The sequence below is a fragment of the uncultured Zoogloea sp. genome (genome assembly GCF_937894855.1).
GTDB lineage: Bacteria > Pseudomonadota > Gammaproteobacteria > Burkholderiales > Rhodocyclaceae > Zoogloea > Zoogloea oryzae.
The window spans coordinates 1-47,882 of sequence record NZ_CALAYQ010000025.1 but is presented as its reverse complement, the minus strand read 5'-3'; the positions used below and the strand labels follow the sequence as shown (position 1 = coordinate 47,882).

At 67.1% G+C, this 47,882-nt stretch carries 42 protein-coding genes and 1 pseudogene; 15 read left to right on the top strand and 28 right to left on the bottom strand.

Annotation, left to right across the window (positions count from 1 at the left end; translation table 11 throughout):
- The 3 genes from Q0672_RS02685 to napF all read right to left on the bottom strand — a co-directional run.
- The coding region (locus Q0672_RS02685) for a twin-arginine translocation signal domain-containing protein (RefSeq protein WP_298619434.1) at positions 1-304 on the bottom strand (304 nt) is incomplete at its 3' end.
- Positions 301-600 (bottom strand): chaperone NapD, encoded by a 300-nt coding sequence (locus Q0672_RS02680; protein WP_298619432.1) that lies wholly within the window; start codon positions 598-600, stop codon positions 301-303. The genes Q0672_RS02685 and Q0672_RS02680, both read right to left, overlap by 4 nt.
- Positions 597-1,097: a ferredoxin-type protein NapF gene (gene napF / locus Q0672_RS02675; RefSeq protein ID WP_153160672.1), complete on the bottom strand. Its 501-nt coding sequence runs from the start codon at positions 1,095-1,097 to the stop codon at positions 597-599. The genes Q0672_RS02680 and napF overlap by 4 nt, the downstream gene beginning before the upstream one ends.
- A 210-nt stretch (positions 1,098-1,307) precedes the next feature.
- On the opposite strand from napF, the gene Q0672_RS02670 reads away from it, so the two are divergent.
- The gene (locus Q0672_RS02670; protein ID WP_298619428.1) at positions 1,308-3,641 is read left to right on the top strand and encodes an EAL domain-containing protein; all 2,334 of its coding nucleotides are present in this window, start codon (positions 1,308-1,310) and stop codon (positions 3,639-3,641) included.
- Between the two features lie 3 nt (positions 3,642-3,644).
- On the opposite strand, the gene Q0672_RS02665 is transcribed toward Q0672_RS02670, so the two are convergent.
- The 9 genes from Q0672_RS02665 to Q0672_RS02625 all read right to left on the bottom strand — a co-directional run bounded on the left by Q0672_RS02665 (position 3,645) and on the right by Q0672_RS02625 (position 14,878).
- A complete protein-coding gene (locus Q0672_RS02665) occupies positions 3,645-4,226 on the bottom strand; it encodes a peroxidase-related enzyme (protein ID WP_298619426.1) in 582 nt (193 codons plus the stop codon).
- A 120-nt stretch (positions 4,227-4,346) separates the two neighbouring features.
- A complete protein-coding gene (locus Q0672_RS02660) occupies positions 4,347-6,368 on the bottom strand; it encodes a TonB-dependent siderophore receptor (protein ID WP_298619423.1) in 2,022 nt (673 codons plus the stop codon).
- Positions 6,365-8,494 carry an EAL domain-containing protein gene (locus Q0672_RS02655; protein WP_298619421.1) on the bottom strand — a complete coding sequence of 710 codons (2,130 nt, stop codon included), beginning with the start codon at positions 8,492-8,494 and terminating at the stop codon, positions 6,365-6,367. The genes Q0672_RS02660 and Q0672_RS02655 overlap by 4 nt, the downstream gene beginning before the upstream one ends.
- A complete protein-coding gene (locus Q0672_RS02650; protein ID WP_298619418.1) occupies positions 8,487-10,730 on the bottom strand; it encodes a hybrid sensor histidine kinase/response regulator in 2,244 nt (747 codons plus the stop codon). The genes Q0672_RS02655 and Q0672_RS02650 overlap by 8 nt, the downstream gene beginning before the upstream one ends.
- Before the next feature lie 15 nt (positions 10,731-10,745).
- Positions 10,746-11,252, bottom strand: a complete 507-nt coding sequence (locus Q0672_RS02645) for a CHASE sensor domain-containing protein (RefSeq protein WP_298619416.1) — start codon at positions 11,250-11,252, stop codon at positions 10,746-10,748.
- On the bottom strand, positions 11,249-11,818 hold the full coding sequence (locus Q0672_RS02640) for a YfiR family protein (RefSeq protein WP_298619413.1): 570 nt from the start codon (positions 11,816-11,818) through the stop codon (positions 11,249-11,251). Before Q0672_RS02640 ends, Q0672_RS02645 begins: the two co-directional genes overlap by 4 nt.
- A gap of 124 nt (positions 11,819-11,942) precedes the next feature.
- On the bottom strand, positions 11,943-13,223 hold the full coding sequence (locus tag Q0672_RS02635) for a glycerate kinase (RefSeq protein ID WP_153160682.1): 1,281 nt from the start codon (positions 13,221-13,223) through the stop codon (positions 11,943-11,945).
- A 19-nt stretch (positions 13,224-13,242) separates the two neighbouring features.
- Positions 13,243-14,169 (bottom strand): NAD(+) diphosphatase, encoded by a 927-nt coding sequence (gene nudC, locus Q0672_RS02630; protein ID WP_298619411.1) that lies wholly within the window; start codon positions 14,167-14,169, stop codon positions 13,243-13,245.
- A 235-nt stretch (positions 14,170-14,404) separates the two neighbouring features.
- Positions 14,405-14,878, bottom strand: coding sequence for an Rrf2 family transcriptional regulator (locus Q0672_RS02625; RefSeq protein WP_298619409.1), 474 nt, complete (start codon positions 14,876-14,878; stop codon positions 14,405-14,407).
- A 137-nt stretch (positions 14,879-15,015) separates the two neighbouring features.
- Here Q0672_RS02625 and Q0672_RS02620 point away from each other — a divergent pair, with 137 nt between their 5' ends.
- Both Q0672_RS02620 and Q0672_RS02615 read left to right on the top strand, forming a co-directional pair.
- A complete protein-coding gene (locus Q0672_RS02620) occupies positions 15,016-15,678 on the top strand; it encodes a class II aldolase/adducin family protein (protein ID WP_298619407.1) in 663 nt (220 codons plus the stop codon).
- Complete coding sequence (locus Q0672_RS02615; protein WP_298619405.1) at positions 15,659-15,877, top strand: hypothetical protein; 219 nt, start codon at positions 15,659-15,661, stop codon at positions 15,875-15,877. The genes Q0672_RS02620 and Q0672_RS02615 overlap by 20 nt, the downstream gene beginning before the upstream one ends.
- On the opposite strand, the gene Q0672_RS02610 is transcribed toward Q0672_RS02615, so the two are convergent.
- Together Q0672_RS02610 and Q0672_RS02605 are read right to left on the bottom strand one after the other, a co-directional pair.
- Complete coding sequence (locus Q0672_RS02610) at positions 15,874-16,656, bottom strand: gamma-glutamyl-gamma-aminobutyrate hydrolase family protein (protein WP_298619403.1); 783 nt, start codon at positions 16,654-16,656, stop codon at positions 15,874-15,876. The two genes, Q0672_RS02615 and Q0672_RS02610, sit on opposite strands and share 4 nt — an antisense overlap.
- Before the next feature lie 34 nt (positions 16,657-16,690).
- Positions 16,691-17,182 carry a MarR family winged helix-turn-helix transcriptional regulator gene (locus Q0672_RS02605; protein WP_298619401.1) on the bottom strand — a complete coding sequence of 164 codons (492 nt, stop codon included), beginning with the start codon at positions 17,180-17,182 and terminating at the stop codon, positions 16,691-16,693.
- Between the two features lie 173 nt (positions 17,183-17,355).
- On the opposite strand from Q0672_RS02605, the gene Q0672_RS02600 reads away from it, so the two are divergent.
- The 9 genes from Q0672_RS02600 to Q0672_RS02560 all read left to right on the top strand — a co-directional run bounded on the left by Q0672_RS02600 (position 17,356) and on the right by Q0672_RS02560 (position 27,768).
- A complete protein-coding gene (locus tag Q0672_RS02600; RefSeq protein WP_298619399.1) occupies positions 17,356-18,591 on the top strand; it encodes a cation:proton antiporter in 1,236 nt (411 codons plus the stop codon).
- Positions 18,588-19,847, top strand: a complete 1,260-nt coding sequence (locus Q0672_RS02595) for a cation:proton antiporter (RefSeq protein ID WP_298619397.1) — start codon at positions 18,588-18,590, stop codon at positions 19,845-19,847. The genes Q0672_RS02600 and Q0672_RS02595 overlap by 4 nt, the downstream gene beginning before the upstream one ends.
- Positions 19,844-20,992, top strand: a complete 1,149-nt coding sequence (locus tag Q0672_RS02590; protein ID WP_298619395.1) for a YbdK family carboxylate-amine ligase — start codon at positions 19,844-19,846, stop codon at positions 20,990-20,992. The genes Q0672_RS02595 and Q0672_RS02590 overlap by 4 nt, the downstream gene beginning before the upstream one ends.
- A gap of 9 nt (positions 20,993-21,001) precedes the next feature.
- On the top strand, positions 21,002-22,240 hold the full coding sequence (locus Q0672_RS02585; RefSeq protein WP_298619393.1) for a hypothetical protein: 1,239 nt from the start codon (positions 21,002-21,004) through the stop codon (positions 22,238-22,240).
- A gap of 2 nt (positions 22,241-22,242) precedes the next feature.
- Entirely contained in the window at positions 22,243-22,815 is a 573-nt protein-coding gene (locus Q0672_RS02580; RefSeq protein ID WP_298619391.1) for a hypothetical protein, read from the top strand.
- A gap of 161 nt (positions 22,816-22,976) precedes the next feature.
- Positions 22,977-23,744 (top strand): DUF3348 domain-containing protein, encoded by a 768-nt coding sequence (locus Q0672_RS02575; RefSeq protein WP_298619389.1) that lies wholly within the window; start codon positions 22,977-22,979, stop codon positions 23,742-23,744.
- Between the two features lie 2 nt (positions 23,745-23,746).
- Positions 23,747-26,395 carry a DUF802 domain-containing protein gene (locus tag Q0672_RS02570; protein WP_298619387.1) on the top strand — a complete coding sequence of 883 codons (2,649 nt, stop codon included), beginning with the start codon at positions 23,747-23,749 and terminating at the stop codon, positions 26,393-26,395.
- Between the two features lie 3 nt (positions 26,396-26,398).
- The gene (locus tag Q0672_RS02565) at positions 26,399-27,040 is read left to right on the top strand and encodes an OmpA family protein (RefSeq protein ID WP_153160698.1); all 642 of its coding nucleotides are present in this window, start codon (positions 26,399-26,401) and stop codon (positions 27,038-27,040) included.
- Entirely contained in the window at positions 27,037-27,768 is a 732-nt protein-coding gene (locus tag Q0672_RS02560; RefSeq protein ID WP_298619384.1) for a DUF2894 domain-containing protein, read from the top strand. Before Q0672_RS02565 ends, Q0672_RS02560 begins: the two co-directional genes overlap by 4 nt.
- 22 nt (positions 27,769-27,790) lie before the next feature.
- On the opposite strand, the gene Q0672_RS02555 is transcribed toward Q0672_RS02560, so the two are convergent.
- The 8 genes from Q0672_RS02555 to Q0672_RS02520 form a co-directional block, all read right to left on the bottom strand.
- On the bottom strand, positions 27,791-28,021 hold the full coding sequence (locus tag Q0672_RS02555) for a thioredoxin family protein (protein ID WP_298619382.1): 231 nt from the start codon (positions 28,019-28,021) through the stop codon (positions 27,791-27,793).
- A gap of 17 nt (positions 28,022-28,038) precedes the next feature.
- Complete coding sequence (locus tag Q0672_RS02550) at positions 28,039-29,094, bottom strand: permease (RefSeq protein ID WP_298619380.1); 1,056 nt, start codon at positions 29,092-29,094, stop codon at positions 28,039-28,041.
- A 73-nt stretch (positions 29,095-29,167) separates the two neighbouring features.
- Positions 29,168-29,710 carry an RNA polymerase sigma factor SigZ gene (sigZ, locus tag Q0672_RS02545; RefSeq protein ID WP_298619378.1) on the bottom strand — a complete coding sequence of 181 codons (543 nt, stop codon included), beginning with the start codon at positions 29,708-29,710 and terminating at the stop codon, positions 29,168-29,170.
- A 190-nt stretch (positions 29,711-29,900) separates the two neighbouring features.
- On the bottom strand, positions 29,901-31,739 hold the full coding sequence (locus Q0672_RS02540; protein ID WP_298619376.1) for a 5'-nucleotidase C-terminal domain-containing protein: 1,839 nt from the start codon (positions 31,737-31,739) through the stop codon (positions 29,901-29,903).
- 522 nt (positions 31,740-32,261) lie between these two features.
- On the bottom strand, positions 32,262-33,470 hold the full coding sequence (locus Q0672_RS02535; protein WP_298619374.1) for a DUF3322 and DUF2220 domain-containing protein: 1,209 nt from the start codon (positions 33,468-33,470) through the stop codon (positions 32,262-32,264).
- On the bottom strand, positions 33,445-36,801 hold the full coding sequence (locus tag Q0672_RS02530; protein WP_298619372.1) for an ATP-binding protein: 3,357 nt from the start codon (positions 36,799-36,801) through the stop codon (positions 33,445-33,447). The genes Q0672_RS02535 and Q0672_RS02530 overlap by 26 nt, the downstream gene beginning before the upstream one ends.
- Positions 36,798-37,526 carry a DUF4194 domain-containing protein gene (locus Q0672_RS02525; RefSeq protein ID WP_298619370.1) on the bottom strand — a complete coding sequence of 243 codons (729 nt, stop codon included), beginning with the start codon at positions 37,524-37,526 and terminating at the stop codon, positions 36,798-36,800. The genes Q0672_RS02530 and Q0672_RS02525 overlap by 4 nt, the downstream gene beginning before the upstream one ends.
- Positions 37,510-38,973: a DUF3375 domain-containing protein gene (locus Q0672_RS02520; RefSeq protein WP_298619368.1), complete on the bottom strand. Its 1,464-nt coding sequence runs from the start codon at positions 38,971-38,973 to the stop codon at positions 37,510-37,512. The genes Q0672_RS02525 and Q0672_RS02520 overlap by 17 nt, the downstream gene beginning before the upstream one ends.
- 128 nt (positions 38,974-39,101) lie before the next feature.
- Between Q0672_RS02520 and Q0672_RS02515 the strand changes: the two genes are divergently transcribed.
- The 3 genes and pseudogenes from Q0672_RS02515 to Q0672_RS02505 all read left to right on the top strand — a co-directional run bounded on the left by Q0672_RS02515 (position 39,102) and on the right by Q0672_RS02505 (position 41,796).
- Entirely contained in the window at positions 39,102-40,022 is a 921-nt protein-coding gene (locus Q0672_RS02515; protein WP_298619366.1) for a YafY family protein, read from the top strand.
- A 469-nt stretch (positions 40,023-40,491) separates the two neighbouring features.
- Positions 40,492-40,583: pseudogene (locus Q0672_RS02510) on the top strand (transposase); the annotation flags it as partial.
- A gap of 130 nt (positions 40,584-40,713) precedes the next feature.
- Positions 40,714-41,796: a hypothetical protein gene (locus Q0672_RS02505; protein WP_298619364.1), complete on the top strand. Its 1,083-nt coding sequence runs from the start codon at positions 40,714-40,716 to the stop codon at positions 41,794-41,796.
- A gap of 20 nt (positions 41,797-41,816) precedes the next feature.
- Here Q0672_RS02505 and Q0672_RS02500 read toward each other — a convergent pair whose 3' ends face one another.
- The 6 genes from Q0672_RS02500 to Q0672_RS02475 form a co-directional block, all read right to left on the bottom strand.
- Positions 41,817-42,845 (bottom strand): hypothetical protein, encoded by a 1,029-nt coding sequence (locus tag Q0672_RS02500; RefSeq protein WP_298619362.1) that lies wholly within the window; start codon positions 42,843-42,845, stop codon positions 41,817-41,819.
- Positions 42,846-42,857: 12 nt separating this feature from the next.
- Positions 42,858-43,691, bottom strand: a complete 834-nt coding sequence (locus Q0672_RS02495; protein ID WP_298619361.1) for a hypothetical protein — start codon at positions 43,689-43,691, stop codon at positions 42,858-42,860.
- Between the two features lie 2 nt (positions 43,692-43,693).
- Positions 43,694-44,743 (bottom strand): hypothetical protein, encoded by a 1,050-nt coding sequence (locus Q0672_RS02490; protein WP_298619359.1) that lies wholly within the window; start codon positions 44,741-44,743, stop codon positions 43,694-43,696.
- Entirely contained in the window at positions 44,744-45,835 is a 1,092-nt protein-coding gene (locus tag Q0672_RS02485) for a hypothetical protein (RefSeq protein ID WP_298619358.1), read from the bottom strand. It abuts the gene before it with no gap.
- 25 nt (positions 45,836-45,860) lie between these two features.
- Positions 45,861-46,232, bottom strand: coding sequence for a hypothetical protein (locus tag Q0672_RS02480; RefSeq protein ID WP_298619356.1), 372 nt, complete (start codon positions 46,230-46,232; stop codon positions 45,861-45,863).
- A 620-nt stretch (positions 46,233-46,852) separates the two neighbouring features.
- Positions 46,853-47,882, bottom strand: a 1,030-nt coding sequence (locus Q0672_RS02475) for a serine protease (RefSeq protein ID WP_298619354.1), incomplete at its 5' end; no start/stop codon positions are given.

The following is a 47,882-nucleotide window of genomic DNA, read 5'->3' as shown; positions in this document are numbered from 1 at the left end:
GATCCTCGCCGTACATGATCTTGGACAGGAAGTAGCCCTTGATGCAGTTGAGGCCGCGGTTGACCGGCGCATCCGGATCGCCCTGGGTGGCCACCACGCGGCCGTTCTGCACGCCCACCAGCACCGAACAGCCGGTGCCGCAGAAGCGGCACGGCGCCTTGTCCCAGCGGACGGCAGCGGAATTCTCGGCGGACGCCGCGGCGTCCTCCTTCTTCGCTGCGAGGGCAGGCATCGAAATGCCGGCCGTGGCGGCCGCGGCGGCGATCGCCTGGGTCTTGATGAAGTCGCGTCGGTTGATGGTCATGATTGAGCCTCCTCGCAGGGGGAATTCAGGGCTTCCGGTTGATTCGAAACAGGGCTTTCGTCATCCGCAACGTCGCGGTGCTCGTAGGCCAGGGTGGCGGCGAGCACCTGCGGCACGCGGTGCAGGGCAATGAGGGTGTCGGACATGACCGCGCCTTCGGCATCCTCGACGGTGACGACGAGCTTGCCGTCGGCCGACATGCCGTGGCATTCGACGCCGGGGAAGGCGGTCAGGGCCGCTTCGGCCTCCGCCCGGGTCTCCGGCTTGATGCGCAGGACGAGACTGACGATGTTCATGATTGCTCCAGGGCGGAAGGAAGGGCCTTGCGGGTCACCGCCACCACCGGGCAGGGCGCAATGCAGGCGCCGCAGCCAGTGCATGCGGCGAGATCGACATCGGGCAGCGGAACGCCACCGATACGGGGACGGAAACGGATCGCGCCGGCATCGCAGGCTTCGCCGCAGATGCGGCACTCGACGTTCTGGGCTGCCAGGCAGCCTTCGCCGATGACGACCCCGAACGACCAGGGCGGCTGCGTGGTGTCGCGGCCGATGGCGCCGCTGGCGCAGGCCTTGGCGCAGTCACCACAGAAAGTACAGGCCGCCGCCGAGAAATCGGCTACCGGATACCCCCCGCCACCCCGCTGCAGGAGCCCGGTGGGGCAAGCCTTCACGCAGTCGTCGCAGCGGGTGCAACGATCGAGGAAAGCGGCCTCCACGACACTCCACGGCGGACGAAACGGCGCCGGGCCGGGCGCACGGGCACCCAGAAAGCGGCGGCGGGAAACATCCATGTTCGGCTCGTGGTCATTGTCGGGAATGATTGATCCTATGCCTCTTCCCGACCGAAATCCTTGATCTATGCGAAGGATTTCCCAGGGTGTCACGCACGCCGCGTCCACCATGCGCACCCCGACCAGACCGCCAGAAACATCACAATCTGATAAAATAATCCATTGACATTTCCAAAGGGCATCACCTTGACACCCAGATCCTTGCCACCTGTGCGTATCCGCCCAAGTGGACTTCTGGCTGGCATCAGGGACGCCTGGAGGCCGGCCGGGCTTGACGAGGCGCGGCTGCTCGAACGTCAGCTGGACCGCGCCCGCACCTCATTGTGGGTCACCGATCTGGCCATGCTGGCGGTCGCCACGCTCTTCGTGTGGATGGCCGGGCCGCTGATCGACCCCTATCTGGCAGTGGCGTGGCTGGCCGCGATGGCCCTCAACCCCCTGTCGAAGTTCTGGCTGCCGCGCCTCGCCCGGGGCCTCGACAGCCCCCGGCTGATCACGCCGGAGTTGGTCTGTCTGCAGGCGCTGGTCACCGCGCTGCTGTTCATCGTGATGACCAGCTGGCTGTTCCTGCGCGGCAACGACGAGCTGCGCATGCAGCTGGGCATCCTCAGTACCGGCGTGCTGTTTGCCGAAGCCCTCGGCTACGCCCGGTTCCCCCCGGCCGGCCTGGTATGGCTCGGCACCCTGGTGTCGGCGGCCCTGATCACCCTCTGGCAGATCGACCGGGAGACCAGCCTCGCCGCGGCGGTGGCCGTGCTGCTCTACGCCGCCGTGGTCACCCGCGACATGCTCGCCACTTCCCGGGAGTTCGTCGAACGCTGCCTGGCCGAGTTCGAGGCCGAGCGCCAGACCCAGATGGTCGCCCTGCTGCTGACCGATTTCGAAGACGCCTCCCGCGACTGGTTCTGGGCATGCGACGCCCACGGGCGGCTCACCCACGCCTCGACGCGCCTCGCCGAAGCCCTCGGCCGTAGCGACGCTTCGCTGCTGGGCGTCGGGCTGATCGCCGCACTGGAGACCGCCAACGCCACCCCCCGGACCGATCTCGCCAACGCCACCCGCCTGCTGGCCAGCCGGCTCGCCAGCCACCGGGCCTTCCGCGACCTGATCCTGCCACTGCAGACACCGGCGGGCAGCCAGTGGTGGTCGCTCAGCGGCAAGCCGCTGCTATCCGGCGGCGGCGAGGTGATCGGCTGGCGCGGGGTGGGCGTGGATGTCACAGCCGACCAGATCCACCGCCAGGAACTCGAACGGCTCGCCACCCGGGACAGCCTCACCGGGCTGGCCAATCGCCACGCCTTCAACCACGCCCTCGACGCCTGCTTCCACCCGGCCGGGCCGGCCCAGCCCGTCGGCCTGCTGGTGCTCGATCTGGACGCCTTCAAGGCCGTCAATGATGCCCACGGCCACGGGGTTGGCGACCGCCTGCTCGCGGCGGTCGCCCGCCGCCTCGAGAAGCCGCCCGGCGGAAGCACCCGGCTGGCCCTGGCCCGCCTGGGGGGCGACGAGTTCGCCATCCTGCTGGCGGGCGGCGACGGACCGATGGCGATGGCGGACCACAGCCGGCGCGTCCGCGAAAACCTGAGCCACCCTTTCCTGATCGGCGATCTGCGCCTGGAGGTGCGTACCAGCGCCGGGCTGGCCTTCGCGCCGGCCCACGCCCACAACCGCACCGATCTGCTGCGCTGCGCCGACATGGCCCTCTACGCCGCCAAGATGAAGGGTCGCAACACTCTGGTGGTGTTCGACGAGGAGATCGGCACGCGGGTGTCGACGCGCCTACGACGCACCCACGAGCTGTCCGAGGCGATCCGCCGCGGCACCCTGGAGGTGCATTACCAGCCCGTCTTCGAGGCCGGCGGCGGCCCGCCGGTGGCGGCCGAGGCGCTGCTGCGCTGGCGGCATCCGCACCTGGGCCTGCTGCCGCCATCCGAGTTCCTGGAGCTGGCCGAGGAGTCCGGCCTCATCGTGCCCATCGGGCTGTGGGTGCTGCGCCGGGCCTGCGCCGACGCGGTGGGCTGGGATCGCCCCCTGCGGGTCGCTGTCAATCTGTCGGTACGCCAGCTCAACGACCTGGGGCTGGTCGATGCGGTGCGCAAGGCGCTCGCCGACAGCGGCCTGCCGGCCCGCCGACTGGAGCTGGAGATCACCGAATCGACCCTCGCCGACCGGCGCATCGCGCGCCGCGTGCTCGAAGCCCTGCGGGCGCTCGACGTGCAACTGGCGCTGGATGACTTCGGCACCGGCTTCTCGTCGCTGTCCTACCTGCAGCACTTCGGCTTCGACCGCCTGAAGATCGACCGGGCCTTCATCCAGCCCCTGCTCCAGCCTGGCGGCCAGGCGATGGCGATGCTGCGGGCGGTGATCGGACTGGCCCGCGCCCTCAAGCTGCAGTGCACGGCCGAGGGCATCGAGGATACGTTCCAGCTGCGGGCCCTGCAGGAGCTCGGCTGCGACGCCTTCCAGGGCTACCTGCTCGGCCGTCCGCTGACGAACGAGGCGTTCAACGCCCTGCTCGCCGCGCCGGAGGCCGTGGGCGCCTGAGCGTCACGCCTTGGGCAGGCGGCCCATCAGATAGAACTCGTCGTTCGGCCGCATCGAGGTGAGGTTGGCCAGGCGGTTGCTCATGGCAAAGAAGGCGGTGATCGCGCCGATGTCCCAGATCGCCTCGTCGTCGAAACCGTGGGCCTTGAGGGTGTCGATGTCGGCGTCGCCCACCGACGCGGAATCCAGCGCCAGCTTCATGGCGAAATCGAGCATCGCGCGCTGGCGCGGGGTGATCTCGGCCTTGCGGTAGTTGGTGGCGAGCTGATCGGCGACGCGGGGGTTCTTGGCGCGGATGCGCAGAATCGCCCCGTGGGCCACCACGCAGTACAGGCACTCGTTGGCGCCCGAGGTGGCGACGACGATCATCTCGCGCTCGGCCTTGGTGAGGCCCTCGTCCTTCTCCATCAGCGCGTCGTGATAGGCGAAGAAGGCGCGGAACTCGGCCGGGCGGTGGGCCAGGGTGAGGAACACGTTGGGCACGAAGCCGGCCTTCTCCTGCACGCCGAGGATGCGCTCGCGCACGTCGTCGGGCAGGCTGGCGAGATCGGGGATGGGGTAGCGGCTGACGGGAAGCGTGGTCATGCAGGTCTCCTGATGTGGGTTGTTGTCACACCAGTGTACGACGCCCCGCCGGGCTGAAAACCCCGCCGGCTCAGATCGGCGGAAAGGTCAATCCGATTGACGGAATTTGCACTGCCCGCCTCAGAAACCCAGCCTGGCGGTGAGCATCGCGGTCCGCCCCAGCTGCGGCATCGTCCAGCGCGCGCCGGCAACGGTCGTGTCGCCGGCCGCGGGCTCGTTGAAGCGGATGTCGAACAGGTTGTACAGGCCGAGCGCCAGCTCCCACGCCGGGCCGGCCGGCAGGTAGCGCAGGTTGAGGTTGGCGATGGCGTAGTCGGGGACACGCCGCCCGCCGTCACCGGTGAGCCGGGTGCTGACGTACTGGCCCTCGAGGCCGGCGATGAAACCGCCGCCCAGTTCGGCGCCCAGATTGGCCTTGAGCATGTGGCGCGGCGCGTTCTCCGGACGGCCGCCGTCGCCCCGGGGCTGCTGGAAGGTGTAGCCGGTGCGCAGGCTGTAGCGGTCGAGCCAGCGCTGCTCGTACTCCAGCTCCAGCCCCTGCCCGGTGAGCGGCCCGCTGTTGCGCACCACGCCGGTGTCGGCGTCCGGGGCGATCAGGTCCTTCAGGCGGAACAGATAGGCCGAAGCCATCAGCCGGCCGTTGCCGATCCGTTTTTCCCATGCCGCCTCGACCGACTGCATGCGCTCGGAGCGGAGCACGGGGTTGCCGTAGATGTAGGTCGGGTTGGTGTAGAAGCGCTCGAACACCGTCGGATCGCGGAAGGCGCTGGCGTAGAGCAGCTTGAAGATGCCGGCGTTTGCGGTTTCGTGGACCAGCCCGACGCGGGGGCTCCAGTGACGGTTGCCGCCAAAGCGCTGGTCGAAGCGCATCCCGAGGGTGAGCAAGGTGGCCGGGCCCAGGTTGATCTCGTTCTGGGCATACAGGTTGAACAGGCGACTTTGCTCGCGGCTGTCGAGGCAAGGGCTTGTCGACAGGCCGTAGCAGCCGTAGCCCGGGTCGGCGTTCTTCTGGTCCTGGCGCAGGTTCTCGCGCAGCTCGGCGCCGACCGTCCAGCGCTGGCCGGCCAGCGCACGGCTGACCACCCGCCCCTCCATGCCCCACCACTCGCCCACCACGTCGTCCCGGTTGAGGACGTAATCGGGGGCTTCGGTGTAGGGAAACACGCCCCGGTAACGGTAGCGGCCGAAATACACCCGCTCGTGCACCGTGGTGTCACTGTCCAGCGCCTGCACGGCGCCGAGTTCGGCGAGGGTGAAGACGTCCTTCTCCCGGTGCGCCGGGTCGTTGAAATCGGTGGTGTAGCTGCCGGTGGGCACGATGCGGTCCCGCTCGGAGTGGGTGAGCGTGGCGCGCCAGTCGTTGCTGCGCAGCTGGGCGAACAGCCGCCCGCCGGTTTCGCCGCGCAGCCGATTGGCGCGGGTGTCGATGCCGGCCGCGCCCATCTCGGGAAAATCCATCCCCTGGCCCTGGGCGTTGAACCCGCTGGCCGACACCAGGTAGCCGATGCCACCATCGGTCTCGCCGCCGCGGGTCAGGCGGGCGCGACGATCCAGGCCACTGCCGAGCGACAGGGCCGCCTCGTTGCCGTTCAGGCTGTCGCCGCTGCGGGTGACCAGATTGACCACCCCGAACATCGAATCGCCGCCGTACACCGAAGCGCTGGGCCCGCGGATCACCTCGATGCGCTCGACGAGGTCGAGATCGAGGGGAAAGGCCGAATCCACCGGCACGCTGGCAAAGACGTTCTCGTTGACGCTCATCCCGTCGATGAGCACCTGGAAGCGCTGGCGGTAATCCCCCGGTGCCGACACGCCGCGCACGCCGGCGTACGAATAGGTGTGGTCGTCGGTGACGGTGAAGCCCTGCAGCGAGCGCAGCACGTCGGCCAGGGTGCGCCAGCCGAAGGTGCGGATGTCGGCGCGGGTGACGATGGTGATGGCCGACGGAGAGTGCTCGGCGTCCTCGGCGAACTTGGGCGTGGCCAGGATGCGCACCTCGGCGAGCTCTTCGAGGGACATGGCGATGCCGTCCAGCCGGGCGGCAGCCAGGGAAGGCAGCGGCGCCAGGGTGGCGGCGAGCAGCGCCGCGAGCACACGCAGGCGGGGCGGCGGGGCACGGCGGAGGCGAGGTATGGGCATCATGATGCGGATGCGCTCCGGAAAGGTCGGGCAATGTAGGTGGCGAAATCCGCCGCCGGCATCGGCCGGCCATACAGAAAGCCTTGAAGGATGTGGCAACCGAGGCGGCGCAGGTGGCCGGCCTGGGCGTCGGTCTCGACCCCTTCGGCCACGACCGCCAGCCCCAGCGCCCGGCCGAGCCCGACGATGGCGCTCACCAGCGCCTGGTTGCCGGGGTTGCTGTCCAGGTCGGTGACGAAGGAGCGATCGACCTTGATCTCGTCGATGGGGAAACGCTGGAGGTAGCCGAGGGACGAATAGCCGGTGCCGAAGTCGTCGAGGGATATCCCGATCTGGCGCTCGCGCAGGGCGTTGAGCACCTGCAGCGCGGCCACGTGGTCGTGCATCAGGGTGCCTTCGGTGATCTCGACGACCAGCAGGGACGCCGGAACGCCGGTGCGCGCAAGCACCTCGTCCATCAGCCGCACCACCCCGCCACCGTAGAAGCTGTGGGCCGACATGTTGATGCTGACCCGCCCCGGCGTGAGCCCCGCGGCCCGCCAGGCGGCGATCTGATCCACCGCCCGGGCCAGCAGCCAGTCGGTCATCGGTCGGATGAGGCCGCTCTGTTCGGCCAGCGGGATGAACTCGCCAGGGCTGACCATGCCGCGCTCCGGGTGCTGCCAGCGCAGCAGCACCTCGGCCCCGACCGGTGCCCCGGACAGGGCGTCCACCTTGGGCTGGAAATACAGTTGAAGCTGGTCTCCGTGCTCGATGGCCACGCGGAGCTGGCGCTCCAGCAAGTGGCGGGCAGCCAGCTCGGCCTCGTGGGCGGGATCGAAGAACACCACCCGGTTGCCACCCTCGACGGCGCCACGGATGGCGCTGCGCATGGCGCAGTGGATCAGCCCATGGACATCGCGGGCGTCGGCCGGGCTGCGGCTCACGCCGATGGCAGGGGCCAGACTGAAGGCCTCGCCCGGATCGTCGGCGGCCACTTCCAGCGGTGCGGCGATGGCCGCCAGCAGGGCCTCGGCAAAGCGCCCGAGGGTGGCCAGCGAATGCTCGCCCGGCAGGCTCAGGATGAAGTCAGCTTCGTCGTAGCGGCCCAAGCCGACGCCCGCCAGGGCTTCGGCCGGCAGCCCGGCCAGGGCCGCGGCGTCGGTCGCCAGAAAACGCCGCAAGTGCTCTACGAAGGCCCGCAGCGCCGCATCCGCGCGGGCCTGGCCAAACAGCAGGGCGAACTTACGCAGGCCCGTTAGATGGACGAAGAACAGGTTGAGGAGACCGGCCGCGCCATCCGGCCCGGCCATCTCGTCGGCCATCAGCTCGACCATCCGCGAGCGGTTCCGCAGCCCGGTGAGGGGATCGAACCACGCCAGCCGACGCACCTGGGCTTCCGCCTCGACGCGCTTGGTGATGTCCTGGGTGTAGCCGTGGGCGCCGGGCGGGGCGTCCGGGGGATTGGGGTAGCCGACCTCCTGGAGATGGGTGACGGCGCCGTCGGGCGCCACCAGCCGGTACTCGATCTCGTAGCCCGCGCCGCCCCGCAGCCCGGCCCGCGCCGCCTCGACGCGCGCCCGGTCCCCGGGATGCACGCGGGCCAGCAGGGCGCTGGCCGGACGCGGCGGCCGACCAATGCCCATCAGCACCCGGAACTGCTCGGCGCATTCGAGCAGGGCGCCGTTGCTGTCCAGCGTCCAGTCGCCCAGCCCAGCCAGCTTCTGGGTGTTGAGCAGGGTTTCGCGGCTCGCCATGAGCTGCTGGAAGGTCATCGCCGAACGCAGCAGGTGGCGCACCCGGTGCGGCAGCAGCGGCATGTTCAGCGGCTTGGTGATGAAGTCGGTGGCGCCGCTGAAATAGGCCTCGTCGATGGATTTCTGGTCGTCGAGCGCCGTGAGCATCACGATCGGCAGGTGTTCACAGCGGGGATCGGCGCGCAGCCGGCGGCAGGCTTCGTAGCCGCTCATGCCGGGCATCACCACGTCGAGAAGGATCAGGTCGGGACGGAAGTCATCGGCCAGCAGCGCAAAGGCCGCCTCGGCCGATTCGGCGGAGCGCACCGTGAAACCCTGGGCCTGCAGCACCTTGTCGGTGATGATGCGGGTCACCGGTTCGTCGTCCACCACCAGCACGCGCACTTCATTCATGGCGGGCCTCCCCTTCGTCCTGCAGGCGGGCAGCGACCGCGGCCCGGACTGGCTCGAAGGCCGCCACCAGCTCGGGGATGTGCCGGCGCATGGCGTCCCAGTCGTCCTCCCGCGCGGCCTGCTCGGCCACCCGGCACAGGGCCGAGAAGGCCTGGGCGCCGATGGCGGCGCTGGAGCTCTTCAGGTTGTGCAGGAGGCGGGTGACCAGCTGGCGGTCGAAGTCGTCGCCGATGCCCGCCAGGGTGTCGACATTCCGCCCGCCTTCGGTGAGATACGACGACAGCACCGCCGGCAGCACATCGGCCGCCCCTTCGCCGAGGGTGGCCCGCAGGATCTCGACATCGAACACCGGCAGCGCCGCCTCGGCGGTGTTGACAGGCGCCACCGGCGCGGCGACTTCTTCGGCCTGGGCTTGCGCCAGCCGCCCCGCCGGCATCGAGCGGGTGAAGGCGGCGCGCAGGGCGTCGAAGGTGACCGGTTTGGCGACGTAGTCGTCCATGCCCGCCTCGATGCACATCTCCCGGTCGCCGGCGAGCGCGTTGGCGGTGAGGGCGATAACCAGCTGGCGGGGGCGCCCTTCGGCGGCTTCGCGGCGGCGCAGCTCGCGGGTCGCGGTGAGCCCATCCATCACCGGCATCTGCATGTCCATCAGCACCACGTCGAACTGCTCCCGGGCGAGGATCGCCAGGGCCTCCTCGCCATTGCCGGCGAGGGTGCACGCGCAGCCGCAGTTGCGCAGCATCTCGTTGAGCACCAGCTGATTCACGGGGTTGTCCTCGACCATCAGCACCCGCAGCCCGGCGGGCAGGCCGCCCAGGTCGGGGCGCACCCGGACAAAGCCGGTATCCACCCCCAGCAGCCCGGCCAGGCCGCGCCACAGGGCGATGTCGGAGACCGGCTCATGCACCTCGGCGCCAACCCACGCCGGCACCGCCAGACGCACGTCTTCCGGGGTGGCGAAGCTGCGCACGAAGAGCACCGGCACGCCGGGCCCGACGAAATCGGGATGGGCGGCGGCCATGGCAAGGCACAGCGCCTCCTCGACGACCACCGCGTCCACCCGCCCGGCGGCCAGGGCGTCGAGGGCGGTGCTGCAGGCGCTGACGATGCTGGCGTCGATGCCGCCCATGGCCAGCGCGCCGGCCCAGCGGGCGCCCCGCTCCAGGTCAGCGCAGATCACCGTCACCCGCGTTCCGCGCAGCCCGCCGACCCAGGCCGGCAGGCGCCGCACCCGGTCGATGGGCAGCAGGGGCAGCGCCAGCTCGAAGGTGGACCCGACGCCCACTTCGCTGCGCACGCTCACCTGGCCGCCCATCAGCGCCACCAGGTCATGGACGATCGCCAGCCCGAGGCCCGAGCCGCCGTAGCGCCGGCTGGTGGAGTTGTCGGCCTGGCGGAAGGGGTCGAAGATCCGCCCGATGGCCTCGGCGTCGATGCCGATGCCGCTGTCGCACACCGCCAGGCGCACGCAGGGCGCCGGCTCCCCGGCGACCAGCGCGCACTGGATGCGCACCTCGCCGCGCTCGGTGAACTTGATGGCGTTGCTGATGAGGTTGTTGAGGATCTGGCGCATCCGGTGCGGATCGCCGCGGAACAGATCGGGCATCGCCGGGGCGATGTCGAGGGACAGCTCGAAGCCCTTCTTGCGGGCGGCCGGCGCAAACACCGCCGCGGTCTGCTCGATGGTCTCGCGCAGGTTGAAGGGCACGGCCTCGAGCTGCAGGCTGCCGGCCTCCATCCGCGAAAAGTCGAGGATGTCGTTGAGCAGATGGAGCAGGGTCGTGGCCGACGAGCGCTGGTTGGCGAGGAGATCCCGCTGACGGGCATCCAGCGTGCTGGCGTCGAGAAGCTCGGCGATGCCGATGATGCCGTTCATCGGGGTGCGGATCTCGTGGCTCATGTTGGCCAGGAACTGGCTCTTGGCCCGGTTGGCGCTCTCGGCCGCGTCCTTCGCCAGGCGCAGTTCGGCGGTGCGGGTGTGGACGGTCTCTTCGAGGCGCTCCCGGTGGGCGGCGAGCTCCCGGTCGCGGCTGGCCAGCTCGCCGAGCATGGTGTTGAAGGCGTCGGCCAGCTCGCCGATCTCGTCGCCGGTGGTGCGGGTGGCGCGCAGGGCAAAGTCGCGGGATTCGGACACCTGCCGGGCGGTCTCGGTGAGGGCGGTGATGGCACCGCTCATGGAGCGCTGGAGGCGCATCGCCACCGCCGTGGCCAGGACGAAGGCCAGCGCCAGCGCCACCCCGAAAAGCAGGAACTACAGCGCGACCGTGGCCCACAGGTTGTCGAGCCGGCTGACCACCGCCAGCGATCCGATCAACTCGCCGCCGCTGTACATCGGCACCATCACCGACAGGGTGACCCAGTCGAAGTGGGTGGTGAAATGCTCGGCGAGGCGGGTCGTCGGCGGCGGCAGGGGCGCCTGCCAGCCCTTCGCCGTGTAGGTGTGGCTGAAGCCGCCGCCCTTCTGGACGAGGTGCGCCGCGACGATGTCGGGATCGCTTTCGAAGGCCCGGAAGAGGTTGGTGGCGCCGCCGGCGTCCTGAAAGTCGAGCACCGCCGAGGCGTTGAAGGCCACCACGTCGGCCACCGCGCGCAGCTTGGCCACCCGCGCCGCGTAGTTCTCGCGCAGCTCGCCGGCCCCGACGATCACGAACACGAATGCGAGCCCGACCGCCACCGCGATGGCCACGATCAGCGTCAGCTTGCGGCGGATCGGGAGCGCGGCGATGCGGGCGTCGAGGGCGGGGCCGAAGCGGCTCATCGATGGCCTCCGACAACGTCCCGCGCGAGCCGCAGCATCTGCGGGCTGACCTTCAGCCCGGCCCGCTGCAGCACGGACAGATTCACGTCGAACACCAGCCGGTTATCCACCCGCACCAGGGCCACGCCGCCGCCCTGCTCGACAAAACGGGTGTTCTCGCCGACGGTGAGCACCGGCTGCCGGCCCAGGTTGCGGATCGCGCCGGCAAAGCGCTCTTCGTCGCCGTCCGGCACGAACACCTCCTGGCAGTCGGCCAGCTGTTCGGGCTGGCTCACCCGGCGGATGCGGATCTCCCGCCCCTGGATCAGCCGCCCTTCGTAGGACGCCAGCGGCCCGGCCAGGCTGTCACGGCCGAGCACACAGATGTTGGCCCCCGTGATGGCGGCGGGCCATTCGACGTATTTCAGGAAATTGACCAGATACGCGGCCCGGAGCTGGGCCTCGGACGCCGTCTCGGCCGCGGCGCCCCCCGGAAAGCAGGCCGCCAGCAACAGCAGGCCCGCAAGCGCAAGCCGGCTCAGGCGCGGAACCCGGCGCGGCGGCGTGGAGAAGGAAGAGGCCCCCACCGCAACGACGCCCGGAAGCTTGAGCCCCGGCGTCATCGGTCAGGCCGAAAAATGCGCGCAAATCATGACGGAGATAACGGCCGGACGGGTCGATTCTTGACCCCGCCCGGCCCTCCGTCAGTGCTCAGCCCTTGCCCGGCAGGCCCACCAGCACGGCACGGAAATCATTGACGTTGGTGAGCGTCGGGCCGGTGACGAGGGCGTCGCCCAGCGCCCCGAAGAAGCCGTGGCCGTCGTTGGCGTCGAGGCTGTCGCGAGGGCGGATGCCCAGCGCCCAGGCGCGGGCGAGGGTGTCCGGGGTGACGAAGGCGCCGGCGATGTCCTCCAGGCCGTCCACGCCGTCGGTGTCACCGGCCACCGCGAAGATGTCCGGCGCCCCGTCGAGGGCCAGGGCGAGGCCGAGCAGGAACTCCACGTTGCGCCCGCCGCGCCCGGCACCGCGCACGGTGACGGTCGTCTCGCCGCCCGACAGCAGCACGCAGGGCGCGCCGGCCGGCTGGCCGTGGCGCTTTGCCTGGAGGGCAATGGCGGCGATCACCTTGGCCACGTCGCGGGCCTCGCCCTCGATGCTGTCGCCGAGGATCACCGGCGTGACGCCGGCCTTGCGAGCCACCTCGGCGGCGGCCTCGAGGGCCATCTGCGGGGTGGCGATGAGGTGGGTCTCGACCCGGGCGAGGCGCGGGTCATCGGGCTTCACCGTCTCGCCCTCGCCGGTCTCGAGCAGCCAGCGGGCGCCCTTGGGCAGCTCGATGGCGTAGCGGCGGACGATGTCGAGGGCGTCGGCGCAGGTGGTGGGGTCGCCCACCGTGGGGCCGGAGGCGATGTCCACCGGGTTGTCGCCGGGCACGTCGGAGATCAGCAGATTGACCACCCGCGCCGGATGGAAGGCCGCCGCCAGCCGGCCGCCCTTGACCGCCGACAGGTGGCGACGCACGCAGTTGATCTCGGAGATGGTCGCGCCGCTTTTGAGCAGCGCCCGGGAGATGGCCTGCTTGTCCTGCAGCATCATGTTGTCGCCGGGCAGCGGCAGCAGGGCCGAGCCGCCGCCGGAGATCAGGCAGATCACCAGATCGTCGGCGGTCACCTGGCGGCCCATGTCAAGCATGCGGCCCGCCGCGGCGCGGCCGGCGCCGTCGGGCACCGGGTGGGCGGCCTGGACGATCTGGATGCGCTCGCAGGGCACGGCGTGGCCGTAGCGGGTGACGACGAGGCCGGTGAGCTCGCCCGGCCAGTGGCGTTCGAGCACCCGGGCCATCTCGGCCGAGGCCTTGCCGGCGCCGATCACGATGGTGCGGCCCTTCTTGGGCGGTTTGGGCAGGAAGCGGGGCAGGCAATGCTCGGGCTGGGCGGCATTGACGGCTGCGGTGAACATCCGCGTCAGCAGGTCGCGGGGGGAAATCGACATCGGTTGTCTCCGGGGCGGGTCAGGCGCCGTCCGGCCAAGGGCGGCCGTGGCGTTTGCAGAAGTCCTGGATCAGCCAGAACGACAGGGTTGAACTGAAGCGGAAGGTCTTGGGCAACCGATCCACATGAAAGAAGGCGGCGTCCTCGATCTCGCGCGGGTCGCAGACGATCTCGCCGCCGGCCCACTGGGCCTGGAAACCGAGCATCAGCGAATGGGGAAACGGCCACGGCTGGCTCGCGAAGTAACGCACGTCGCGGATTGCCAGGGCGGTCTCCTCGAAGATCTCCCGATGCACGGCCTGCTCGGCGCTCTCGCCGGCATCCACGAAACCGGCCAGCACGCTGTAGACGCCCGGCGGGAAGTGATGGGAGCGCCCGAGGAGGATCTCCTCGCCGCGCTCGACGGCCATGATCACCACCGGCGAGACGCGCGGAAAGTGCTCGCGCCCGCAGGCATCGTTGCTGCAGTGGCGCACGATCCCCGCGCCGCGGTGCTCGGTGGGCGCGCCGCAGCTGCCGCAGAAGCGGTGGGTGCGATCCCATTCGAGCACCTCCAGCGCCCGCGACAAGGGCGTGCGGGCCGGGAGCGGCAGGCTGTCGTAGAGGCGCTTCGGGTCGCCGAAGAAGCCGCCGAAGGGCGCATCCAGCGGCAGCTCGACGGCAAAGCAGGGCATGCCGTCGAACTCGCCCACCTGCAGCGCCGGCAGCGGATCGAGCCCGAGCAGCGGGTTGGGGCCGCAGGGCACGCCGCCCGTCTCGTCGAGGAGGACTTCCCGGCCGCGCTGGACGAACCACCAGCCTCGGGCGTCGGCGAGTTGATCGGTATCGGAAAGAGGCGAATTCATCGGCAGATGGGCTTCGGGTGGTCGGGGGATATCAGGATTGTAGGCAAAGCGCGCGCCGCCGGGGGCGCGCATCGCACCGCAGCACGGCACGAAAGTACCCATTATGCATCACCCGGCGGCATTACCTTCGATATATTTCGAAAGGCATAGGGGGTAGCGCCGTGATTTCACCCGGCGAAAGGACGTGGCGGCGCCTCCGGCGAGCCGGAAGAACATCGGGCAGAAAAACAACGGTCAGCGGCCGGATGACGCCCGGCGCGGGCGATGGGGACGCGCGCCGACGCCCCGGATCAGCCTCGGCCAGCCCGGGATCTGCGCTGCAAAGCGCGACGTGTGTTCAGCCGTCGGCGGGGGCGCTGCGGTCGGCGGCAGGCGCTGGCGGGCGCTGGGGCATGAAGAGGATCTGCCGCTGGGCGGGCCCCAGCAGCTGGGCGAGGGTCACCTTGTCCAGCGACGCGAAGAAGGCCTCCAGCGCGTCGTCGAGCACGCCGCGCAGCTTGCAACTCGAGGTGAGCAGGCAGCGGCTGGTGTCGGTGAAGCATTCCACCAGCGACAGGTCGGTCTCCATCTTGCGCACCACGTCGCCAATGCCGATGCCCGCTGGCGGCCGGGCCAGGCGCAGGCCGCCGCCCTTGCCGCGGATGCCCTCCACAAAGCCATTGCGGATCAGCTGATTGACCACCTTCATCAGGTGACTGCGCGAGATGTCGAAACGCGCCGAGATTTCCTGGATCGTCGGTAGGCGCTCTTCGTTGGAGGCCAGGTAGATCAGGACGCGCAGGGCGTAGTCCGTGTGCAGGGTGATGTGCATGGTCGGCGGTCGCGATCCGGGGACGTGGGGTGATTGACCCTTTGATTATAGTGGATTTCCGTAAAGATTCATTTTCGTTGACTCTTTAAAAGATGCATTCTAAAGTCCACTTCAAACAACCCCAACGGAGAGCCGCCATGATCGAGAAGAAGGACACCCCGCCCGAACACCCCGTGGTCGAGCAGGCCTGCGCCGTGATGCGGCGGGCCTACGAGCTGGGCTGGATCAGCACCCGCGACGGCAACGTGTCGGTGGCGATGACCGACCGCCGCGGCTTTCTGGTGTCGGCCAGCGGCGTGATCAAGCACGCGCTGGTGCCCACCCAGTTCGTGTTCGTGCCCGCCGGCGAGACGCCCGCGCCGGACGCCTGGCCGCGGCCGTCGGGCGAACTGGAGCTCCACCGCCGCCTGCAGGCGCTGTTCGGCAGCCGCAACCTCACGGTGCTCCACCTGCACCCGACCCACATCGTCGCGGCGCTCTACGCGGGGCACCGGCTGGCCGAGCTTTCGGCGGACTTCCCGGAGGTCACCCGCTACACCCGGGTCGGGCCCGACGTGCCGGCCCTGCCCGCCACCAGCGAGGAACTTGCCGAAGCCTGCGAGGCCGCGTTCAAGCCGGCCCTCGGCCCGGCGCCCCACATCGTCGGGCTGGACCGCCACGGCGTGGTGGCCGTCGGCAAGACGCCCTGGGAAGCCTTTGAACACGTGGAGCGGCTGGAGCACATCTGCCGCATCGCCCTCACCGCCGGCCAGCCGGCCACCGCCACCCAAGGAGCCCACCATGCACAAGCCCGCCCCTGACCCGCGCCGGGTGCTCACCACCGGCCGGGCGATGATGGTCGTCGCCGGCCTGGGGATGATCGCCTCGACCGCCATCGCCTACCCGCTGGCCGACCGCTTCAGCATGGGCATCCAGATTGCCGGACACCTGGCGCTGCCCGTGTCGGCGGCCTTCTTCAAGCTCGGCTACGTGGCGATCCTGGCCGCCCAGCCCACCTAACGCGCGTTGCGCGCCGCCTGGTGGAAGGCATCGAGCAGCGGGGCGCAGTCGAGCAGGCGTGTCGCGCCGGCGGCGTGGAACTCGGGGTGCCACTGCACCCCGACCACGAAGCGGTGGCCGGTGTGCCTGATCGCCTCGATCATCCCGTCCTCGGGGGCCGTGGCCTCGACGACCAGATCGCGGCCCAGGGCACGGACGCACTGGTGGTGGATGGACACCACCTCCCCGCCACCCGGCGATCCGAACCACCGGGCGAACTGCCCGCCCTCGGTGAAGACCACTCCGTGACTGTGCATGTCATAGGCGTCGGCCTGATGCATGACGCCGGCGCCGAACTGGGTCGGGATGTCCTGGTGAAGCGAGCCCCCGAAGGCGACGTTGATCAGCTGCATGCCCCGGCAGATCCCCAGTACCGGCTTGCCCGCCTCGACAAACTCGTGCAGCAACTCCATCTCGTAGGCGTCCCGCACCCGGTCACCGGCCCAATCCGCCCGGAGAGGCTGCTCGCCGTAGGCTTCGGGGCTGACGTCAGCCCCGCCCTGGAGGACGAGCCCGTCGAGAAAATCCGCGTAATCCCGCAGACGGATGTCGCTGCGGTGGATCGGCCCGTCCTTGAGGATGGACGGCACCATCAGGACCAGCACGTTGCGGGACATCACCCAGTGGGCGATGGATTGCTCCAGCACCTGCAGCGTCTTCGACTGGAGACCGGTCGCGCCGTCCTGGGGATGGAACAGCCTCGCTGACAGGCCAATCCTGATTGTGGCATTGCGGGCCATGATGCCTCCTCCCGGGGCACGAGCCCCTGTTTCGTCAAAGATCGGACAGCGGACGCTCCGCAGACTGCTCATCCCGATCGGTGAGATTGGCCACCACCTGGGCGAGGTTCTGGTGCAACTGAGCCAGCACCTCGGACGGCAACCCCTGCAGCGCCTGGGGCAGCACGCCCTCGAACGGCCCGGGAGCCAGGGCCAGCACCCGGGCGGCCTCGTCCTGCAGATGCAGGCCGACGCGGCGCTGGTCATCCGGCTTGCGCACCTTGCTCACCAGCCCCTTGGCGATGAGCTTCTCGACCAGCTGGCTGCAGGTGGATTGGTGGATCGACAGCCGGCTGGCCAGCTCAGACACCCCGCAGCCAGGCGTTCGCGCAATCTCGTGGATCAGCCACAGCTGCGACCCGGACACCCCGCATCGCTGCTCGACATCCCGGAAGTGCTGGCGCACCGACCCGTAGATCACCCGGAACTGCTTGAGCACCACCAGGGGCATGGTGTCCATGGGCAGGTCATCGGCTGCGTCGGGCAAGCGCGGATTCGTGTTTGCAGAATTCATTGTCGTCAATTATATTTGTACCAATATAAATTTCAAGCCGTGTCTCGATGTTGCAGGCTTTCGCCCCAGACATCACGCCCGCACCTGCCGGGCGAAGGCAGACCGGGCCGGTTTTCCCCCACCCGGACCAAGCACCCGCCGCGTTCATGCCGACTCAGCTCTACGCCTTCGAAGCCTCTCCCTTGCTGCTGTTCGGCCTGCTCCTCCTGGGCGGGCTGGCCAGCGGCGAGATCAGCCGTCGCGCCTTCGGGCTCCCGCGCACGACCGGCTTCGTGCTGTTCGGGGTCCTGATCGGTAACAGCGGGCTGCGCTGGATCGACCCCTACATTCTCGACGCCGCGCAGTTTTTCATCTACCCGGGGATCGGCCTGATCCTGTTCGAACTGGGCCACCACTTCCCGCTCACGGGGCGCCGCATCGACCGCCGTCTCGTACTGCTCAGCCTGGCGGAGACCAGCACAGTCTTCGCAACGATCACGACTCTCATGTACCTGCTCGGTTTCGGGCTTGCCGGCGGGCTGTTCGCCGCCGCCATCGCCGCATCCACTTCGCCGGCGATCACCATCGCCACCACCCGCGACTCCGGCGCTGACGGGCCGTTCACCCGACGCCTGTTCGGCCTCGTGGCCCTGAACGGCTGCGTGGCCTTTGCCGCCGTCAGCGTGATCCTGCCGATGCTCGCTGCCAGTGGCACCACCGAGCTGACGCCCGGCTACGCCACTGCGGCCGGCCACGTGCTGCTGTCCGTGCTGCTGGGCGCCGGACTGGCCCTCACGGCCTGCGCGGCCGCCCGCCGGCTGGGCCCCCAGGTGGAGCACCAGCACCTCATGCTGCTGGGCCTCATCGTGGTCGGCACCGGGCTGCCCCTGACCCTGGAGATGTCGCCCCTGCTCACGCTGCTCACCTTCGGGATCGGCACCCGCATAGCCGACCGGCACAAGGCCGTGCTGGCCATCCGCATCTCGTCGGATGCCCGGGTCTTTCTGGTGGTGACCTTCGTGCTGGCCGGTGCCGCGCTGGAGATCGGCCTGCTCGCAGAATACGCAGCCACCGCCACGGCCTACGCACTGACGCGCTTCGGCGCCCGCTGGGCGGCCCTCCACCTGATGGGACGCCGACTGGGCATCACCGCCAGGGAATCACGCTTCACCGCCATCGGGCTGCTGCCCATGTCCAGTGTGGCCCTGGTCCTGCTCGGCGACGCCGGCCCCCTCGAAGGCGGCGTCGGCCCTGCACTCTCGGGTACCCTCATGGGCGCCATCGTGCTGATGCAGCTGATCGGCCCGCTGTGCACCCAGGCCGCGCTCATCGCTGCCGGCGAGGCACGCCTCGGTGGCATTCCCGCGGCCCGGCACCCGGCCGACGGAGCCCCATCACGATGAGCACCGGACTGCGCCAGGGCTGGGAAGCCCTCCAGGACAGCCTGATCTTCCTGCCCCCCTTCCCCGACCAGCTCGACCCGCTGGTCCTGTTCTCGCTGCTCCTCGTCGGCGGCCTGATCGTCGGCGAGACGCTGTTCCGGACGCTCGGCCTGTCGCGCATCGTCGGCTACGTGCTGGCCGGCGCCATCAGCGGCCCCGGCGCCCTGGGCTGGCTCGACCGGGAGACCATCGCGCTCGCCAAACCGCTGGCCGACACCGCCCTGGGCCTGCTGCTGATGGAGACGGGACGCCACCTCGACCTGCGCTGGCTGAGCGCCAACCGCGGGCTGCTGGTGAGCGCGGCGGCCGAATCCGCGCTGGCATTCCTCACCATCTTCATCTTCGCGCTGCTGGCCGTCGGCCTCTCCCCCGGCTGGAGCGCGGCGACGGCCGCCATCACCATGGCCTCGGCCCCGGCGGTCGTGCTGCTCACCGCCGAGGAGAACCGCGCCCAGGGGCAGGTCACCCAGCGCACCCTGCTGCTCACGGCGATCAGCTGCGCCCTCTCCTTCGTGGTCTTCGCGGTGGTGCTCGGCCTGCTCCACGCAGAGCAGGCCGGCGACTGGCTCAACGCCATCGCCCACCCCCTGTGGGTGGTGGGCGGCGGCATCCTGATCGGCCTGCTCTGCGCCCGCCTGGCGCTGATCATCGCCGGCCGCCAGGCGCGCGGGTCAGTGGCTCGGGTGTTCGTCCTCGTGTCGACCGCCCTGATGGCCATCGGCATGGCGCGCATGCTCGCCGTGCCGGTTTTCCTGACCCTCTTCATGATGGGCGCCGCGCTCAACCTGGCGGACCGGGACAGGACCCTCGCCTACACCGGCCTGCCCCAAGGCCACTGGATTCTCGCCATCCTCCTGTTCGTGGTCACCGGCGCGATGCTGCCCCTGGGCGAGCTGGACTGGACCACCGGCGTCCAGGCGCTGGGCCTGATCCTGATGCGCGGCCTCGCCAAGTTCATCGGCGTGGTGAGCACCGGCCGCCACGACCTGCCTCTCGACAAACGTCGGCTGGTGGGCATCGGCATCCAGCCGCTGTCGGCGACGGCCATCTTCATGGCCGCCGAGCTCGCCGCCCTGTACCCCGAGGTCAGCAGCCAGCCGCTGCTGCTCCCCCTGATCGCCGCCGCCATGATGGAGTTCGTCGGGCCCCAGCTATGCAAGCGGGCCCTCCAGCGCGCCGGCGAAACCGAACCCACCCGCCCGGAGCCTGCCCGATGAGCGACCTCTCGCAGCTCTCCTTTTCGTCCAGCCGTCCCCTGACCCTGGGCGTCGAACTCGAACTCCAGCTGGTCTCCCTGCGCGACTACGACCTCACCCGCGCCGCCACCGACCTGCTCGCCGGCCTGCGGTACGACGACCGCTTCGGCGAGGTGAAGCTCGAGATCACCGAAAGCATGATCGAGGTGAACTCCCGCCCCCGCCTCGACGCCACCGCCATCGCGGCCGACCTGGACGGCCTGCGCGACGTGCTCGTCACCCACTGCCGGCTGAACAACATCGCCGTGTGCGGCGGCGGCACCCATCCCTTCCACCGCTGGCCCGAGCGCCGGATCAGCCCGGGCGAACGCTTCGCGTTCCTGAACAACCGCTACGGCTATCTGAGCAAACAGTTCACGGTGTTCGGGCAGCACATCCACATCGGCGTCACCAGCGGCGACGACGCGATCTGGCTCACCCACGCCCTCAACCAGTACGTACCCCACTTCGTCGCCCTGTCCGCCTCCTCGCCCTTCATCGACGCCACCGACACCGGTTTCGACTCGGCCCGGCTCAACGCCGTGTCGGCCTTTCCGCTGTCCGGCCAGTCGCCGGACGTGGCCGACTGGGCCGCCTTCCTCGACCACATGGCCCTGCTCCAGGCCTGCGGCGTGGCCGAGAGCATCAAGGACCTGTACTGGGACGTGCGCCCCAAACCCGAATACGGCACCGTCGAGCTGCGCATCTGCGACACCCCGCTGACCATCGACCGGGCCGTCGAGCTGGCCGCCTTCGCCCAGTGTCTGGCCCGCAACCTGCTGCGCACGCGTCCGCCCATCGCCCCCGCCAGCCAGGCCCTGGTCGCCCGCTACAACAAGTTCCAGGCCAGCCGCTACGGCTTCGGCGCCACCCTGGCCGACCCCATCCGGCGCCGCCGCGTGCCTATTGGCGACGCCCTGCGCGAGCTGATCGACAGCCTCACCGCCGACGCCGACGACCTGGGCTGCCGGAAGCAGCTCGAGCAACTGCGCGCCCTCGTCATCAGCGAGCGCAACGACAGCGCATGGCTGCGCGAAATCGCCAGGAACACCGGCAATCTGAACGACCTGACCCGGATGGCAGCCGAGCGCTTCGCCAGCCCGTCCTCCTATCGTCCTAACGTCTAGGGGATCACCGTGCGCCGCACGTATCTCATCCTCGCAGCCAGCCTGATCCCGGCAACGGTGCTCGCCGACGCTGCATGCACCCAAGCCCTCCACACCCCGCCAGCGGGGCTCGCCGGCAGCGCGGTCAATGGGAGCAACTGGCTCGACCCCGGCACCCTCCGCTACGGGCTGGGCCAGGCACCGCGCTTCATGCGCGGGATCGCCCTGACGCCCCCCGCGGGCGCTCCGGCGCGCACGCCAGCCCGACAACCCATCGACCCCGACCGGCGCACCGCCACCGACCCCGCCGACGGCGCCCAGCGCAGCTTGCGCCACCTGCTGGAGAACCGCATCGACGCCGACGGCGTGCTGATGCTCCAGCACGGCCAGGTGCTGCTCGACTACCGCCGCAGCGGCTTCGATCCAGCCCGCCCCCAGCTCCTCCTCGAAGCCACCCGCCCGCTGCTGGTCACGATGCTCGCCAAGGCCAGCGCCGAAGGGCGCTTCGCCCGCGGCAAGGCGATTCCCCGCCTGATACCGGAACTGGCGCCCAGCCGCGAGCTGGCCAAGCTCTCCATGCAACGACTGCTCGACGGGCGCACCGGGCTCCAGTGGTCCGACGCCGAGTTCCGCCAATGGCAGAAGGAAGGCGGCTGGATGCCTGCCGGCAGCGTTGGCGGCGTGCGGCCGTGGCTCGTTCGACGCAGCGCGTGGCCCCGGGTGTCCGGCGACCCCGGCAGCGACATGCGCGGCCCCGAAGGCGCCCTCCTGCTCTGGGCCACCGAGAAAGCCTGGAAGAAACCCGCCCCCGACGTCCTCTGCGAGCTGCTCGCGATCAGCCGCGCCCGCAATCCCGCCTTCTGGGCAACCGACCCCGCCGGCACCCCCCTGGCCGACGGCCTCGCCCTCAGCCTTGAAGACTTCGCGGCCGTTGGCCAGAGCCTGCTCGACGCACGCACCCCGTCGGGGCGCCGGACCATTGCCCCACGCTGGTTCGCCGACACCCTGGCCAGCCCGGGCAACCCGGCACAGCCCACGCCCGATGCAATCCGCGCCCTCGGCCCCGACACCACCTGGCAATACCGTTTCGCCCACCCGGGCAAGGGCCACCGCGCCGCCATCATCGGCGCCTACGGCAGCAGCCTCTACGTGGATTTCGATCACGGAACCGTCGTCGCGGTCTTCGCGTCCCATGCCCAGCGCCACTCGCCCATGCTGATGGCCAGCCTGCGCAGCCTGTGGGATGCCGCCATCCGCACCAAGGAGTGACGATGTCCGATCAGCAACGCTTCAGATCCGGGCTGGCCTGGCTGACCCTGACCCTGACCCTGACCCTGCTGCTGCCCGCCCACGGGCTGGCCCGGGCCGAACCCGCTCCACCCGCAACCATCGAAGCGCAGGCCGACGACGCCGCCCCCGCCGGCCGGCTCGACCGCTTCAGCCGCGAAGCCGCCCTCGATCTCACCATTGATTCGGAACAGGCTCCCGACGGCACCTCGACCACCCGCGTGGTGATCGACACCCGGGCAGCTTTCGACACCAGGCAGGACCGCCTGCGCCCCGACTACGCCCGCTTCCTGTCCCGCGTCGGCATCATGCTGCAACGGCATCGCGGCACCGTGGTGAAGGTGACCGGCTTCGCCCGGCACACCAGGGCCGACTACAACCCGGTCCTGCTCGGCCGGCGTGTGCGCGCCATCCAGGTCTTCCTTGCAGAAAACGGCGCGCCCATCGACCAGATCAAGGCCCAGGTAAGAGGCGTGGACGACTACGACGGCCCCGCGGGCGCCGCTGACCGTGCCGCCACCGGAACAATCATCATCCTTGACTTCAGCCACGGCTGACCGCCACGGACGCCCCCCCACCGGGCTTTCAGCCTTGCCCGGCGCGGCCGTGCCGCCGCCACGCCACGTGATCTGCCCCAAGGCCTCTCGGCTCCGCTGACCCCTGCCTCACTTTGTAGTAGCCTTGGCCCCTTTTTTGCAGTTGGGCATTGCCCGCCGGCATGACACAAGGCCTGTCCCGTACGCACTCCCATAGCGCCCGGCTGATCCGCGTGCTCGCCGACCTGGCCGTGGCGGAAGCCCCGGAATCCCGGCAGAGCTTTGCCGACCGGCTCGGCCTGTGGCTGGATTTCACCGACGCGATTGCGCTGTTTGCGGTGATCAACAGCGCCGCGGGCAGCGAACCGGCACGTGTGGCACCGGCACCGTCGACCGCCGGGCAGGCCCTGCGCGACGACTTCACCCGCGTACGCACCGGGCTGGAAGAATCCATCGCCCTCGACGGCCTCACCACGCCCGGCAAAGCGCGGGTCAAGCTGCCCCGGCCGGACTGGCACCCGTCGATTGAAGGCGCGGCGGATTTCCTGCCCTACCAGCGCTACTACCTCGCCCACCAGCGCGACATGGGCGCCGCCATCACGCCGCTGCGGGCCAGCGCCCGGGCCGCGCTGGCCGCCTTGTCGCCGGCCCATAAGCAGCTGGCCCAGGTGGATGGGGTGATGGAACAGGCCCTCGGCCCCCGCGAGCGCAACCTGCTGACCAGCGTGCCGGTGGCGCTGGCGAAGCATTTCGAGCGCCTCCACCAGGCGCACCGGGCGGCCCGCGCCGAAGCCGGCGAGGCCGACAGCCCGGACCAATGGCTGCAGCCCGGCGGCTGGCTGGCCACTTTCTGCAAGGACATGAAGACCATACTGCAGGCGGAGCTGGACCTTCGCCTGCAACCGGTCGCGGGGCTCCTGGAAGCCCTTGGCAACGAGGTGACAAAGTAAGCATGAACAAGAAGATTTGCTGGACGGCCTTCTTCATCGGCCTGTTTGCGGTGGGCTGGGTGGGTGTCGGCTATATCGGCGGCAGCCCGCTGGCCCTCGCGATGACGGTCATCATCGGCCTGGTGTACATGGCCGGCGCGGCCGAGCTGCGTCGTTTTTCGGCCGCCACCGACAGCCTCGCCAAAGCCCTCGCGGCCATCCCGGACAACCTGCCCAGCCTCGACAACTGGCTGGCCGGCGTCGATCCGTCGCTGCAGAACGCCGTGCGCCTGCGCATCGAAGGCGAGCGCGTCGGCCTGCCCGGCCCGAGCATGACGCCTTATCTGGTAGGCATGCTGGTGCTGCTGGGCATGCTCGGCACTTTCCTGGGCATGGTCGTCACCCTCAACGGCGCGGTGATCGCGCTGGAGAGCACCACCGACCTGCACACCATCCGCGCCGCCCTGGCCGCCCCGGTGAAGGGCCTGGGCGTGGCCTTTGGCACCTCGGTGGCGGGCGTGGCGGCGTCCACCCTGCTGGGCCTGATCTCGGCGCTCCTGCGGCGCGACCGGCTGGCCGTCGGGCGGCTGCTCGACGCCCGCATCGCCACCGTGCTGCGCGGCTTCTCCCTCGCCCACCAGCGCGAGGAAACCTACCGCGCCCTGCAGGGCCAGGCCCAGGCCCTGCCCGAGATGGTGAGCACCCTGCAGACGATGATGACCCAGCTGGAACGCCACAACCAGCAGCTCTCCGAGCAGCTCCTCGCCAACCAGCACAGCCACTACCAGGAAGCCACGCGCATCTACACCGGCCTCGCCACGTCGGTGGATCAATCCCTGCGCGACAGCCTCACCGAAAGCGCCCGCATCGCCGGCGCCACCATCCAGCCGGTGGTCGAAGCCACCATGAGCGGCATCGCCCGCGAGACCAGCGCCCTCCACGCCCGCGTGGGCGACACCGTGCAGGCCCAACTCGACGGCCTCGCCGAGCGTTTCGGCCACAGCGTTGCCACCGTCACCGAGGGCTGGACCACCGCCCTCGCCCGCCAAGAAGCCGGCAACGACCGCCTGCACCAGCAGCTCGAGACGTCCCTCCAGGCCTTCGCCAACACCTTCGACACCCGCGCCACCGCGCTGGTGGCGAGCGTCGGCGACACCCACACCCGCATCGCCGATACGGTTCAGACGCAACTCGACGCCCTCGCCGAACGCTTCGGCCACAGCGTCGGCACCGTCACCGACGGCTGGACCACCGCCCTCGCCCGCCACGAAAGCGGCAACGAGCGCCTCCACCAGCAACTGCAGACTTCCCTCCAGGCCTTCGCCGACACTTTCGACGCCCGCGCCACCGCGCTGGTGACGAACGTCGGCGACACCCACACCCGCATCGCCGACACGGTGCAGACCCAGCTCGACGGCCTCGCCGAACGCCTGGGCAGCAGCGTCGCCACCGTCACCGAAGGCTGGACCACCGCCCTCGCCCGCCACGAAGCCGGCAACGCACAGCTCCACCAGCAACTGCAGACCGCCCTCCAGACCTACACCGACACCTTCGACACCCGCTCCGCAGCGCTGCTGGCGAGCGTCGGCGCGACCCACACCGCCCTGCAGGCCGAGCTGGCCACGGCCCTCGCCGCCGCCCGCAGCGACACCCAGGCGCTGCACGCGCAGCTCGCCGGCAGCGTCGCGGCCCAGCTGGAGGGCCTCTCGACCCGCTTCAGCAGCGCGGTGGGCTCGGTGGCCGACACCTGGGCCGCCGCCCTCGCCGCCCACGAGCGCAGCACCGACACCCTCACCCGCGAGACCCGCGACGCGCTGGCGGCCTTCGCCACGCGCTTCGAGGCCGGCGCCGCCGCGCTCCTCGCCACCCTCAAGGATTCCCACGCCACGCTGCAGGGCGAGCTCGCCGCCGCCGACACCCAGCGCCTGGCCGCCATGACCGCCTCGGTGGAAGCCCTCGCCGCCACCCTCAAGGCCGAATGGCAGAGCGTGGGCGAACGCACCCTGGCCCAGCAGGAACAGATCTGCCTGACCCTCGGCGACACGGCCCGCGCCATGAGCGCCGACGCCCGCGCCCAGGCCAGCCAGACCATCGGCGAAGTCACCCGCCTGATGGAGACCGCCGCCGAAGCGCCCCGCGCCGCCGCCGCGGTCATCCAGCAGCTGCGCCAGGAGCTCTCCGCCAGCATGGCCCGGGACAACACCCTGCTCGAAGAGCGCAGCCGCATCATGGAAACCCTGGCCACGCTGCTCGACGCCATCAACCACGCCTCCACCGAACAGCGCGGCGCCATCGACGCCCTGGTGGCCTCCTCCGCCAGCCTGCTGGAAGGCATCGGCAAGCGCTTCGAAGCGCAGGTGGACAGCGAATCCGCGAAGATCGCCGAAGCCACCACCCTTCTTGCCAGCGGCGCCGTCGAGGTGGCCAGCCTGGGCGAAGCCTTCGGGCTGGCGGTGGAGCTGTTCAGCGAATCCAGCGACAAGCTGATGGAAACCCTGCAGCGCATCGAAGGCTCGCTGGAAAAATCCGTCGCCCGCAGCGACGAGCAGCTCGCCTACTACGTGGCCCAGGCGCGGGAGATCATCGACCTGTCGGTGATGTCCCAGAAGCAGATCGTCGAGAACCTGCAGCAGCTTTCCAGCCGGCAGGCGTCCCTCGCCGGGGAAGGCTGATCAATGGAAAGCATCGACGACAACATCGAGCACAGCACGCCGGTCTGGGCCGTCTTTGGCGACCTGATGTCCGGCCTGCTGGGCGCCTTCGTGCTGATCCTGGTGGGCGTGCTGGGCGTGCAGCTGGAGCTCGCCAGCAGCCTCGAGGCCGAGGTGCACAAACGCCAGCAGGAAGAACAGCGCCGCGTGACGCTGGAGAAAGCCCTCGCCGGCCCGCTCGCCTCCGGCCGCGTCACGCTGGATAACGGGCGCATCGGCATCAGCGGCAGCGTGCTCTTCGCCCTCAACTCCGACGAGCTCCAGCCCGAAGGCCGGCAGCTGCTGAAGAGCCTCGCTGCGCCGCTCGCCGCCTACCTGGGCACCCGCGACGAGATTTTGATGGTAAGCGGCTTCACCGACGACCGCCCGGTGCGCGACAGCAACCGCAAGTTTGCCGACAACTGGGAGCTCTCCGCCCAGCGCGCCCTCACCGTCACCCGGGCGATGATCGAGGAAGGCGTGCCCGCCGCGTCGATCTTCGCCGCCGCCTTCGGCCCCGAGCAGCCCGTCGCCTCCAACGCCGACGCCGAAGGCCGCGCCCGCAACCGCCGCGTGGAGATGGCCCCGGTGCCCCGCTCCGCCAAGGCCGCCGCCGAAGGCAAATGAGCGCTGCACCGCCGCTCGATCCCGCCGCCACCCTCGCCGCCCTGCGCGCCGCGGGCGCCGGGCAGATCGACCCGGTGCGCCTGCGCTATCTTGAAGCTCTCGTCCGGCGAAGCAGCCACCCGCAGGACGACACCCGCCTCGTCCGCGCACTGGCCGATTACACCGCACGCCTCGACAAAGCCCGCAGCGAGGCCGACGCCCTCCTCGCCCGCGCCTGCGGTGAGTTTCCCGACGCCGCCGATGAACTCACCGCGCTCCACGCCAGCGGCCACTTCGCCCGGCTCCGCCAGCGCATCGCCCGGCTCGAAGCCAGCCGACGCGTGCCCCTCCTCACCGACCTCGTCACCCACATCGACCAGCGCAAGCGGGCCGACACCACCGGCACCCCGGCCAGCCCCACGGACGACGCCGACGCCCCGGTCGACATCAGTTCCCTCGCCTACTTCGAGAAGATCTGGGCCGAGCTGAAGGTCGAACAGCAACTCGCCGAAGCCCTCGCCCAGGCCCCGGAAAACGCCGGCCCCCTCAACTCCCACCTGCTGGCGCTGCAATCCCTCAAGCTCATGCGCGACCTCTCCCCCGGCTACCTCAAGCGCTTCGTCTCCTACGTGGATGCGCTGCTGTGGCTCGACCAGGCCGACAACGCCGCCAAACCTGCCCCCAAGAGCGCGGCCAAAGGCGAAAAGGACAGGAAACGCAAGGCGGCGCCGCGGGGCAGGAAAGCCTGACCCCGCCGCACCACGCGGACGATCAGAACCAGCCTTCGACCTTGCTCCGGCTCGGCACTCCGCCCGCATGAACCACCTGCCCGTCGATTACCACGCCGGGCGTCGACATCACGCCATAGCCCATGATGGCGGGCAGGTCTTCGACCTTCTCGAGGGTGATTTCCGCGCCACGCGCCTTGGCGACCTCCTCGATCAGCGCGACGGTGTTGCGACAGTTGGCGCAGCCCGTACCCAGCACTTTGACGCTCTTCATTCGATGCTCCCTTCCGCTTACAGAACCAGATTGAACACGTAGCCCACCAGCAGGATGCCCGCTGCCACCACACCGGCGAAGGTGGCAATGAGCCGTGGCTTGAGCACCTTGCGCAGGATGATCATCTCGGGCGCCGACAGGGCGATCACGGCCATCATGAAGGCCAGCACGGTGCCCAGCGCGGCGCCTTTGCCCAGCAAGGCCTCGACGATGGGAATGATGCCGGCGGCGTTGGTGTACATCGGCACCCCGAGCAATACCGCGGCGGGCACGGCCCACCACACATCCTTGCCCATGAAGGACGCCATGAAATCCTCGGGCACGTAGCCGTGGATGCCGGCCCCCAGCCCGATGCCCGCCAGCACGTAGGGCCAGACTTTGCCGACGATGCTCCGGACGTGCTCGCGGCCAGCCTCGAAGCGCGCCACCCAGTCCAGCGCTTCCGGCACATAGCTGGCGCGCTGGCCGTTCTGGATCTGCCGGACCCAGTCCTCCAGATGCGCTTCCATGCGCAGCTGACCGATCACCAGCCCCGCCACGATGGCCACCGCCAGCCCCAGGCCGAGGTAGAGGAAAGCGACCTTCCAGCCAAACATTCCGAACAGCAGTACGAGCGCCACTTCATTGACCATCGGCGCCGAGATGAGGAAAGAAAAGGTGACGCCCAGCGGCACACCGGCCGAGAGGAAGCCGATGAACAGCGGAACCGCCGAACACGAGCAGAAGGGTGTGACGATGCCGAGCAGCGCGGCCAGCGCATTGCCCACCCCGACGCGCCTGCCCGCCAGCAGGGCCCGCGTGCGCTCAGGCGCGAAGAAGGTCTGGACGACGCCCATGACGAAGACGATGCCGGTGAGCAGCAGCAACACCTTGGGGGCGTCGTAGCAAAAGAAATGCACGGCCTCGCCCAGCGCGGTGTGGCGCGTCAGCCCCACGACGGCCAGTATCCCGTCGGCGAATTCCGTCAAGTGGGCGTAGGCGGCCAGCCAGAGCACCGACACCGCACCAACCCCCATCAGCCAGGGCAGCACGGGGCGCCGGACAGGGTTTTCCAGTGTAGGTTGCAGGGCCATTTGACGCTCCTCGAAGTCTGCTCTCACTTCAGGAGACGAAGGCGTGCGCCAAAGGATGCAGGCTGGGGTGAAACTATCTGCCCGCCGGAGGACGCGGTACAAAGCAGCAGACGTGCCCAAGCTCATCGAACTGCACCTGACAGGCGCTCACCATCTGCTCGCGCAGTCGCCGACGCGCCCGCTGCACACGGGATTTCGCGGCCGGCAAGGACAGCCCCAGCCGATCGGCCAGGGCTTGCTGGGAGAGCCCTTCGATGTCGCACAGGGTGATAGCCTCCCGGTCCTCGGGCGACAGCTCACCGAGCACCCGCGGCAGGCATTGGGAGAGCGCTTCCACCGGCGCCGAGTCGTCCGCCACGTCCGCGAGCGCGGGCTCGTCTTCCAGGGGGATCTCGTCCCGGGCCATCCGGTAACGGTCGATCAGCAGATTCCTCGCCACCTGGAACAGCCAGGCACGACGATTCTCGACGCCACACAGGCCCTGATCGAGCCGCGTGGCCCGGAGAAAGACCTCCTGCACCAGGTCATGGGCCTCCTGGGAATCGGGGACACGGGCGGCGACAAAGCGCAGCAGCTCCGGATGGTGAGCCTGCCACGCGTCGAGAATGCATTTCATGGTCGAAGTCGGGGCTCCAGCGGCACCGCACGCGCGGATCATCCGACCGGGATGGAGCGGGCGTCCGCCGCGGCGCATAAGACGATCATAGATGAACCGCGCGGTCGGCTGTGGTCCGACCGGCAGGACCGACCGCCGCGGCCGGGTCAGGCGGCCCCTCAAGCCCGACACAATCCGGCCGCCCCGCCCATCACGGCGTCTCGATATACCCCTGCGTGCTCCGCTCCGCCGCTGCCGGCTTGGCTAGGGCGCCCTTGCTGCGCACGTATTGCAGGAAGGAGTCGGCGTAATCCAGGAGGGTGTCTTCCCGCTGGGCGGCGGGGATGGTCTTGAAGGTGTCGTACTTGTCGCCGCCTTCGGCGGTGAAGTTGTTGGTGATGAGCTTGTAGCTGGCGGCCGGGTCGAGGGCGACCCACGCGCCGCTGCTGTTGCGGATTTCGAGGTTGCTCACCCGGTTGCCCTTGGTCTGGTTCATGTCCACCCGGAAACGCAGGCCGCCGGTGTAGGGGTAGGCGCCGGTGCCGGTACCGTTCATCACCGAATCCACGCCGTCTTCGAGCGCCGACTTGACCTGCGCGCCAGTGAGCACCAGCCGGTAGAGGGTGTTCTTGAAGGGCAGCAGAGTGTAGATGCGGCCCACGGTGAGGTTGCCGGCAGCCAGATCGACGCGCACGCCGCCGGCGTTCTGCAGGCTGATGTCGGCGCCGCCGAAGCGCTGGCCCTGTTCGAGGAAGGCGTCGGCCACGAGCTGCTGGATGTCGCCGCCCTGGGCGATCACGGTGGCGTCCTTGTTGCAGACGTCGCCCAGGCTGGAGCGGCTGGTGTCGCGCTTGGTGCCAGGCACGCGGCGCAGGCACAGGTTGTCGGCGGCGCTGCCGGCCACCTGGGTGCCGAGGGCGTCCTTGGCAGCCTTGAAGGGCGCCAGCGCCGCGGTGGCGGCGGCCGACGGGGTGGTGGTGCGGAACACGCCGGAGGCGTCGAGCTGACTGCGATAGGCGGTGGCGTCGGCCGCAGAGGCAGCCGTGCCGCCCACCTTGTAGGTGTCGCCGACGAGCACCTGGGGCTTGCCGATGCAGCTGGTCACCACGCCGTCGGCGTCGAACTTCACGTCGAGCGCACCCACGGCGTAGGCGTACTGCCAGGCCTGGGCGATGCACACCGGGCGGCCGTCCTTGTCGGTGCTGGCGGTGGGATAGGCGCCGGCGGGCGTGAGACCGAAGCCCTTCATGCTGTCGGGGCCGAGCAGGGTGTGGGAATCACCGCCGACGATCACGTCCACGCCCGACAGCCTGGGCGCGATGGCCTTGTCGGCGTCGTAGCCCAGGTGGGACATCAGTACGATCTTGTTCACCCCGCGGGCGCGCAGGGCGTCGATGGCGGCCTGGGCGGCGGCGGCTTCGTCGAGGAAGGCGGTGGTCGAATCCGGGCGCGAGGCGAACTGGGTCTTGTCCTTGACGGTGAGGCCGATCACGCCGATCTGCTGGCCGCTGCGCTGGATGATGGTGTAGTCGGCGATGCGCGCCGCCAGCGGCGAGCCGGCCGCCGGGCGGACGTTGGCCGACAGCACCGGCGTCTGGCAGCTGCCGGCGTGCAGGTAGTCGATGAACTTCACGAGGCCGGTGTCGGCGCTGTCGAATTCGTGGTTGCCGAGGGTGAAGGCGTCGAAGCACACGGTGTTCATGAGCACCGCGTCGGCCTGGCCTTCGCTCTGGGTGAAATACAGGTCGCCGGTGATGGCGTCGCCCGCGTGGAGCTTGAGCACGTTGGCCTTGCCGGCGGCGAGCTGTTCGATGGCGGCGGTGACGCGGGCGAAGCCGCCCAGATCCACGGTGACCGAGCGGCTGGCGCCGGCGGCGTCCTTGAGGGTCAGCGCGGTGGTTTCGGCATCCAGATGCGAGTGGTGGTCATTGATGTGCAGGATGCTCAGGTCGAGGGGCTCGCCCTGGTTGTTGCTGCTGCCACCACAGGCGGCGAGGGAGAGGGCACACAGGGACGCGGCAAGGGTGCGCAGCGGGGTCGTGATTTGCATGGAGGGCATGGCCGTGGGCAGAAGTGGATTTCCCTGCAGGCTAACGACCTCGCGTTAAACCCCCGTGAAACCAGCCCGGGCGCAAAAAAGCCAACGCCCGATTGGCATCGGGCGTTGGCTTTTGTGTGGCTTGCGGCCCTGTGACTGGAAAAAATAAAGTCGGTCGAGAGCGTCGCGGTCAAGCCATTGATCCATAAGACGTTAGGCCGCACGCGAAAGTCTGTCGGACGTAGTCCGTGTGTCGTCTCAAGTTTCACACCGACAAACAAAGTCAGTCGGTGCTGCAAGGGCCAGTCCAACCAAACCAGCCGCCCGGTTCGGCATAGATCGCGCGGGGGTATTCAAAGAGGGCTACGTTACTCCACACGCCGGTGACGCGCCTGATACACCTGACCGGGCGTCAGAGCATAAGTCGGCGCCGGGCAGGATAAGGTACCGGATCCGGTCAAACTCAGTCTCACGGTCGAACGGCCCGACCATTCATGTTGGGCATCCTGCCGACTTGACGATGTTGCTCTGGCTCTAAATGTGTTCACGAGCCCATTGAGAGGACACACCCCCATAAAGCGCGCGCATCAGCACGGCCATGGCATCAGCCCAGCCCAACCGCTCCTGCTCCATTCGAATACGAGGCCCCCAAGCGCTGACTCTCAGGTTTTCATAAACCGACTGCTCCTCCGCCGTCAAAGCGTCAAGAGGAACGTTGGGGCACTGGGCCGCCTCCTCAACCCACAACGAGCGGTGCGACAGCAGCGTCTCCTCGTCCATAAGGACCGAGCGGAGATGCGGAACGGCACGACGTGCGCGATTCAGGATGGCGAAACCGTGGGTGTCAATATCACCCCAGTACAACACCACCTCTGCCCCAACCAGCCACGGAAGTTCTCCCACCGCACCAACGGCGTTTCCGAGCCGCATGACGACCATCGTGTCGGGCAAGTCAGGTAGCGCCAGGCCGGTCTCCAGGTTCTCGACAACGACAACGGCCCTGGGCGAAATCGGCAACGCCGCTATTTCTGCCAACGGCGCTTCGATGTCGCATAGACCTCCTATGGCCTGTCGCAAGGCAGGGCAAAGGGCCCGAATCCGTACCCGATGCGCCGGCTTCCTCAGCCCAAAGAGGCGATAGAAGTCACTTTCCTCTTCGCTAACCTCACGCAGCGACCGAAGCAGGCCCGCGACCAGGCCCGTGCGCTTCTCAAGCCACTTCGTATCCACCCCTTCCACCGGTATCTGACGAAGATACAAGCCTGATGCTCGGTTCGCGTTCAACCAGGCCAAGAGGGACACTAGCCGTTCGAAGTCCACGGCGGAATAGTCCGCAAGCACATCGAACCGTGTTGCGAGCGCACGCCCCCCCATGTCTGGCCACCGCTCCCGCATCTGCTGACAGCGTTGCGTAGCAATTTCCCAGCGCCGCAACTGCCCTACGCAATCAGCGACAGCCGCCGCATCCGGCAAGGTCAAGCTGACCGGCAGCCGATGCCGGCCCAGCCTGGCAAACTGGCGCTCCTCGAACATAAGCTCACCTGGCCCCGTCCTCGACTGCCAGGCTGATGCCCAAGCCCTGACTGCTGCCACGTCGTCCGTGATGTCCTTTTCGGTCGGGACACCCAAATTGACCGTCAGCGGCCACGCACCCTCGCCTGCCAACCAGTTCTGGTGCTGGTTGTTGAAGCGCCGAACTAGGAAGTCCCGAGCGGCGTCAGGAGATAGCAGCTTCTTCGGCATTGCGAACATCCTGGGTCAGCTTCAAGCGTTGAGCGCCACGGTCGTACTCGATGGGAATGACAGCCGACTTCTTGCGGTCCTTGATATGCACGAAGCAGGCGCCGCCGATGAACGGCTCCAGCGTCATCACCGACTTGAGTGGCGTCGCCACAATCATCTGGAAGCCAAAGGTCTTGAAGATATTCATCGCCATCGCCGTGAACTCGGCATCAGCCTTGTCGAAAGCCTCGTCAAGCACCACGGTGGAGTAGCTCGGCAACGCCCTGTCCTGACCACCAAGTTGATAGCGCAGCGCTGCAGCCAAGCAGGTCGCCGCCAGCTTCTGGCGCTGCCCACCCGATTTGCCGGCTCCGCTGCGGTAGACCTCCACCTCGATGTCGTCGCCGTCAAGCTCACGAGCGACAAACTCCACGTGTTGCCTGACATCAAGCACCAGGTTGCGCCAGTTCTTGTCCACGGTCTCCTGGCTCGCAAGACGCTTGACCAAGGCCGCCAAGGTCTTGAAACGCTCCTCGGCCAGATCGCGGTCATTCGAGAACGAGTGGCTGAGCGACTCTTTCAAGCTCGCACGAAACAGCCGCACGTCCTCGAGAGACTTGTCCATCGTCTCGATGACCAAGTGGGTCCCCGGGTTGAACGGCGCGGTTTTCAAGCTCTCGTTAACCAATTCCATGCGTGAGCGGATAGCCGAGCGCTCTTCGTCCAGTTTGGTCGCCAGCAACGTGAGGTTCTGGTCGCTCTGTTCGCGTAGCAGGCCGAAGAAGCGGCCCTCATAGGCGGGCAAGTTGTCGTCTTCGAGACGCTTGAGCTTGGCCAAGTAGTCGTCCGCACTTTCCAGCGTTGCGTCTAGACCGCCAGCGACTGCAGGCCACAAGCGGTTGAATTCAACGAACCGCTGAACGATGGAACCTTTCAACTCCGTCAAGCGAGACTCCAGCACTCGCAACTCGATGCTGAGCCCTCGGTCGACCTGCGCATGCACTTGGTCGAGACTCTCAAGAGTGACTTCCTTGCCAACGGCCTCGTACCTGGCTGCAATCTGGTCTGCGAACGCCGGCGCGCGATCAGAAGTTGGCCACAGACGCGCCAGCTCGGCGAGTTTGCCGTTCAGCTTTTCGAGGTCCTTGGCGATGCCCCGGCCTTTCGCGTCCTCGTCATTCTTCTTGCCGACAGCCTTGGAATGCACCGTCTCCTGCGTTTTGATACGGTCGTCGAGAATGGCCAAGTCTGGCCGCGCATCCCGTTCCGCCTTCAGACGCATCGTCAAATCGTCGATGCGAGCCAGGAGAGCGCCAACGTCGACATCATTCCAGGTCAGGTTCGACAGGTTCTGGCAGTGCAGAAGCTGCTCTTGCTGGAGATCCTCTTCGTCACCAATTTTCTCGAGCGCTGTCTGCAGTTCGGAGATGCGCCCACCTAGCTCTGCCGCGCGGCTCTTGTAGAGCGCCAGCTTCTCCTTGTTGTCGAAGCCCAGGACCCACTGGCTGCGGTCGTTGACGTTGTGTCGGTCGTTCTTCTCGTGCCGGGTCGTGCTGTGCTTGACCAAACCTTCCCTCGTGACCGCGCGTGGCGCATTCTGGAAGATCTGCATGGTGTCCGCGCACTCGAGGTCAAACGCGTGCTTCAGCTCCTCGCGAACCCAATCACCGAAGGGCCCTGGCGCCAGGTTCAGTTTGCGCACCAGCGAGTTCGGACCGGGGGTACGCCCAGAGGTCTGTTGGATGGTCCGGAAGTACACCAGGCGCTCGCCGATGTTGCGCTCGTTCAAGTAGCCGGAGACTGCGGAGTAGTTCTTGTCATCGACGAGGATGGCTCGTGCGAAGCCGCCGAGAACACGTTCGATGGCACCTTGCCATTCGGCTGAGTCGGAACGCACTTCCACCAGCTCTCCAACGAAGGGCAGCTTCTCTTCCGGGATCGAAAGGTCGCGCGCCATGCGCTCTCGCAGGTCCACCAGCCGCGCCGGAAGGTTCGATTTCTGGCGCTCAAGCGCCCTTACCTCAGCCACCGTCTTGGCGAAGTCATCACTCGCTTGACGATGGTCAGTCTTGAGCTGATCCTTGCGGCCTTCGAGTTCCTTCTTCAGGTCGCGGGACTTCAGAACACGCTGCTTGGCAGCGTCCACCCGCTGAACGAACCAAACGACGCCGTCGGGCACAGCCCAGCCCATGGCCTGGCAGGCCGCAGCCGCTTGGTCGCGCTTTGCCATTCGGACAGGCTTTTCAGCTTCGGCCGTCTTGATATCTTCTTCCAGACGGTCAAGAACTTCAGCGCCCATGTTGAGCTTCTGTCGCTGCAAATCCGTCAGCTTCTCGAACTCGCTGTCGGCAATCTGGGATAGCCGCTGAACCTCTTGGCGAGACGCCTCCTTGTCCACTTCCAGTTCCGCAACCCGCTCATCGAGGAGAGCCTTGCGACGAAACTCTCGGTACTGGTCAGTGGCGGTCTGGATGGCCTGCAAGCAGTTGCGCTCGTTGTTACCTCGCCCCAACTCCATGTGCTCATCACGCGCCGGCTTGAGCGTCTGGATTTGCTTGCGAGCAGCCACCACCTCCTGGTGCGCCTCGTTGAGCTCCCCGAACTCGTTGACCAGGCTGGTAGCAATGCCGAATGTCTCGGGCTCATCGAGCATGAAGTCCCGCAGGAACACGTTCAGATCGCCGAGGTTCTTCGCCGATTGCGTCTTGTGCAGGAGCCGAAGCGCACGCTCGTTATCGATACCCAGCAAGCGGCGGAAGCGCTCCTGGTAGGCGCTGAACTCGGTATGCACCTTGGCATCAGGCAGGTCGTGCTTGAAGCGCCGCGTGTCGAACTCGTTCTTGGCAAAGAACTCCAGTTCCTGCACGTCAAACTCGCGCTCCAGGGTCAGATACAAGCGCTTGGCGTCCCCTGAGGCCGTCGAGTTTCCCTTGACCCATAGAACCTGGGCGAGAACGACCACATGGCCCTGCTCGTCGCAGTAGGTCTCAGCGATGGCCGACCAAGTCGTGCCGCTACGCAGGTACTGCGAGACGTACTCACCGCCATCGCCCGTCTGCTGCGCCCAAGCGCCCCGAAGGTAGGTCATAACACTGCGGTCACGCCCATGTCGCTCGGCCTCGCGCGCAGCGACGTTGAAGTCCACCCACTTCGGTGGTGTCAGCAATGCCGCATGAGCGTCCAAGACCGTCGACTTGCCCGAGCCGGATGGGCCGACAAAGAGGTAGCCCTCTTTGGGGATTGGGAAGTCGAAGACGTTGGAGAACGTGCCCCAGTTGAACGTCTGGATGCGAGTGAGCCGAAACTGGTCATCGGCGCCTTCGAGCAGGGCAGTTTGGCCAAAGGGGTTCACAGCGCTTCTTCCTCATCTACCGGGTTATCAAACTGTCCGTCGCCTTCGATACCGTCCTCGTGAGCCGCCGCTGGCGCAGATGCCAACGAGGCGTAAGTTCTCGCCAAGTCCTGAATTTCCTCAGCAGAGAACAACAGCTTCAGCGTCGGCGCCACCTCATAGCGCTCGCCAGAGCCGCGGATAAACTGCAGCAGGCTCAGCTTCTTGGCCTTGTCAACGGCGTTGACAATCTGCCGTTCGAACCTCGCGTGGTCGGGATTGCTGTCCCGCTCAAACACCGACAAGTGCTGCTGCATGTCGTCGAAGGACACGACCGCGCGCTCGCCCTGAGCATCGGCCTGGGTCAAGCGCTGGCGCAGAAACAGCAGCAACGCCGTCTCCAAGAAGGTCAGCGACGCCTTGCGCAGCAGGATAGGCACGTCGAACTCTTCGGAGACGACCTGCCGTGTGAACGCGACGCGCTGCTCGTGGTCGATGACGACTTCCAAGAACAGGTCGTGCATACGCGACCGAATGACGGCTTCGTCGCGCAGCAGCACTGGCCAGAGTTTGGACTGGCGCCGAGCATCCACCGAAGGGCCCAGAAGCAACTGCACGAGCACCCGCCGAGTGTCGACGGGAAGTCCGCCCTTGTCGCCGCGGAAGATTGTCGCTTCTACGGTCGGCGCGTCCGGTGCCTGCTCCTCCGCAAGAGGCTCGTCCGTCGAATCAGTCAACGAGTTCAAGATAGCGCTCCCTCATGAAATAGATGGTCGGCACCTTGGCGCGACGCTGCGTCGCGTCGTCACCGGCCCACGAAACGACTTCGGATCCGTCCGTGACTTCGCCATGCTTGGCCCCCAGGGCCACGTATCCAACGACGCTGCCGAGCCCCTGCTCTGCCGGGAACTCCGTAAGGACCTGGCCGATGGTGACCTGCGACTGGCGTTCGAGAATGGAGCGCAGATGCGCCTTGAGCGTCCGGAAGTCGATTTCAGACTGGCGGACAAGTTCGCTCACCGCGTCGAGGTCCAGCTCTGAAGGCTCGGCGGCAAGCATCGACGAATCGGTCACACGCTGCGCCGGGTCATACAGAGCCCACTGAGATACCGACCGAATGCGGCTGCTGGATTGCATGAGCTCGAAGCCGACCTGCTCGTTTGGGCGCACCATGTCCTTGGCACTCAATGCCGCCTGTGTTGCCTCTTTCAGCAAGCTGTGCAGCCGACGGTGCTCGAGGAACTCCCGGCTCTGGACGAAGCTTTTCAGGCTGCGGGCGAAGTGCTGCAGTACGTCGTGCACACCACGCCCCTCGTTGAGCAGCGCGCCTGTCAGCCCCAGCAGGAACTTCCGCTCGTGTGATTCAAGCTGCCGGGCGAAGGGGCGCCCCGTTACTTCATCTAATGACTCCCGCAAAGTGGTGGCTTGCTCGCTGTCTGTCAGCAGCCGCCAGAAGGCATTGAAGGTCCGGCCAGCATCGCTCTCGCCGATGAGGTCCACGCCTGCGAAGAGCTGCTCCAGCACATCGCCGCGGCTGCCATAGTTCTCCATGAGGCTCTGCCGCAGCCCGCGGTTCAGGCGTTCAAACTCGTCGCGAACGCTCCGGAAATCGGCAGCTAGTTCCTGCGCCAGGGCAATGACCTCTCGCGCGCGCTCCAGCGCTCGGTCAGGTGCGAGTGTCTTGACGGCTCCACGTTCGACCTCTTCGATGGCCCTGTCGATGCGGTCGCGCTCAGCGCGTAGTGCTGCCATACGAGCTTCAGGGCTGGTGTTCGTCTCCTCGGCCAAGCGTGACAGCTGGTGGATGACGACTGACAGCCGGCTCTCGGTCGCGGTAGTCCTTGGCTTCAACAGGCCGGTGACGAAGCGCAGCGCGGTCAGAGCCTCAGCCGACAGCTCGTACTCCTCCTCGGGAGCGCCGGTCGGAAATCGCCGCGTCAGCCATCCCTGGTTGAGCCATTCGGCGACATAGGCCTGAGGCGCCTGCGGCAGGTCTTCGCCTGCCGAGCGAAGAGCATCGACGTCACGAGCAAGACGTTCCAGGAGCACCGAGCCCGGCAGAGCTTTGTCAGCCTCCATGAACAATGCCTGCAGCAGCGCAATCACCACTGGGGCCTTGGCGGCCGCAAGCAGTTTCCACAGCGGCTGCTCCCGCAGATTGCGGAAGGCTGCAGCACCACGAAGCGCCTTCATGCAACACCTCCGTCGACTCGACTGCCGTTCGCGACTCGCACCTTGAACCTCCAAGCGGAACTGTCTCTCAAATATACGACTACTTTTTATACTCGTCTAGTTTTTATTCTTATGGCAAAATCTTCAACATGAAAGAACGTAGCAGCCCCACATCAGACACCGCCAAGGCGGCCGGACGCCCGACCAGCAGGTGGAGCCAAGAACGACGGCTGGAATTCATCGACTTCCGCTTGCGATGGGACGGCCGACTCAATAGAGGGGACCTGGTGGACTTCTTCGGCATCTCCGTGCCGCAAGCGTCTCTGGACATATCCCGGTACTCCGAGCTGGCGCCAGGCAACCTTGTGTACGACCGAAGCTCGCGGGCTTACCTCGCCTCGGACGGCTTCAGCCCTCTTTACGCCTCGAGCGACGCAAGCCGCTACCTCAGCGAGCTGCTTGATCAAGTGGCCGGCTTTGACTCGGGGCCCAGCAGCTTCCTCGCATGGACTCCCACGGTGGCTACCGTCCCTAGTCCCGAACGAACGTTTCGCATTGATGTCCTTGTCGCGTTGTTGAAGGCAATCCGTGAGGGCACGGCCTTGCGAGTCCTCTATCAGTCGATGACACGACCGCATCCGACCTCGAGAACACTGTCTCCCCATGCGCTAGCCCATGACGGATTTCGCTGGCACGCTCGTGCCTACTGTCACACGCGCAAGGAGTTCCGCGATTTCGTGATTGCCCGAATGCTCGAGGTCAACGGATCAGAGCCCGCAGCGACGGCCAGCGCTGAAGACGACCAAGAGTGGCACTCCATCGTGCCCCTGGTGCTTGTTCCGCATCCGAATTTATCTGAATCTCATAGGCGAGCGATAGAGCTCGACTTCGGGATGAAGGACGGCCAGGTCGAGTTTCAGTGCCGTCAGGCGTTCCTCTTCTATGCATTGAGACACCTACGGCTCGATCTTGACCAGTCTGCCAGGCCAGAAACGCAGCAGATTGCTTTGAAGAACCGAGCATTCGTCGAAACAGTTATGGCCGGGCGGATATCTACCGCCCAACGATGAAAATGGCACTGCGTACGGAAGCCTGTAATGCCGACCACCACACCAGCTAACACTGCTCCTGCCTGGGACGCTTGCTAGTCGGAACATGCCGTGGGCGCGGCGGGCATCTCGTCGTCAGCTACGAGCGCAGCATGGGCGGTTTTACACCCCCCATAACCTGACCCACGATCCACGGATAATCTCGCATGGAAATCGAGGATGCCAACCCATCGAAAGCAATCAAATTGAATCGCCCCGGGTTCCCCAAACGCATGCCGTTACACACAACTCCTTCGGCATGAACTATTCTCATTAAAAAAAGTGTTGTCACTCTGCATATTTTACGTAAAATTTATCGCAGCTTCATATAAGAACAAGTACTTACGCGAATCATACGGAATGCCACCCGAGTTTTGTGTAACGGCATGCCCTAAGCGGTCCAGTGGCCTAACTTAACCAAGTGGCCTCCGCGAAAGCCGGGTCGATTCAGCGTGAGGCCGGCCAGATCGTCTCGGTAGCCGCCATAATCGCCATCGGTACCGACACCGACGGGCGACGCGAGGTGTTGGGCATGCAGGACCGCTGCCCGCTTGTGCGATGTCCTCCGTGAGAGGAATCCGCGCTAGAATCGTCACAGGAGCCAGCATGTTCAGGAGCCATGCCAGCAAGCGCCGCCGAAGCTTGTGCGCGTTACCTCAGGCGCTTAGGCGGCTTGTCCAAGCTCGTCGAGATGCCTTACGGCCTGCACTCGCGACTTGACCTCGGTCTCGGCGAGTTCTCCGTGGCCGCTCGCGCCTTCCTGGCGTCTTCGGCGCAGCAACTCGAGGCGATAGACCTCCACCATCGCCTTCACTTCGGCATCGTCGAGAGGGCGCTTGATACTGGCGAGTCCAGCAGTGGCCGCCAGGACGCCTATGCCGTTGCCGACCCTTTTGCCAAGCCGGAGGAGGTGCCGACCAGCTTCGTGCTGTTTACGCTGCCGTTTGCGCGAGACATCTTCCTGGCCTGGGACGCACTGCTCTCACGGCGCGAGCTGTTCACTGAAGTTGGAGACCCTGAGGCCGAACAGCCAGTGGCAGTAGTCGTTTCCCCTCGGCCGTCGGACCCAGTTCGGGCTGCATATGCTAGGGACCAAGCGCTGCTGACCTTGGAGTTCGCGCTGCTCCACGAGTTCTATCATGTGGCGGCCGGGCATCTCGCGGCCATCAACGACGGTAGCCCCGGCGCGAGGCTGCACGCGGTCACAACGTCCACCGAGCAGAGCCACGTGGAGTCCAGCCGCTACAAGGTGCTTGAGCTCGACGCAGACGTCATGGCCTTACGGCATCTGACGATGAACGCATTGAGCGGGCAGCCGCTTGTGCCGCACGAGGTGCTCACCACCGCCTCAGACGTCGAGCGGTTTCATCACATCGGGCGCGCGGTCACGCTGCTGTTCCGTTTGATTGAGCTATGGCGGCGCAACGCCAGTCTCGTGTACACGGCCAAGGAATTCCATCCTCACCCGGACGTCCGCGACGCCACGCTCCACGCCTATCTGCGACTAAACGCCGACCCCGAAGGCAATCGCAGCACCGAGCTCGCGGAAGCGTATAGCCAGGGACAGAGCGACATCATCGACGCGCTTGAGGCGATGAACACGCTCGCGCCGAACTTTGGAGTCGTCGAAGGACTGGGACAAGACCTGGCAGTGCGAGAGATGGAGTGGCTGGTCCCGGAACTCAATCGCATTCGCAAGAAAGGCGTAGGTCCGACGGACTTTCGACGCGTTGCCGCACAGCGGGGCAGAGGCTAGACCGGGCAGCCGTCCGCCGCTTAACTCAGACGCGCCCAGGTCTCCAGCACTTTGAACGACTTCTCGACAAGGGCGGCGGTTTGGCTATCCAACGGTACGCGGTCTGTCATCACTTTTCTTAGCGCATCCCCGCGTACTGCCGGCGGCGGGTGGAGCGGACACAGAGGCTTCCCCGTCACGCTCTCTACGACGCTCAGCCAGTGGAAAAAGACATAGATGACAACGAAGTTAGCCCACCGGCTCGCATCGGCCGTGGTGTGGCCGAGGATGCGCTCCAGCGCATAGCCATCGGCGGCGTACTCAGCACTCCAGTGCCGCTCCGTTTGCTTGACCGTCGCCTGCGTGCCGGCAACATGAAACTGATACTCGGCCATCAGCTCGTGGTCCCGGTGTACCGCGTGTCCTATCTCGTGCAGAAGGACGAACTGCAGAAGGAGGATGGTCATCTGCATCTGCGCCGCCGACAACGCGCCTTCGATATCGGGCGGGACTCCCTCGAAGAGGACGCTGTTGGTGTGCTTGGCTGACGGCGCCAAGAAATGCTCGATGGCCCTTCGGTACGACTCGACCCCTGGCTGCTTGAACTCCAGGAGGTCGCCGTCCAGGTTCTCAAGCAAGAACGCCTTGGCCAGGAGCTGCGCGCAGATGAACAGGCCCTCGTTCAAGACCACGAGGTAGCCGTCGAGCTTCGCGCCCCACGGGGTTCGGTCGACGCAGAAGCCGTCAACAGCGCTCAAGGGCAGTAGCCCGAACACGGTTCTGCGGAAGACCTCGACCTCGCTCGGTAGCAAGTACTCCTCGAGGTCGCGGGCCGTTTGGTCCACAACGCCGAGAAGGCTTGGACTCAGGTCCGATTTGAGCTGTTCCGAGTCGAGGAGTGCCTCGAGTTCAGTGGCACGTTGCTCCTGTCCGAAGAATCGAAGAGTTGCCATCAGCTTGGTGCGGCGGCTCTCAGGTGTGCCCGTTTGCTCGCTCACGAGCCACCAGGCGTCATGCCGATTGCGCGACACCTGGGTGAGGTACGCCAGGTACTCCTGCGGCGATTGCATTGCCGGAGCCATCTAAGCTACGCCTGGGCCGAAGACTTCGCGCCAGACGCCGGCGCCCTCGTCAAATAACTCCAGGCGATGCACGCGCGGCCCGCCTTCTAGCGCAATCTGCACGCTCCCACCCGGCAGCTCCGGATGCTCTTGGGCGAGCGGCTCATAGTAGTAGCCGTAGAAGCGCAACTTCTCATCCTCTGGGTCGTGGCGGTCTCCATTGAAGGCAACGTAGGCGGACCGGCGGACATCTTCCGTCAGGACGGTTGCGCGCAAGCGGCAGTCGCTCCAAGTCGGAAGTATCTGGAGCGCTTCCCGAGTGGCATGGGGTGTGGCCCAGGCGTCATACGAACACCAGTGGAAGTTCGGCTTTGTGCGGCGCACGGGTCGGCGCTGCTTGGGCACGGCAGGTAGGCTCCGCGTTCGCGCAATGAAGTCGATGAAGGGTTCCTTGTTCTCACCTGATACCGTTCGCGTCGAGTCAAGAACTCGATACAGACACGGGGCAAGCGTCTCGATACCGACAATCCGGAACTGAGGGAACGCTGGTCGCGCCGGGATGATTTCAACTGGATAGTCGCGCTCGTAGCCGACCATGCCTCCGACCCAATCGCGCATGTGCTCGAGACTACGGATGAGCGCTTGCTTTCCCTCCAGCTTGTCCGTGTGAAAGATGCGGGCGAGTTCCGCGGTTCGGTGTCCGCCGAACTCGTCAACGAAGCGGGAACAGACGATGAGGAACCCTTCGACGGCTGCCTCCGTCAGCAGTTCGCCCACGAGCCCCTCAAGGACGTCGTACTGCTCGCGACTCAGCGGGTCGTCTTCGGGATGCCACTTGGTGAGCAGGTGTCGCATGCCTAGGCGCCAACTTCGCGCCGGAAGGCAGCAAGTCGCTCTGCCCAGTACGCGTGCCAGTCCAGCCCCTCTCCGGAGAAGCGTCCGGAGCCAAGCTCGAGTAGGCGCCTCGCCCGCGTGAGCGGTGCTGGATGCGTCTGCGAGATGAGGAGGGACTCTGCTCCCTCCAATCGGTAGGCGAGATCCATCAGTTCAAACACGACTATTGGTGCGTGGTCTATCTGAGGGCCGAAGCGTAGGTTCTTCCGAATCTCGGCGGAGTACGGCATCAGACCAAGGTACCGCTCGAAGCCGAAGGCATCAGCCGCCAGCTCATTCTGTTGGTCGTAGGTCAGTGTCGCAGCGGTTCCCTGTCCATCGGGCGCTGTTCCGAGTAGGCGCTGAGTCACAGGGAGGTGTCCCAGCGCATAGTGGCCGATCTCATGGAGGAACGCCCAAGTGAACACGGCATCGGCAAGACCGGCGCCAAAGACCCCCGTCTCCATGTCCAGTGTCGCACCGCGAGCCATGTCCATCCCACTCGGGCCGATGCGTGGGTCGTTCGCTACCCACGATGCGGCGGCATTCCTGAAGAGCTGTACGCCGAACGCCTCGCGCTCCCCGGTTCCCTCTGCCCAGTGGAGCACCCCCATAGCAGCGGCGCACACGAAGCTCCACAGTCCCTCGGACATGACAATCAACGGTCGCTTGAGGAACGCCGACCGCAGGATGACTGGATTGGCAGTGCGAGTGACGGGCGCCTGCGCCACGAGCGGAGGTGTGTCTTTGACGAAGTCGTCGCGCAGTGCTAGCTGCCAAAGGTCATACAGCATGGACTCACGTTGGTCCATCTGGCGTAGCACTTCCTTGGGGTCGGGGACGAACCCGTCTCCGACGTCAGCCCAGAGGCCGCTGAAGTGCTGAACGTAGCCTTCGATATCGGCGCCGCTTGACCGCGCGAACGAGACGAACCCGCTGCGCGCCAATGCCGACCGTGCGGAAGTGCTGAGCAGGCCCTCGAAGAGCTCGCCCTCGCCAGAGAGCGCAGGTTTGGCAGGTTCTGCTGCCAGCATCTACGAAGCCTCGGTGTCGGGGTGCACGTGGGCCGCAAGCAGCTGGAGCGCGTCTTGTGCGGGTTGCCAGTCAACGGTGTTCAAGGCCTCGGTGTAACGCAGAAGCGCGTCCACCGAGAAGTGCTCACTCGGCAGCGACCACACCTTGGTGCCAGCCTCCAGGGCGACGGCGACAGCGTCGTGGCCTACGGCGTCGAGTGGGGCGATGCCGCGCGCGAGCGCGTAGAGCGTGGCGATACGGTTGACGCACAAAGGATGAGTGGTCGGACCCACTCCTGCCGTTGCATCCACGTAGTTGTGAAGGAGCAAGAAGAAGGTCGCCGCGTGTACCAGGGGCAAGGCAAAGGCCTCGGGGACCGAGCGGAGCGCAAAGGCGTCTGCATAGAACTCCTCGCGCTTGGCCTCGCCCACGTCCTCTGGAACGGCAAACTCCCAGACTAGGTGCGGCGGCTGGTCCGGCACCTTCGACTGTCGGCGGTAGTCGACATGCCCGAGCTCGTGCAGCAGCAGAAACATCAGCACCGCTTCGAGCACGACGTCAACGCGGTGCCTGGTGGTGGCATCGAGGAGGCTGGCCGCCGCTGGCAGTCTCCGCGGCACCTTGAAGTGAAGCACCGCGCTTGCGTTGAAGTACTGAATCATCAACCGCAGCTCCTCGACAGCCTTGCCGCGACCGCGGGTACCCAACTCGTCAGTGATGGCCTGGTCCTTCTCGATGAGTCTGATTGCCGACTCGAGTTGCGCGCTGGCGATGACCAGTCGCAGAGCCTCCATCAGCCCGAGGCTAAGGAAGATGGTCGTCCTGTCTCGGTCAATGAACGTTGATGCGCAGCTCTCGAAGATAGGGAAGAAGTCGAAGCCCACGTCCGGCACTTCGTAGGCGTGCGGGCCAAGTACGCCCTTCATGCTCTGCCTGCGGTCGTCAAGGAAGGCCGACGAGAGCCGGTGCATGTCATCAAGGCCGACGCTGCTGTTGCGCATCCTCGTGACGATGAGCGCCGTCGTCGGCACCGCGTGCAATACGCCAGTGGCGAGCCCATCCGCGAGGCGCGCCAGAAGGGCTCCTATTTGGTCAGCGCTTGCCGCCTCCATGGTCGACGCTCACCGCGACGAGGTCTCAGCGGCCGGCGATGCACCCGGTATGGGGCTGCGCGCTCGCTCGCACCTTTGCCTCGAGCCTCGCCTTGTCGGCCGTGGTCGCCTTGTCGACGGGCTCGCCGGCGATGACGCACTGGGATGTCAGTGCTGACTTGAGGACGTCGTAGACGGCATTGCCGACAACGCCGTTGGCGACTCCGCTACCGAACACTAAGGCGAACGTGATGACCTTCGTCGACTTAACCGCACCCAACTCCGTGTTGAGTTCCAGGCCGTCGACAGCAAGCGCGCCGCCCGGGCCTTTCAGAGCCTCCAACTGGGCGTACAACGCCTCCGCTTCGCTGGGGTCGGGGCAAACGAAGACAACCTCGACCGACTGCAAGTTGCTCATAAGTGGCTCTCCCTTAGGCGGTGATTGACTCAGTGTATCCGGGGGGGCGCCGGAACGCCACCTTAACCTGGGCCTGCTGTTGCCGGCGCTCAATGCCAGCTATGCCTGAAGTGTCAAGGTGAAGTTGAACCGCCCAAAGAGGCTTCCCGAGGGCGCGCCCCCCGATCGGCCGTAGCCGTTACGGCTGGAGATGGTCAACGCATGAGCGCATAGTCACCGCATTAGGCCCACCCCACTACACCGACCGACATCATCGTGAGCATCGCCAAGTCCTAGACACGCCAGCGCCTGCGGCGTCACCAAAGCGGCTCCGACCGTGAACGACCGCTCCCGCGTCGTGCGACGGGCTCGACCCGACCCGGAGCGGCCGTTCTCGGCCATCTGCATGGACGACCGCTTCGGAAGGCCGACAGGGTCAGCTTCGCCAACAACCCTTTGAAAGGGAAAGGCCTTTCTTCTCGATGAGGTCCATGAAGCCGCCGAGTAGCTCTTCGTTCCTTCGTTCCTCGAGATGGTGACGATGATTTCGGGAGGGCCATACTCATACGGATCCTCGCCTTCGATGTCTACAAATCCAGTGCGATTGAGGTGCAGGTCAACCTGTCTGTCCAGGCTAACGCTTACGGGCAGGTCGGCGCCGCTGATGCCCCAGACGAGGCCCCGGCGGGACGCTGCCGCGTATAGACCGCCATGTCGATCCAGCTTCGGCGCCGGTCGAAGATCGGACCGCTCGACAGCGAGTAGTCGAAAGTCATCGACTTTCTGTCGTCGGAAATCTGGGGTGTCGGGAAAGTGAGGGCCGTCGGGTTCAAGCTCAGCTTGTCGACCCGCTCGATCGCCTCAATCACGTAGCCTGGCCTGGCGGCGATGGTGTCGTGGTACTGCTTGACCGTCTCGGCGAGCCCATGATCTGTCTGAAGCCTCGACAGTGTGTCGGTGACACGAATGATGCCCTCGGCCGCAGAGTTGTGCGCGGCAGCCTCGGCCCACACCGAGTCGGGTACCAAGTCGATGAAGCCCGCGGCCGGCACGGCGAACTTCACGCCCGTCACGGCCACTCCACCAACGCTCTCGATGCCGCTATAGACGATCCCGATGGCGCAGCCAGCGGCGTCCACGACAGGTCCGCCGCTGTTGCCTTGGTTGATCAATGAGTTCGTGGTGAGATCGTCGTCGGGTTTTGCTCCCACGATGCCGTCGACCATGTGGGTATCGGGCAATCCGATGGGGTATCCGAGCACGAAGATCGCCTCGCCGGCGGCCGCGGCCGTGCGCCGTATCGGAACGGTGTGCAAATCAGTCGGCGCACCGAGGATGCGCAGTAGCGCAGCGTCCTTGGTCGGGCTACGCTTGACCAAGGACAGTACGTACGGACGGCCCTTGATCGTCGCCACGATGACTGGACTCGGCGTGCGGTCGGGCACCACGTGCTTGGCCGTGAGTACGAGCCCCGCGTTCGAGATGACAAAGCCAGAGCCCTGCTCGCCGCCCCACGCATCCCCGTCGCCGGCGGTGGACTTGATCAGAATCACACCGGGAGCGGTACGGGCAAAGACCTGCGGGCCTGACTGGGCGCGCAGGTCTGCTGTCCATGCTGTCACCGACCGGCACATAGGAGCCACTTGATGATCGGCACAATGGAGCCAGGGC

Bases quoted from the DNA above. Each gene is read 5' to 3' on its own strand.
- Q0672_RS02680 (WP_298619432.1), bottom strand. From the start codon at position 600: ATGAACATCGTCAGTCTCGTCCTGCGCATCAAGCCGGAGACCCGGGCG.
- napF (WP_153160672.1), bottom strand. From the start codon at position 1,097: ATGGATGTTTCCCGCCGCCGCTTTCTGGGTGCCCGTGCGCCCGGCCCG.
- Q0672_RS02665 (WP_298619426.1), bottom strand. From the start codon at position 4,226: ATGACCACGCTTCCCGTCAGCCGCTACCCCATCCCCGATCTCGCCAGC.
- Q0672_RS02660 (WP_298619423.1), bottom strand. From the start codon at position 6,368: ATGATGCCCATACCTCGCCTCCGCCGTGCCCCGCCGCCCCGCCTGCGT.
- Q0672_RS02655 (WP_298619421.1), bottom strand. From the start codon at position 8,494: ATGAATGAAGTGCGCGTGCTGGTGGTGGACGACGAACCGGTGACCCGC.
- Q0672_RS02645 (WP_298619416.1), bottom strand. From the start codon at position 11,252: ATGAGCCGCTTCGGCCCCGCCCTCGACGCCCGCATCGCCGCGCTCCCG.
- Q0672_RS02635 (WP_153160682.1), bottom strand. From the start codon at position 13,223: ATGTCGATTTCCCCCCGCGACCTGCTGACGCGGATGTTCACCGCAGCC.
- nudC (WP_298619411.1), bottom strand. From the start codon at position 14,169: ATGGGTACTTTCGTGCCGTGCTGCGGTGCGATGCGCGCCCCCGGCGGC.
- Q0672_RS02625 (WP_298619409.1), bottom strand. From the start codon at position 14,878: ATGCACATCACCCTGCACACGGACTACGCCCTGCGCGTCCTGATCTAC.
- Q0672_RS02620 (WP_298619407.1), top strand. From the start codon at position 15,016: ATGATCGAGAAGAAGGACACCCCGCCCGAACACCCCGTGGTCGAGCAG.
- Q0672_RS02615 (WP_298619405.1), top strand. From the start codon at position 15,659: ATGCACAAGCCCGCCCCTGACCCGCGCCGGGTGCTCACCACCGGCCGG.
- Q0672_RS02610 (WP_298619403.1), bottom strand. From the start codon at position 16,656: ATGGCCCGCAATGCCACAATCAGGATTGGCCTGTCAGCGAGGCTGTTC.
- Q0672_RS02600 (WP_298619399.1), top strand. From the start codon at position 17,356: ATGCCGACTCAGCTCTACGCCTTCGAAGCCTCTCCCTTGCTGCTGTTC.
- Q0672_RS02595 (WP_298619397.1), top strand. From the start codon at position 18,588: ATGAGCACCGGACTGCGCCAGGGCTGGGAAGCCCTCCAGGACAGCCTG.
- Q0672_RS02590 (WP_298619395.1), top strand. From the start codon at position 19,844: ATGAGCGACCTCTCGCAGCTCTCCTTTTCGTCCAGCCGTCCCCTGACC.
- Q0672_RS02580 (WP_298619391.1), top strand. From the start codon at position 22,243: ATGTCCGATCAGCAACGCTTCAGATCCGGGCTGGCCTGGCTGACCCTG.
- Q0672_RS02575 (WP_298619389.1), top strand. From the start codon at position 22,977: ATGACACAAGGCCTGTCCCGTACGCACTCCCATAGCGCCCGGCTGATC.
- Q0672_RS02570 (WP_298619387.1), top strand. From the start codon at position 23,747: ATGAACAAGAAGATTTGCTGGACGGCCTTCTTCATCGGCCTGTTTGCG.
- Q0672_RS02565 (WP_153160698.1), top strand. From the start codon at position 26,399: ATGGAAAGCATCGACGACAACATCGAGCACAGCACGCCGGTCTGGGCC.
- Q0672_RS02560 (WP_298619384.1), top strand. From the start codon at position 27,037: ATGAGCGCTGCACCGCCGCTCGATCCCGCCGCCACCCTCGCCGCCCTG.
- Q0672_RS02555 (WP_298619382.1), bottom strand. From the start codon at position 28,021: ATGAAGAGCGTCAAAGTGCTGGGTACGGGCTGCGCCAACTGTCGCAAC.
- Q0672_RS02550 (WP_298619380.1), bottom strand. From the start codon at position 29,094: ATGGCCCTGCAACCTACACTGGAAAACCCTGTCCGGCGCCCCGTGCTG.
- sigZ (WP_298619378.1), bottom strand. From the start codon at position 29,710: ATGAAATGCATTCTCGACGCGTGGCAGGCTCACCATCCGGAGCTGCTG.
- Q0672_RS02540 (WP_298619376.1), bottom strand. From the start codon at position 31,739: ATGCAAATCACGACCCCGCTGCGCACCCTTGCCGCGTCCCTGTGTGCC.
- Q0672_RS02535 (WP_298619374.1), bottom strand. From the start codon at position 33,470: ATGCCGAAGAAGCTGCTATCTCCTGACGCCGCTCGGGACTTCCTAGTT.
- Q0672_RS02520 (WP_298619368.1), bottom strand. From the start codon at position 38,973: ATGAAGGCGCTTCGTGGTGCTGCAGCCTTCCGCAATCTGCGGGAGCAG.
- Q0672_RS02515 (WP_298619366.1), top strand. From the start codon at position 39,102: ATGAAAGAACGTAGCAGCCCCACATCAGACACCGCCAAGGCGGCCGGA.
- Q0672_RS02500 (WP_298619362.1), bottom strand. From the start codon at position 42,845: ATGCAATCGCCGCAGGAGTACCTGGCGTACCTCACCCAGGTGTCGCGC.
- Q0672_RS02495 (WP_298619361.1), bottom strand. From the start codon at position 43,691: ATGCGACACCTGCTCACCAAGTGGCATCCCGAAGACGACCCGCTGAGT.
- Q0672_RS02490 (WP_298619359.1), bottom strand. From the start codon at position 44,743: ATGCTGGCAGCAGAACCTGCCAAACCTGCGCTCTCTGGCGAGGGCGAG.
- Q0672_RS02485 (WP_298619358.1), bottom strand. From the start codon at position 45,835: ATGGAGGCGGCAAGCGCTGACCAAATAGGAGCCCTTCTGGCGCGCCTC.
- Q0672_RS02480 (WP_298619356.1), bottom strand. From the start codon at position 46,232: ATGAGCAACTTGCAGTCGGTCGAGGTTGTCTTCGTTTGCCCCGACCCC.